At 67.5% G+C, this 57,075-nt stretch carries 58 protein-coding genes (2 of these 58 running past the window's edge); 34 read left to right on the top strand and 24 right to left on the bottom strand.

The window, feature by feature from the left end; all coding sequences use genetic code 11:
- A protein-coding gene (gene uvrB, locus DR843_RS06760) for an excinuclease ABC subunit UvrB (protein ID WP_109684677.1) crosses the window boundary here: on the top strand, positions 1-212 show its final stretch. Its footprint begins 1,906 nt before the window's first position; only the last 212 of its 2,118 coding nucleotides appear in the window; its start codon lies off the left edge, out of view; it ends in the stop codon at positions 210-212.
- A 78-nt stretch (positions 213-290) separates the two neighbouring features.
- Here the strand turns inward: uvrB and DR843_RS06755 are convergent, their stop codons facing one another.
- The 4 genes from DR843_RS06755 to DR843_RS06740 form a co-directional block, all read right to left on the bottom strand.
- Positions 291-1,187 carry an EamA family transporter gene (locus tag DR843_RS06755; protein WP_245934037.1) on the bottom strand — a complete coding sequence of 299 codons (897 nt, stop codon included), beginning with the start codon at positions 1,185-1,187 and terminating at the stop codon, positions 291-293.
- Positions 1,184-1,843: a C40 family peptidase gene (locus DR843_RS06750; RefSeq protein ID WP_211310193.1), complete on the bottom strand. Its 660-nt coding sequence runs from the start codon at positions 1,841-1,843 to the stop codon at positions 1,184-1,186. Before DR843_RS06750 ends, DR843_RS06755 begins: the two co-directional genes overlap by 4 nt.
- Before the next feature lie 99 nt (positions 1,844-1,942).
- On the bottom strand, positions 1,943-2,602 hold the full coding sequence (locus DR843_RS06745) for an MBL fold metallo-hydrolase (protein WP_109684675.1): 660 nt from the start codon (positions 2,600-2,602) through the stop codon (positions 1,943-1,945).
- Positions 2,599-4,464 carry a glycoside hydrolase family 15 protein gene (locus DR843_RS06740; RefSeq protein WP_109684674.1) on the bottom strand — a complete coding sequence of 622 codons (1,866 nt, stop codon included), beginning with the start codon at positions 4,462-4,464 and terminating at the stop codon, positions 2,599-2,601. Before DR843_RS06740 ends, DR843_RS06745 begins: the two co-directional genes overlap by 4 nt.
- A gap of 87 nt (positions 4,465-4,551) precedes the next feature.
- Between DR843_RS06740 and uvrA the strand changes: the two genes are divergently transcribed.
- From uvrA to DR843_RS06685, 11 genes are all read left to right on the top strand, one after another.
- Entirely contained in the window at positions 4,552-7,542 is a 2,991-nt protein-coding gene (gene uvrA / locus DR843_RS06735) for an excinuclease ABC subunit UvrA (protein WP_245934036.1), read from the top strand.
- A 68-nt stretch (positions 7,543-7,610) separates the two neighbouring features.
- Positions 7,611-8,183 (top strand): Rieske (2Fe-2S) protein, encoded by a 573-nt coding sequence (locus tag DR843_RS06730; RefSeq protein ID WP_109684672.1) that lies wholly within the window; start codon positions 7,611-7,613, stop codon positions 8,181-8,183.
- A gap of 35 nt (positions 8,184-8,218) precedes the next feature.
- Positions 8,219-10,222 (top strand): excinuclease ABC subunit UvrC, encoded by a 2,004-nt coding sequence (uvrC, locus tag DR843_RS06725; protein WP_109684671.1) that lies wholly within the window; start codon positions 8,219-8,221, stop codon positions 10,220-10,222.
- Positions 10,223-10,235: 13 nt separating this feature from the next.
- Positions 10,236-11,102, top strand: a complete 867-nt coding sequence (rapZ, locus tag DR843_RS06720) for an RNase adapter RapZ (RefSeq protein ID WP_281268796.1) — start codon at positions 10,236-10,238, stop codon at positions 11,100-11,102.
- Positions 11,099-12,046, top strand: a complete 948-nt coding sequence (locus DR843_RS06715; RefSeq protein ID WP_109684670.1) for a gluconeogenesis factor YvcK family protein — start codon at positions 11,099-11,101, stop codon at positions 12,044-12,046. Before rapZ ends, DR843_RS06715 begins: the two co-directional genes overlap by 4 nt.
- 75 nt (positions 12,047-12,121) lie before the next feature.
- Entirely contained in the window at positions 12,122-13,102 is a 981-nt protein-coding gene (gene whiA, locus DR843_RS06710) for a DNA-binding protein WhiA (protein ID WP_109684669.1), read from the top strand.
- Positions 13,103-13,303: 201 nt separating this feature from the next.
- Complete coding sequence (gap, locus tag DR843_RS06705) at positions 13,304-14,311, top strand: type I glyceraldehyde-3-phosphate dehydrogenase (RefSeq protein WP_109684668.1); 1,008 nt, start codon at positions 13,304-13,306, stop codon at positions 14,309-14,311.
- Entirely contained in the window at positions 14,311-15,510 is a 1,200-nt protein-coding gene (locus tag DR843_RS06700; RefSeq protein WP_109684667.1) for a phosphoglycerate kinase, read from the top strand. The genes gap and DR843_RS06700 overlap by 1 nt, the downstream gene beginning before the upstream one ends.
- 3 nt (positions 15,511-15,513) lie before the next feature.
- Positions 15,514-16,302 (top strand): triose-phosphate isomerase, encoded by a 789-nt coding sequence (tpiA, locus tag DR843_RS06695; RefSeq protein ID WP_109684666.1) that lies wholly within the window; start codon positions 15,514-15,516, stop codon positions 16,300-16,302.
- Between the two features lie 23 nt (positions 16,303-16,325).
- Positions 16,326-16,568, top strand: coding sequence for a preprotein translocase subunit SecG (gene secG / locus DR843_RS06690; protein WP_109684665.1), 243 nt, complete (start codon positions 16,326-16,328; stop codon positions 16,566-16,568).
- 93 nt (positions 16,569-16,661) lie between these two features.
- A complete protein-coding gene (locus tag DR843_RS06685; protein ID WP_109684664.1) occupies positions 16,662-17,012 on the top strand; it encodes an RNA polymerase-binding protein RbpA in 351 nt (116 codons plus the stop codon).
- Positions 17,013-17,068: 56 nt separating this feature from the next.
- Here DR843_RS06685 and pgl read toward each other — a convergent pair whose 3' ends face one another.
- From pgl to tkt, 5 genes are read right to left on the bottom strand one after another with little or no spacing between them, the layout of a single operon-like run.
- Positions 17,069-17,827, bottom strand: a complete 759-nt coding sequence (gene pgl / locus DR843_RS06680; protein ID WP_109684663.1) for a 6-phosphogluconolactonase — start codon at positions 17,825-17,827, stop codon at positions 17,069-17,071.
- Positions 17,828-17,832: 5 nt separating this feature from the next.
- A complete protein-coding gene (locus tag DR843_RS06675; RefSeq protein ID WP_109688661.1) occupies positions 17,833-19,068 on the bottom strand; it encodes a glucose-6-phosphate dehydrogenase assembly protein OpcA in 1,236 nt (411 codons plus the stop codon).
- Entirely contained in the window at positions 19,065-20,609 is a 1,545-nt protein-coding gene (gene zwf / locus DR843_RS06670; RefSeq protein WP_109684662.1) for a glucose-6-phosphate dehydrogenase, read from the bottom strand. Before zwf ends, DR843_RS06675 begins: the two co-directional genes overlap by 4 nt.
- Positions 20,610-20,632: 23 nt before the next feature.
- Entirely contained in the window at positions 20,633-21,745 is a 1,113-nt protein-coding gene (gene tal / locus DR843_RS06665; RefSeq protein WP_109684661.1) for a transaldolase, read from the bottom strand.
- 45 nt (positions 21,746-21,790) lie between these two features.
- Entirely contained in the window at positions 21,791-23,944 is a 2,154-nt protein-coding gene (tkt, locus tag DR843_RS06660) for a transketolase (RefSeq protein WP_245934035.1), read from the bottom strand.
- 250 nt (positions 23,945-24,194) lie between these two features.
- Here tkt and DR843_RS06655 point away from each other — a divergent pair, with 250 nt between their 5' ends.
- The gene (locus DR843_RS06655) at positions 24,195-25,133 is read left to right on the top strand and encodes a heme o synthase (RefSeq protein ID WP_245934215.1); all 939 of its coding nucleotides are present in this window, start codon (positions 24,195-24,197) and stop codon (positions 25,131-25,133) included.
- A 21-nt stretch (positions 25,134-25,154) separates the two neighbouring features.
- Here the strand turns inward: DR843_RS06655 and DR843_RS06650 are convergent, their stop codons facing one another.
- From DR843_RS06650 to DR843_RS06630, 5 genes are all read right to left on the bottom strand, one after another.
- Complete coding sequence (locus DR843_RS06650; protein WP_109684658.1) at positions 25,155-25,532, bottom strand: LiaF domain-containing protein; 378 nt, start codon at positions 25,530-25,532, stop codon at positions 25,155-25,157.
- A 68-nt stretch (positions 25,533-25,600) separates the two neighbouring features.
- Positions 25,601-26,521, bottom strand: coding sequence for a COX15/CtaA family protein (locus DR843_RS06645; RefSeq protein WP_109684657.1), 921 nt, complete (start codon positions 26,519-26,521; stop codon positions 25,601-25,603).
- Positions 26,521-27,285, bottom strand: coding sequence for an ABC transporter permease (locus DR843_RS06640; RefSeq protein WP_109684656.1), 765 nt, complete (start codon positions 27,283-27,285; stop codon positions 26,521-26,523). The genes DR843_RS06645 and DR843_RS06640 overlap by 1 nt, the downstream gene beginning before the upstream one ends.
- Positions 27,282-27,998: an ABC transporter ATP-binding protein gene (locus tag DR843_RS06635; RefSeq protein WP_109684655.1), complete on the bottom strand. Its 717-nt coding sequence runs from the start codon at positions 27,996-27,998 to the stop codon at positions 27,282-27,284. The genes DR843_RS06640 and DR843_RS06635 overlap by 4 nt, the downstream gene beginning before the upstream one ends.
- A 37-nt stretch (positions 27,999-28,035) precedes the next feature.
- Positions 28,036-28,302 carry a hypothetical protein gene (locus DR843_RS06630; protein WP_146202502.1) on the bottom strand — a complete coding sequence of 89 codons (267 nt, stop codon included), beginning with the start codon at positions 28,300-28,302 and terminating at the stop codon, positions 28,036-28,038.
- Positions 28,303-28,330: 28 nt separating this feature from the next.
- On the opposite strand from DR843_RS06630, the gene DR843_RS06625 reads away from it, so the two are divergent.
- The 10 genes from DR843_RS06625 to DR843_RS06580 are packed head-to-tail and all read left to right on the top strand — an operon-like array spanning position 28,331 to position 37,008.
- On the top strand, positions 28,331-29,335 hold the full coding sequence (locus tag DR843_RS06625) for a glycoside hydrolase family 3 N-terminal domain-containing protein (RefSeq protein ID WP_281268892.1): 1,005 nt from the start codon (positions 28,331-28,333) through the stop codon (positions 29,333-29,335).
- Complete coding sequence (locus DR843_RS06620) at positions 29,323-30,450, top strand: glycoside hydrolase family 3 N-terminal domain-containing protein (protein ID WP_109684652.1); 1,128 nt, start codon at positions 29,323-29,325, stop codon at positions 30,448-30,450. The genes DR843_RS06625 and DR843_RS06620 overlap by 13 nt, the downstream gene beginning before the upstream one ends.
- Positions 30,451-30,507: 57 nt before the next feature.
- Positions 30,508-31,197, top strand: coding sequence for a helix-turn-helix transcriptional regulator (locus tag DR843_RS06615; protein ID WP_109684651.1), 690 nt, complete (start codon positions 30,508-30,510; stop codon positions 31,195-31,197).
- The gene (gene sufB, locus DR843_RS06610; RefSeq protein ID WP_109684650.1) at positions 31,194-32,612 is read left to right on the top strand and encodes a Fe-S cluster assembly protein SufB; all 1,419 of its coding nucleotides are present in this window, start codon (positions 31,194-31,196) and stop codon (positions 32,610-32,612) included. Before DR843_RS06615 ends, sufB begins: the two co-directional genes overlap by 4 nt.
- On the top strand, positions 32,612-33,811 hold the full coding sequence (sufD, locus tag DR843_RS06605) for a Fe-S cluster assembly protein SufD (protein WP_109684649.1): 1,200 nt from the start codon (positions 32,612-32,614) through the stop codon (positions 33,809-33,811). The genes sufB and sufD overlap by 1 nt, the downstream gene beginning before the upstream one ends.
- Positions 33,808-34,146 carry a non-heme iron oxygenase ferredoxin subunit gene (locus tag DR843_RS06600; RefSeq protein ID WP_109684648.1) on the top strand — a complete coding sequence of 113 codons (339 nt, stop codon included), beginning with the start codon at positions 33,808-33,810 and terminating at the stop codon, positions 34,144-34,146. The genes sufD and DR843_RS06600 overlap by 4 nt, the downstream gene beginning before the upstream one ends.
- Before the next feature lie 21 nt (positions 34,147-34,167).
- Positions 34,168-34,932 (top strand): Fe-S cluster assembly ATPase SufC, encoded by a 765-nt coding sequence (gene sufC, locus DR843_RS06595; RefSeq protein WP_109684647.1) that lies wholly within the window; start codon positions 34,168-34,170, stop codon positions 34,930-34,932.
- Positions 34,929-36,251, top strand: coding sequence for an aminotransferase class V-fold PLP-dependent enzyme (locus DR843_RS06590; protein ID WP_245934033.1), 1,323 nt, complete (start codon positions 34,929-34,931; stop codon positions 36,249-36,251). The genes sufC and DR843_RS06590 overlap by 4 nt, the downstream gene beginning before the upstream one ends.
- A complete protein-coding gene (gene sufU, locus DR843_RS06585) occupies positions 36,251-36,685 on the top strand; it encodes a Fe-S cluster assembly sulfur transfer protein SufU (RefSeq protein WP_109684646.1) in 435 nt (144 codons plus the stop codon). The genes DR843_RS06590 and sufU overlap by 1 nt, the downstream gene beginning before the upstream one ends.
- The gene (locus DR843_RS06580) at positions 36,682-37,008 is read left to right on the top strand and encodes a metal-sulfur cluster assembly factor (RefSeq protein WP_109684645.1); all 327 of its coding nucleotides are present in this window, start codon (positions 36,682-36,684) and stop codon (positions 37,006-37,008) included. Before sufU ends, DR843_RS06580 begins: the two co-directional genes overlap by 4 nt.
- Before the next feature lie 45 nt (positions 37,009-37,053).
- Here the strand turns inward: DR843_RS06580 and ypfJ are convergent, their stop codons facing one another.
- Positions 37,054-37,986 (bottom strand): KPN_02809 family neutral zinc metallopeptidase, encoded by a 933-nt coding sequence (gene ypfJ / locus DR843_RS06575; RefSeq protein WP_109684644.1) that lies wholly within the window; start codon positions 37,984-37,986, stop codon positions 37,054-37,056.
- Between the two features lie 62 nt (positions 37,987-38,048).
- Here ypfJ and DR843_RS06570 point away from each other — a divergent pair, with 62 nt between their 5' ends.
- The gene (locus tag DR843_RS06570) at positions 38,049-39,647 is read left to right on the top strand and encodes an ABC-F family ATP-binding cassette domain-containing protein (protein ID WP_109688658.1); all 1,599 of its coding nucleotides are present in this window, start codon (positions 38,049-38,051) and stop codon (positions 39,645-39,647) included.
- 8 nt (positions 39,648-39,655) lie between these two features.
- Here DR843_RS06570 and DR843_RS06565 read toward each other — a convergent pair whose 3' ends face one another.
- The gene (locus tag DR843_RS06565) at positions 39,656-40,477 is read right to left on the bottom strand and encodes an SURF1 family cytochrome oxidase biogenesis protein (protein WP_245934032.1); all 822 of its coding nucleotides are present in this window, start codon (positions 40,475-40,477) and stop codon (positions 39,656-39,658) included.
- Between the two features lie 32 nt (positions 40,478-40,509).
- Here DR843_RS06565 and moaA point away from each other — a divergent pair, with 32 nt between their 5' ends.
- Complete coding sequence (moaA, locus tag DR843_RS06560) at positions 40,510-41,487, top strand: GTP 3',8-cyclase MoaA (RefSeq protein WP_109684643.1); 978 nt, start codon at positions 40,510-40,512, stop codon at positions 41,485-41,487.
- A gap of 18 nt (positions 41,488-41,505) precedes the next feature.
- Here the strand turns inward: moaA and DR843_RS06555 are convergent, their stop codons facing one another.
- Together DR843_RS06555 and DR843_RS06550 are read right to left on the bottom strand one after the other, a co-directional pair.
- Positions 41,506-42,027: a DUF732 domain-containing protein gene (locus tag DR843_RS06555; protein WP_109684642.1), complete on the bottom strand. Its 522-nt coding sequence runs from the start codon at positions 42,025-42,027 to the stop codon at positions 41,506-41,508.
- A gap of 75 nt (positions 42,028-42,102) precedes the next feature.
- Positions 42,103-42,393, bottom strand: coding sequence for a DUF3099 domain-containing protein (locus tag DR843_RS06550; protein ID WP_245934031.1), 291 nt, complete (start codon positions 42,391-42,393; stop codon positions 42,103-42,105).
- 66 nt (positions 42,394-42,459) lie between these two features.
- On the opposite strand from DR843_RS06550, the gene fabG reads away from it, so the two are divergent.
- Genes fabG through DR843_RS06535 form a run of 3 tightly spaced genes read left to right on the top strand, consistent with a single transcriptional unit; the run spans position 42,460 to position 46,128 of the window.
- Positions 42,460-43,197, top strand: a complete 738-nt coding sequence (gene fabG, locus DR843_RS06545; protein WP_109684641.1) for a 3-oxoacyl-ACP reductase FabG — start codon at positions 42,460-42,462, stop codon at positions 43,195-43,197.
- A gap of 1 nt (position 43,198) precedes the next feature.
- Positions 43,199-43,960, top strand: coding sequence for an enoyl-ACP reductase FabI (gene fabI, locus DR843_RS06540; RefSeq protein WP_109684640.1), 762 nt, complete (start codon positions 43,199-43,201; stop codon positions 43,958-43,960).
- Positions 43,961-43,977: 17 nt separating this feature from the next.
- Entirely contained in the window at positions 43,978-46,128 is a 2,151-nt protein-coding gene (locus DR843_RS06535) for a tetratricopeptide repeat protein (protein ID WP_109684639.1), read from the top strand.
- 3 nt (positions 46,129-46,131) lie between these two features.
- Here DR843_RS06535 and DR843_RS06530 read toward each other — a convergent pair whose 3' ends face one another.
- The 5 genes from DR843_RS06530 to glgC are packed head-to-tail and all read right to left on the bottom strand — an operon-like array spanning position 46,132 to position 52,070.
- Positions 46,132-48,069: a Mur ligase family protein gene (locus DR843_RS06530; RefSeq protein ID WP_245934030.1), complete on the bottom strand. Its 1,938-nt coding sequence runs from the start codon at positions 48,067-48,069 to the stop codon at positions 46,132-46,134.
- Complete coding sequence (locus DR843_RS20520) at positions 48,021-48,989, bottom strand: cyanophycin synthetase family protein (RefSeq protein WP_245934029.1); 969 nt, start codon at positions 48,987-48,989, stop codon at positions 48,021-48,023. The genes DR843_RS06530 and DR843_RS20520 overlap by 49 nt, the downstream gene beginning before the upstream one ends.
- A 15-nt stretch (positions 48,990-49,004) precedes the next feature.
- Positions 49,005-49,910, bottom strand: a complete 906-nt coding sequence (locus DR843_RS06525; protein WP_109684638.1) for a cyanophycinase — start codon at positions 49,908-49,910, stop codon at positions 49,005-49,007.
- Positions 49,903-50,823, bottom strand: a complete 921-nt coding sequence (serB, locus tag DR843_RS06520; protein WP_109684637.1) for a phosphoserine phosphatase SerB — start codon at positions 50,821-50,823, stop codon at positions 49,903-49,905. The genes DR843_RS06525 and serB overlap by 8 nt, the downstream gene beginning before the upstream one ends.
- The gene (gene glgC / locus DR843_RS06515; RefSeq protein ID WP_109684636.1) at positions 50,820-52,070 is read right to left on the bottom strand and encodes a glucose-1-phosphate adenylyltransferase; all 1,251 of its coding nucleotides are present in this window, start codon (positions 52,068-52,070) and stop codon (positions 50,820-50,822) included. The genes serB and glgC overlap by 4 nt, the downstream gene beginning before the upstream one ends.
- A 72-nt stretch (positions 52,071-52,142) precedes the next feature.
- Between glgC and glgA the strand changes: the two genes are divergently transcribed.
- Positions 52,143-53,339, top strand: a complete 1,197-nt coding sequence (gene glgA, locus DR843_RS06510) for a glycogen synthase (RefSeq protein WP_109688650.1) — start codon at positions 52,143-52,145, stop codon at positions 53,337-53,339.
- Positions 53,336-53,689, top strand: coding sequence for a GatB/YqeY domain-containing protein (locus DR843_RS06505; RefSeq protein ID WP_109684635.1), 354 nt, complete (start codon positions 53,336-53,338; stop codon positions 53,687-53,689). Before glgA ends, DR843_RS06505 begins: the two co-directional genes overlap by 4 nt.
- Here DR843_RS06505 and DR843_RS06500 read toward each other — a convergent pair.
- Positions 53,673-54,419 (bottom strand): hypothetical protein, encoded by a 747-nt coding sequence (locus DR843_RS06500; protein WP_109684634.1) that lies wholly within the window; start codon positions 54,417-54,419, stop codon positions 53,673-53,675. The two genes, DR843_RS06505 and DR843_RS06500, sit on opposite strands and share 17 nt — an antisense overlap.
- Before the next feature lie 32 nt (positions 54,420-54,451).
- On the opposite strand from DR843_RS06500, the gene DR843_RS06495 reads away from it, so the two are divergent.
- The 4 genes in view from DR843_RS06495 to DR843_RS06480 are tightly spaced (at most 4 nt apart) and all read left to right on the top strand, a layout consistent with a single transcriptional unit that may run on beyond the window.
- Positions 54,452-55,237, top strand: a complete 786-nt coding sequence (locus DR843_RS06495; RefSeq protein WP_109684633.1) for an ABC transporter ATP-binding protein — start codon at positions 54,452-54,454, stop codon at positions 55,235-55,237.
- Entirely contained in the window at positions 55,237-56,043 is an 807-nt protein-coding gene (locus DR843_RS06490; RefSeq protein WP_109684632.1) for a TrmH family RNA methyltransferase, read from the top strand. Before DR843_RS06495 ends, DR843_RS06490 begins: the two co-directional genes overlap by 1 nt.
- Positions 56,036-56,899, top strand: coding sequence for a hypothetical protein (locus DR843_RS06485; RefSeq protein WP_146202501.1), 864 nt, complete (start codon positions 56,036-56,038; stop codon positions 56,897-56,899). Before DR843_RS06490 ends, DR843_RS06485 begins: the two co-directional genes overlap by 8 nt.
- A 4-nt stretch (positions 56,900-56,903) precedes the next feature.
- Positions 56,904-57,075: the 5' portion of a hypothetical protein gene (locus DR843_RS06480; RefSeq protein WP_109684630.1), read on the top strand. The gene runs 20 nt beyond the window's last position; the window shows 172 of its 192 coding nt (coding positions 1-172); it begins with the start codon at positions 56,904-56,906; the stop codon falls past the right edge of the window.

Raw genomic sequence — 57,075 nt, 5'->3', positions numbered from 1 at the left:
GTCGCGGCGCTGCGGCGGCGGACGCGGCCGAGGTCTCGGGGTCGCGGGTTGCGAGCCTGCCGGCGGGGGAGTTGTCCGACCTGATCCAGGAGCTGACCGCCCAAATGCACCAGGCGGCAACGGATCTGCACTTCGAGCTCGCGGCGCGGTTGCGTGACGAGATCGGTGACCTGAAGAAGGAGTTGCGGCAGATGGCCGAGGCGACTCGGTGACCGCAGACCGTGCAGTGCGTGAGCAGTGCGCGGGACAGCGACCGACGTGATCGTGCTGTGCGGTAGCGGGTTGGTTCGCTATTGCTCGGCGATCGGCTCGTTGTCGACCACCTGGCGACCGGTCAGCACGGCCACGCTCGCCGAGACCACCAACGCCATCCCGACCAGTTGCACCGGAGTCAGGCGCTGATGCAGCACGATCAGCCCGGCCAGAGCGGCCGCGGCCGGTTCAAGACTGAGCAGAATGCCGAACACCTGCGGCGACAACCGACGCAACGCGAGAAGCTCGAACGAGTACGGCAGCACAGAGGACAGGATCGCGATGCCGAATCCCTTCAGCAGCGCTTCCGGGTGGAAGAGAGCCGATCCGGCGGACAGAAGCCCAAGGGGCACGACCACCGCTGAGGCCAGGCACATCGCGATGGTCAACCCGTCGAGCCGTTCGAACCGAGCACCCGTCCAGCCGCTGGTGAGGATGTAAAGCGCCCAGAAACCACCGGCCGCCAGCGCCAGGCCGATCCCTACGAGATCCAGTTCCGACCACGGTGTTGTCAACGCCCCCGAGATCAGGACGACGCCGACCGCCGCCGCAAGAACCGCGATCGCGTCGCGCGGCCGGCGCGACAGGACCGCGGAAAGCACCAGCGGGCCAACGAATTCGATGGTGACCGCGACACCGATCGGTAGCCGCTCCAGCGAGCCGTAGAACGACAGGTTCATGCAGCCGAGCGCCGCGGCGTACGCCGAGACCGCCAGCCAGTCCCGCCGGCTGCGTCCCGTCCACCGCGGCCGAGCAACGACCAACATGATCAGCGCACCGATGGCCAGGCGCAACGCCACCGATCCGGGTGCGCCGACCAACGGCAGCAGGGTCGCCGCGAGCGCTCCGCCGAACTGCACCGAGACGATCCCGGCCAGCACCAACAGCGGTGCCGGCACCCGGTCGCCGCGGGACGTGAACGGCTGTGCGGTCACCGCATAAGACCGGGGATCCGGGCCGCCGCCACCAGGGTCGTCATCCGCTCGGGGGAGAGTGCTTCCTCGACGACCGTCGCGCCGGTCTCGGGTGCGTGCAACATACGGCGTGGCCCGGTCACGATGCCGACGTGGTGGATCCGTTTGCCGGGCTGTGCGAAGAAGTACAGGTCTCCGGGTTGTGCGTCATCGACGGGTACTGCGGACAGAGCGTCCGCCTGGTCGTCGGCGTCCCGCGGTACGACGATGCCCAACCAGCGGGCACTGTTGTGCACCAACGAGGAGCAGTCGACCGCATCGGGCGCCGAGCCGCCCCAGAGGTACTTCGTACCGGCGTACTCCTGGGCACGCTGGAGGAACAACTCCGGCCGCGGCACGATCCGAGGAGATCGAAGCGGCGGAACTTCCTGGCGCTCAGCACGCTCCAGGTGAGCGGTCCGCACCCAGCCCGGATAGCCCCGCTCGTCCTTGGCGCTCGGCTGCCACGCGGCGTACCCGTGGCTCCATCCGTCATCGGTCTGGTCGTCCACCACGAACGGTTCGCCCTCGACCAACTCGGTGTCCAGACGCCCGTGCAAGGAGAGCCGGTCCGCTTCTGGACCCGACGCATCGAGCGCGGCCAACCAGCCCGGATGATCGGGTACGTCGGCCGTCACGGGGGCGTCTACCGCACCCGGCGAGCGGGGTGACACCCAGACCGGAGACACAGGGACACGGACGAGGAAAAGTTGGCTCTCGGTCACCGAGCTATCCAATCACCAGCCTCGGTCGCGCCACTCCTGCAGGTGCGGTCGCTCGGCGGCCAGCGTCGTGTCGTCGCCGTGGCCCGGGTAGATCCAGGCATCGTCGTACACGTCGAACACTCGATCCGAGACGTCGGCGATCAGCGACGGGAATGACTGGTAGTCATAGTGATTCGTGGCGCCGACGCCGCCCGGGAAGAGAGAGTCGCCGGTGAAGAGTTGGGGGCCGTCCGCGCTGTTGAAGGCCACGGCCACCGATCCGGGCGTATGACCCCGCAGCGCGATGACATCCAACGTCAGGCCGCCAACGGTCAACTGGTCACCGTCGGAGAGGAGGACGTCAGTGCGCACCGGGATGGCGTCGGCGTCGTCCGCGCCGGCGGCGGTCTGGGCGCCGGTGGCTTCGACGGCCTCCTGCAACGCACGCACGTGATCCCAGTGGCGGTGCGTGGTCAGGATGGTGCGCACCCGCGCCCCGCTGTTCTCGATCATCTCCGCGATGGCCGGCCAGTCGTCGGCGGCGTCGATGAGCAAGGCATCGTGCGTCACCCGGTCCTCGATCAGGTACACGTTGTTGCTCATCTCGGAGACGGCGAGCTTGTAGATCGTCGCCTCCGGCAACTCCCGGACCGCCCACGGTCCGCCGGGGCTCACCCGACCGTCGTACGTCATAGCGACTCAGCCTCCATTCGTGCGATGGTCACCGCGGCCTGCACCAGCGTGAGGTGACTGAACGCTTGCGGGTAGTTGCCGACCATCTGGCCCGACACCGGGTCGTACTCTTCGGCGAGCAGCCCGAGGTCGTTGGTGAGCGCGACGAGCCGCTTCATCAAGGCGTGCGCATCAGCCAGACGGCCGGTCAGGGCATAGGCGCCGACCAACCAGAAGGAGCAGGCCAGGAACGGGTGCTCCTGTCCGGGCAGGCCGTCGACCCCGGACTCGGTGCGGTAGCGCAGCAGGAGCCCGTCCTTCATCAGGTCCTTCTCGATCCGCTCGATGGTGCCGACGACCCGCGGGTCGTCCCCGGGCAGGAAACCCACCGCAGGAATGAGCAGCAAACTCGCGTCGACCTCGGTGGTGTCGTAGTGCTGGGTGAAGGAGTTGATCCCGGCGTTGAAACCCTTGGTGAGGACCTCGTGGTGGACCTCGTCGCGCACCCGACGCCACTCCTGCACGGAGCCGTGGCGGCCGTGATCCTCGACCGCTCGAATCGCCCGGTCGAAGGCAGCCCACACCATGACCCGGGAATGCGTGAAGTGCCGTAGCGGGCCGCGGATCTCCCAGAGACCGTTGTCCGGCTCGTCCCAGTGTTTGACCAGGTCGTCCACCAGCGCGCGCTGCACCGACCAGGCGTGGGCGCTTTCCGGTAGGCCCATCTCGCGGGCGTCGTGCAACGCGATCATCACCTCGCCCAGCACGTCGGTCTGCTTCTGGTCGACCGCGCCGTTGCCGATCCGGACGGGCCGTGAGCCGGCGTACCCCGGCAGATGGGTGAGTTCACTCTCCGGCAGGTCGCGTTTGCCGTCGACGGCGTACATGATCTGCATGTCCTCGGGATCTCCAGCCAACGCCCGGACCAGCCAGTCCCGCCAGAGGCTGGTCGCCCCCGTGAATCCCGCGCCGAGCAGTGCTTCGAGGGTCAAGGACGCATCCCGCAGCCAGCAGTAGCGGTAGTCCCAGTTGCGGACGCCGCCGAGTTCCTCCGGCAGGCTGGTGGTGGGGGCCGCGACGATGCCGCCGCGGCGGGTGTCCGTGAGCAGCCGGAGCACCAGAAGCGACCGGACGACCTGCTCCTCATACGGTCCGCGGTACGAACTGGCGGATGCCCAGGCCTCCGAGGTCTCGATCGTCCGCTGGATCCGCGAATCGACCTCCAGCGCAGGCGGGATCGGCTTCCAGGACGCAAACCAGTTCAGCGAGTACTCATACCGCTCACCGGCCTTGACGGTGAACCGGTCGTAGTGGTGGCCGTCGACGGCATGCGGCAGGCGGCTGCCACGCAGGACGAGCATGTCCGGACCCGCGATGGCAGTCAGGACGTCACTGTGTTCACTCGGCCCGTTGTGTCGGGCCACCCACGGACGCACCCGCCCGTAGGCGAACCGGACCACCCATTCGTGCTCGATCTCGACCTCGCCCTCCAGGCCCTCGACGACCCGGACGATGTCCGCGCGGTCCATGCCCAACGGCATGAGATCGGTGACGCGGACCTGCCCGGAGGCGGTCGTGTGGGTGGTGTCCAGGACGGAGCTGTGCCCGCGATACCTGCGCGTCGAGGTCGCCTCCCCGACCGGGCCGATCAGCCATCGGCCGTGGTCTGGTGTTCCCAGCAGAGCGGCGAAACAGGCCGCACTGTCGAAGCGGGGCAGGCACATCCAGTCGATGGACCCGCGGCGGCTGACCAGGGCGGCAGTCTCGGTGTCGCCGATGATCGCGTATTCGGCGATCGGCACCCGGGGCGGGGAGTCCGGGCAGGAGTTGTAAGGGCCAGGCACCTCCCGGTGGGAGCGTGCGTGGTCGGGGGCGTCGGCCATGTTCTGAGCGTAGGGCGTGAGTGGTCGAACACCCGGTAGCCGATCGGTGGGTGGGAGGCTGTCGGTGCCGCCACCTAGCATTGACGGGTGCCTGTCTCCTCCCGGTCCGTGCCCGCTCGGGGCTCCGTGAATCACGACCAGCTGCGGGTCCGTGGCGCCCGCGAACACAACCTGCGCTCGATCAACGTCGACATTCCCCGTGACGCCCTGGTGGTATTCACCGGTTTGTCGGGTTCGGGGAAGTCCTCCCTGGCGTTCGACACGATCTTCGCCGAGGGGCAACGTCGCTACGTGGAGTCCCTCTCGGCGTACGCCCGGCAGTTCCTGGGCCAGATGGACAAACCGGATGTCGACTTCATCGAGGGCTTGTCGCCGGCGGTCTCGATCGACCAGAAGTCGACCAACCGCAACCCCCGCTCGACCGTCGGCACGATCACCGAGGTCTACGACTACCTGCGGTTGTTGTTCGCGCGGGCCGGCCGACCACACTGCCCGATCTGTGGTGAGCCGGTGGGCCGGCAGACGCCCCAACAGATCGTCGACACCCTGCTGGACTTGCCGGACCGCACCCGGTTCCAGGTCCTGGCCCCGGTGGTGCGCCAGCGCAAAGGCGAGTACACCGACCTGTTCGCCGAGTTGCAGACCAAGGGCTACTCCAGGGCCCGGGTCGACGGCGAGGTGGTGTCGCTGGCCGAGCCGCCGACGTTGGCCAAGCAGAAGAAGCACTCCATCGATGTCGTTGTGGACCGGTTGGTCGCCAAGGGTGGGGATGCGTCGGGCAAGCATCGGCTGACGGACTCCGTGGAGACCGCGCTGCGCCTGGCCGATGGCATGTTGTTCATCGAGTACGTCGATCTGCCGGCTGACGATCCGGCCCGCGAGCGCCGCTTCTCGGAGAAGATGGCCTGCCCCAACAACCACCCGCTGGCCCTGGATGAGATCGAACCCCGCACCTTCTCCTTCAACAGTCCGTTCGGTGCCTGCCCGGACTGCACCGGCCTGGGAACTGAGCTGCAGGTCGACCCGGACCTGTTGGTGCCCGACCAGGACAAGTCGATCCGGGAGGGCGCGATCCTGCCGTGGGCGCAGGGTTCGGGTGCGGCCGACTACTTCGTGCGCGTCATCGGCGCGTTGGCCGACGAGATGGGGTTCTCGATCGACGATCCGTGGCGGGAGCTGCCAGCCAAGGCCCGGGATGCGCTGTTGCTCGGCCGCAACCACCAGGTGCACGTGAAGTACCGCAACCGGTACGGCCGCGAGCGCAGTTACTCCACCGGCTTCGAGGGTGTCATCCCGTTCGTGAAGCGGCGGCATGCCGAGACCGATTCGGACTGGAGCCGGGACCGGTACGAGGGCTACATGCGTGAAGTGCCGTGCCCCACGTGTCACGGGGCCCGACTGCGTCCGGAGGTGCTGGCGGTCACCGTCGGTGGCCGCTCGATCGCCGAAGTGTGCGCCATGCCGCTGTCCGAATCAGCCGGATTCCTGGACTCGGTGCAGTTCACGCCGCGCGAGAAGCAGATCGCCGAGCGGGTGATCAAGGAGATCGACGCGCGGTTGGGGTTCCTGCTCGACGTCGGTCTGGACTATCTGTCGCTGGACCGGCCGGCAGGCACGTTGTCCGGGGGTGAGGCGCAGCGCATCCGCCTGGCGACCCAGATCGGGTCCGGCCTGGTCGGCGTGCTCTACGTGCTGGACGAGCCGTCCATCGGTCTGCATCAGCGCGACAACCACCGACTCATCGAGACCCTGACCCGGCTGCGCGACCTGGGCAACACCCTGATCGTCGTGGAGCACGATGAGGACACCATCGCGACCGCGGACTGGATCGTCGACATCGGGCCCGGTGCCGGTGAGCACGGCGGCAAGGTCGTCTACTCCGGGCCGGTGCCGGGTCTGCTGAAGGCCAAGGAGTCCGTGACCGGGGCCTACTTGTCCGGTGCGAAGGAGATCGTGACGCCGGCCGTGCGCCGACCCCAGGACGGGCGCTTGTTGACCGTCCGTGGCGCCCGGGAGCACAACCTGCAGGACGTCGATGTCGAGTTCCCGCTGGGCAACCTGATCGCCGTGACCGGGGTGTCCGGATCCGGGAAGTCGACGCTGGTCAACGAGATCCTCTACAACGTGTTGGCCAACCAGCTCAACGGCGCCCGGCACGTCCCGGGTCGGCACCGGACCGTCGAGGGATTGCAGCACCTGGACAAGGTGGTGCACGTCGACCAGGGACCGATCGGACGTACGCCGCGAAGCAACCCCGCGACGTACACCGGGGTCTTCGACCACGTCCGTCGGCTCTTCGCCGAGACCACGGAGGCGAAGGTCCGCGGCTACCAACCGGGCCGATTCTCCTTCAACGTGAAGGGTGGTCGCTGCGAGGCGTGCACCGGTGACGGCACGATCAAGATCGAGATGAACTTCCTGCCGGACGTGTACGTGCCGTGCGAGGTGTGCCATGGCGCGCGGTACAACCGCGAGACCCTTGAGGTGCACTTCAAAGGCAAGAACATCGCCGAAGTCCTCGACATGCCGATCGAGGAGGCCGCCGACTTCTTCGCTGCGGTCCCCGCGATCGCCCGGCACATGAACACCCTGGTCGACGTCGGATTGGGTTATGTGCGGCTCGGGCAGCCGGCGCCGACGCTGTCCGGCGGTGAGGCACAACGGGTCAAACTGGCCTCTGAACTGCAGAAGCGCTCGACCGGGCGGACGATCTATGTGCTCGACGAGCCGACGACCGGTCTGCACTTCGAGGACATCCGCAAACTGCTGCTGGTGCTGCAGGGGTTGGTCGACAAGGGCAACACGGTGTTGGTCATCGAGCACAACCTCGACGTCATCAAGTCGGCTGACTGGATCGTGGACATGGGTCCGGAGGGCGGCAACCGCGGCGGACTGGTCGTCGCGACCGGCACACCGGAGGACGTTGCGGCCGTGCCAGATTCGTACACCGGTCAGTTCTTGGCGCCGCTGCTGGCGGCACCGGCCAAGGCGCGGCCATCGACGAAGCGCGCGACTCCCCGCAAGACCGCCAGGAAAGCGGCGCTGACGACGGGGACGCGCACGGCCAAGGGCGCTTGACCGTTCTCACAGCCACCTCCAAGGAGGGTTTCGTTGTGATTGACGGTTCAAACATTCACCATGATCCTATGAGCCCCCACAAGAAGACTCAGCACCAGAAGTCTCCAGAACAGACGACTCCCGAGCCGACGACTGCGCAGACCCGACACCAGCAGCTGCAGCAACTGGTGACCAACCGTCGCGCGGTCCTGCGCTCCGCCGGGGTCGGCGGTTCAGCGGTGGCGGCAACTGCGGTGCTGGCTGCGTGCGGCGGGTCCTCGAGCAGCGGGGGAGGCGCGACCGGGTCCGCGGCTGAGTCCACGTCGTCGTCAGCCGCGACATCGGCTGCGACGTCCGCCGCGTCCGGTGGGACCGCCGCCAAGGCAACGGTCGCCACATCGAAGGTTCCGGTCGGTGGCGGGGTGATCCTCGAGGAGAAATACGTGGTCACCCAACCCACCTCCGGCGAGTACAAGGCGTTCACCGCCATCTGCACCCACCAGGGCTGCCCCGTGACCTCGGTCGAGGACGGCGTCATCAAATGTCCCTGCCACGGCAGCGAATTCAGCATCTCCGACGGCTCGGCGAAGGTGGGCCCGGCAACCGAGGCGCTGGCGTCGTACACCGCAACCGTCGAAGGCAGCGACGTCCAGGTCAGCTGATCGGGACTGTCGGCGCGGCTTCGTAGAGTAGGGGCGTGGCCGACCCATCGACGTACCGTCCAAAGCCGGGGGAGATCCCGCTCGATCCTGGGGTGTACCGGTTTCGGGACAAAGACGGCCGGGTCATCTACGTCGGCAAGGCGAAGTCGCTGCGCAGCCGGTTGTCGTCGTACTTCCAGGACATCTCGGCACTGCACCCACGCACCCGCACCATGGTCACTACTGGTGCCAGCGTCGAGTGGACGGTGGTCCGCAACGAGGTCGAAGCGTTGCAACTGGAGTACTCGTGGATCAAGGAGTTCGACCCCCGGTTCAACGTCAAGTACCGCGACGACAAGTCCTACCCCTACCTCGCTGTGACCATGGGCGAGCTGTTCCCGCGGGCGCAGGTGATGCGGGGCCGTAAGCGGCCCGGTACCCGCTACTTCGGGCCGTATGCGCACGCCTGGGCCATCCGGGAGACGCTCGACCAGTTGCTGCGGGTCTTCCCGATCCGCACCTGCAGCAGTGGTGTCTTCAAACGGGCCGGTCAGGTGGGGCGACCCTGCCTGCTTGGCTACATCGAGAAGTGTTCGGCACCGTGTGTGGGGCGGGTGAGTGAGGAGAACCACCGCGCCATCGCTGAGGACTTCTGTGACTTCATGGCCGGTCACACCGACCGGTTCGTGAAGCGACTCGAGCGCGAAATGCTCGAGGCCAGTAGCGAACTCGATTTCGAGACCGCCGCGCGTCGGCGCGATGACCTGGGCGCGCTGACCAAAGCCCTGGAGCGCAGTGCCGTCGTGCTCGGCGACGCCACGGATGCCGACGTGTTCGGTATCGCCGACGACGAGCTGGAGGCAGCCGTTCAGGTGTTCCACGTGCGTGGTGGCCGGGTGCGCGGCCAGCGCGGCTGGGTCGTGGACAAACAGGAGGAGGGCGACCTGGGCCTGGCCGAGGTGGTCGAGCGGCTGTTGCTCCAGGTGTACGGCGGTGAGTCACCTGAGGGGGTCCCGCGCGAAGTCCTCGTCCCCGCCCTGCCACCCGACCCCGACTCGGTGGCCGAGTGGCTGGGTGGCTTGCGCAGTGCCCGGGTGGATCTGCGGGTGCCGCAGCGCGGTGACAAGCGAACGCTGATGCAGACCGTCGAGCGCAACGCCGCCCAGGCGCTAGCCCGGCACAAAGTGGCTCGCGCCGGCGATCTGACCGCACGCAGCCAGGCCCTGCAGGACCTCCAGGACGCGCTGGGCCTGTCCCAGGCGCCGTTGCGGATCGAGTGTTTCGATGTCAGCCACGTCCAAGGCACCAACGTCGTCGCGTCGATGGTGGTCTTCGAGGACGGTCTAGCGCGTAAGGGGGAGTACCGCCGGTTCATCGTGCGTGGCACCCCGCAGCCCGACGGTTCCGTACGGGTGGATGACACCGCTGCGATGGACGAAGTGCTGACCCGGCGATTCCGTCGGTATCTGGAGGAGCAGGGCGACAGCGGCGGCCTGGAAATCGACGACCACGATCAGGACGACCGTCTGCCGCACGGTCCGATCGATGAAACCACCGGAAAGCCAAGAAGATTCGCCTACCCGCCGCAACTGATCGTGGTGGACGGCGGTAAGCCCCAGGTCAACGCGGCGGCCGCTGCCTTGCGCAACCTCGGCATCGATGACGTCGCCGTGGTCGGCTTGGCCAAGCGGTTGGAGGAAGTCTGGTTGCCCGACGACGACTTCCCGGTCATCCTGCCGCGCACCAGCGAAGGCCTCTACCTGTTGCAGCGGGTCCGGGACGAAGCGCACCGCTTCGCCATCACCTTCCACCGGCAACGACGGTCCAAAGCGATGGTGCGGTCCGCGCTGGACGACATCCCGGGCCTCGGCCAAGTCCGGGCCAAGGCGCTGTTGGCGCACTTCGGGTCGGTGAAGAAGCTCCGTGCCGCGGATGTTAGCGAGATTACGGCCGTCAAGGGCATCGGACCGGCGCTGGCGCAGACCATCCAGGCCGCTCTACGCGAGGATGGTGCAGACGTGCCTGCTGTCAACCTGACGACGGGCGAGGTGCTGGAGTGATTGGATCACTGGTGTGAGCCCGCAAGCCGAGCTGATCATCGTGACCGGGATGAGCGGTGCCGGTCGCACGACCGCCGCCAAAGTCCTGGAAGACCGGGGTTGGTACGTCATCGACAACCTGCCACCGCAGTTGCTGACCGCCATGGCCGAATTGCTGGCCGACGCGGGCGGTGAGGGACGGTCTCTGGCCGCGGTCGTCGACATCCGGTCGCGGGTGTTCTTCGCCGAGTTCCGGGACGGCCTTGACCGGCTGCGTGACGCCGGGTGGAAACCGACCGTGGTCTTCATGGACGCCACCGACGAGGCCCTGGTCCGCCGCTTCGAGTCCGTCCGCCGCCCCCATCCGTTGCAGGGCGAGGGTCGGATGCTCGACGGCATCCACGCCGAGCGGGAGGCCCTGGCCGACCTGCGCGACACGGCCGACGTCATCATCGACTCCAGTGGGCTGAACGTCCACCAGCTGACCGCGAAGATTCGCGGCATGTTCGGCGGCGAGGACGGTCCCAGTCTTCGGATCGCCGTCATGTCGTTCGGTTTCAAATACGGCATTCCGCTGGATGCAGACATCGTCTTCGACATGCGTTTCCTGCCCAACCCGTTCTGGAACCCGCAGTTGCGTCCGCACAGCGGCCGCGAGCCGATCGTGGCGGACTTCGTGCTCGCGCAACCCGGCGCCAAGGAGTTCCTGACCGGTGCGGTCGAACTATTGCGCCCGATGACGGAGGGCTACCTGCGGGAGGGCCGTAGTTACATCACGCTGGCCATCGGTTGCACCGGTGGCAAGCACCGCTCGGTGGCGATGTCGGAAGCCCTCGCCAAGGAACTGGACTCCGATGAGATCCGGGCGATCGTCGTACACCGGGATCTGGGGCGCGAGTGAGTCGTCGCCCGGCCGTTGCCGCGCTCGGCGGGGGGCACGGTCTGTTCGCCTCGCTGCAGGCCCTGCAGTACGTCACCGACCAGATCACCGCCATCGTCACCGTCGCTGATGACGGCGGTTCCAGCGGTCGGCTCCGGGAGGAATTCGACATCCTGCCGCCTGGTGATCTGCGGATGGCGCTGGCCGCCCTGTGCGACCCTTCGGAGTGGGGGTTGCAGTGGCGCGACGCGCTCCAGCACCGGTTCGCCGGCGACGGACCGCTGGGTGGGCACCCGCTGGGCAACCTGGTGATCGCCTCACTGTGGGATCTGCTTGGGGATCCGGTGGCCGGCCTGGACCTGGTGGGCCGACTGGTCGAGGCGCGCGGCCGGGTGCTTCCGATGGCGGTCGAGCCGGTCCGGATCGAAGCGCAGGTGCGCGGCGCCGACCCCGAAGAGCCCGAGCAGGTCAGCACTGTCACCGGTCAGGTGAGTGTCGCCACGACGTTGGGCGACGTCCTCAGTGTCGGGCTGTATCCGGACCCGCCACGGCCGTGCATCGAAGCGCTGGATGCCGTCGGTGATGCGGACTGGGTCGTGCTAGGCCCCGGGTCGTGGTTCACCTCGGTGATCCCGCACCTACTGGTTCCGGATCTGCGGGACGCCTTGGTGCACACCAAAGCGCGACGACTGCTCACGTTGAACGTGACGATGCATACCGGAGAGACCGCGGGGTACACCGCAGCCGACCACCTCGAAGTGCTTGCCGCGCACGCGCCGGAGTTGCATCTGGACGTGGTGCTGGCCGACCCCAGTGTCGTGACCGACTCAGGCGATCAGTTGCGGGATGCAGCCCAATCCCTCGGCGCCACAGTGGTTTTCACCCAGGTTGCCGATAGCGACGCGCCGGGCACGCACGATCCGCTACGCCTGGCAGCGGCGTACCGGGACATCTTTGAGCTGTGACTGTGCCGCAGGCTGTGAATCAGGCTGGACCCACGGCGGTGCACAGGTGCTGGACGCGAGTGGGATGATGAAGCCATGGCGATGACTGCCGACGTCAAGGACGAGTTGAGCCGGCTGCCGGTCGTCAAAGCCTGTTGCCGCAAAGCGGAGGTCTCTTCGACCCTGCGCTTCGCTGGTGGGCTGCATATCGTCGGCGGACGGATCGTGATCGAAGCCGAGTTGGACACCGCTTCGGCGGCGCGACGATTGCGGCAGGCGATTTCCTCGGTGTACGGGCATGAGTCCGAGCTCATCGTGGTCAACCCCAACGGAATCCGGCGGGCAACGCATTACGTGGTGCGGGTCGTGCAGGGTGGTGAAGCGTTGGCGCGCCAGGCCGGCTTGATCGACCTCAAGGGCCGCCCCGTGCGAGGCCTGCCGCCGCGAGTGGTCAACGGCTCGGTGTGCGATGCCGAATCAGCCTGGCGCGGTGCCTTCCTCGCGCACGGTTCGCTGACCGAACCGGGTCGCTCCGGTGCCCTGGAAGTGTCCTGTCCCGGCTCCGAGGCCGCCCTGGCCCTCGTGGGCGCAGCCCGCCGGTTGGGTATCTCGGCCAAAGCCCGTGAGGCCAGGGGCGTCGACCGGGTGGTCATCCGCGACGGTGACGCCATCGGCGCGCTGCTCACGCTGCTCGGAGCGCACGACGCCTTCATGCAGTGGGAGGAACGCCGGATGCGCCGGGAGGTGCGCGCGACCGCCAACCGGCTGGCCAACTTCGACGACGCCAACCTGCGCCGCTCGGTGCGGGCTGCGGTTGCGGCCGGGGCGCGGGTCGAGCGGGCGATGGAGATCCTCGGCGACGACATTCCGGACCACCTGCAGCAAGCCGGCCGACTGCGGGTCGAGCACAAGCAGGCCTCCCTGGAGGAACTCGGTCAACTGGCCGACCCGCCGATGACCAAAGACGCCGTGGCCGGCCGGATCCGTCGGCTGCTGGCCATGGCCGACAAACGGGCCGAAGAACTCAACATTCCGAACACTGAGGCGGTGCTCACACCGGACATGCTTGAAGAATGAGACATACCGTCCGGTAACGCCCGAAGGCTGGGCAGCCGGGCGCCAGAAGCGGTCAATTCCCCTAGGGTCGTAGTAGGCAACAAAACCCGCAGCGCCGCAGGGATACCGGGCAAGCTGACGGCTGGACTACCCAGTCTCTTGTCCCCGACTCACGGCGAATACAGATAACGGCGAACGCCGGCGACAGAGAGGTTAGTCACCATGACGATCAAAGTAGGCATCAACGGTTTCGGCCGCATCGGGCGTAACTTCTTGCGCGCCGCGTTGGCTTCCGGTGCGGACATCGAGGTGGTGGCGGTGAACGACCTCACCGACAACCACACGCTGGCCACGCTGCTGAAGTACGACTCGATCCTGGGCCGGTTGCCCGGTGAGGTCACCTATGACGACAAGTCCATCTCCATCGACGGCAAGGCCATCGCGGCGTTCGCGGAGCGTGACCCCGCCGATCTGGACTGGGGCAGCGTCGGTGCCGACGTCGTCATCGAATCGACCGGCTTCTTCACCGACGCCGAGAAGGCCAAGGCCCACCTGACCGGTGGCGCGAAGAAGGTCATCATCTCGGCGCCCGCCAAGAACGAGGACATCACCATCGTCATGGGCGTCAACGACGACCTGTACGACCCGGCCAAAGACACCATCATTTCCAACGCCTCCTGCACCACCAACTGCCTGGCGCCGATGGCCAAGGCGCTCAACGACGGTCTGGGCATCGAGCGTGGCTTGATGACCACCATTCACGCCTACACCGGCGACCAGAACCTGCACGACGGTCCGCACCGCGATCTGCGCCGCGCCCGCGCTGCCGCCCTCAACATCGTTCCGACCTCGACCGGTGCGGCCAAGGCCGTTGCCCTGGTGCTGCCGGAGCTGAAGGGCAAGCTGGACGGCTACGCGTTGCGCGTGCCGGTGCCGACGGGCTCGGCCACCGACCTCACCTTCATCGCGCCGAAGGAAACCTCGGTCGAAGAGGTCAATGCGGTCGTCAAGGCTGCAGCCACCGAGGGTCGCCTCGCGAACTACCTGAAGTACAACGAGGACCCGATCGTGTCCTCCGACATCGTCACCGACCCGGCCTCGTGCATCTTCGACGCCCCGCTGACCAAGGTCACCGGGAACCTGGTCAAGGTCGTGGGTTGGTACGACAACGAGTGGGGCTACTCCACCCGTCTGGTCGACCTCACTGTCCTGGTCGGCAAGTCGCTCTGATGCGCACGATCGCGGATCTGGGGGATCTGCGGGGCAAGAAGGTCCTGCTGCGTAGTGACCTCAACGTCCCGCTGGACAAGGCCGGCAACATCACCGACGACGGCCGGGTGCGAGCCTCCGTACCCACCATCAAGCGGCTGACCGAGCAGGGTGCTCGCGTGATCGTGGTCGCCCACCTCGGCCGTCCCAAGGGCGAGCCGGACCCGCAGTATTCCCTGCGGCCGGTCGCCCAGCGGCTGTCTGAACTCCTCGGCCAACCGGTGGCGTTCGCCACGGACACGGTGGGAGATTCAGCCCACGAGGTCGTCGCGGGCCTCCAGGACGGTGACGTCGCCGTCCTGGAGAACCTGCGGTTCAACAAGGGTGAGACCAGCAAGGACGATGCGGAACGCGGTGCCTTTGCCGACGAACTCGCCTCTCTGGCAGATGTTTTCGTCTCGGACGGGTTCGGGGTGGTGCACCGTGCGCAGGCCAGTGTGGTCGACGTCGCGGAGCGTCTGCCGCAGGCCGCCGGTGGTCTGGTGGAGACCGAGGTCGGCGTTCTCTCGCGGCTGACCCGGCCGCGCCGCCCGTACGCCGTGGTGCTGGGTGGTGCCAAGGTCAGCGACAAACTCGGTGTCATCGAAAACCTGCTGAAGGAAGCCGACACCCTGCTGATCGGTGGCGGAATGGTCTTCACCTTCCTGGCCGCTCAGGGTTACGAGGTCGGTAAGAGCCTGCTGGAGGCCGATCAGATCGACACGGTGAAGGGCTACCTCGCCGAGGCCGAGAACCGGGGCGTGGACATCGTGCTGCCCACCGACATCGTGGCTGCGGACGCCTTCTCGGCCGACGCCCACCACGAGGTCGTTGCTGCCGACGCCATTCCGGCCGATCAGATGGGCCTCGACATCGGTCCAGACTCGGCCGAGGCGTTCGGAGCGAAGATCCGCGAATCCAAGACGGTCTTCTGGAACGGCCCGATGGGTGCGTTCGAGATGGCGCCGTACGCCGCAGGCACCAAAGCGGTTGCGGAGGCGCTCGTCGACGCAACCGCCGACGGCGCGCTGACGGTGGTCGGCGGTGGTGACTCCGCGGCCGCGGTCCGGCAGCTGGGTTTCCACGACGACCAGTTCACCCACATCTCGACCGGCGGCGGAGCCAGCCTCGAATACCTCGAGGGCAAGACGCTGCCCGGTCTCGCAATCCTGGAGGACTGAACCATGGCTCGCACGCCGCTCATCGCCGGAAACTGGAAGATGAACGTCGACCACCAGCAGGCGACTGTCCTGGTGCAGAAGTTGGATTGGACGCTGCGCGACAAGAAGCACGACTTCGATGCCGTCGAGGTCTGCGTGGTGCCGCCGTTCACGGACCTGCGCTCGGTGCAGACCCTCATCGACGGGGACAAGCTGTCGTTGCTGCTCGGTGCCCAGGATCTTTCGCCGTACGACGAAGGCGCCTACACCGGTGACATCTCCGGTGTGTTCCTGCGCAAACTCGGCGTCAGCTACGTGCTGGTCGGGCACAGCGAACGTCGAGAAGGTCACGGCGAGACCGACGACGTCGTGGCCGCCAAGGTGAAGGCCGCGTTCCGTAACGAACTCGTGCCGTTGCTGTGCGTGGGCGAGTCGCTGGAGGTACGCCAGGCCGGTGAGCAGGTCGCCCACGTGGATGCCCAGATCGTGGCCGCCTTCGAGGGTCTGAGCGCCGAGCAGGCCGCCACTGTCGTTGTCGCCTATGAACCGATTTGGGCGATCGGCACCGGTGAGGTGGCCACCCCCGATGATGCCCAGGAAGTCTGCGGCGCCATTCGGGCCAAGCTGGCCGAGCTGTACGACGAGGCGACAGCCGACGCCGCACGTGTCCTCTACGGCGGTTCGGTGAAGTCCGGCAACGTTGCGTCGATCATGGCCCAGCCCGACGTCGACGGGGCTCTGGTGGGCGGTGCATCGCTGGATCCGGTGGAGTTCGCGGCCATCTGCCGCTACCAGGCGCACGTCACCGCCTGATTCACCGTTTACACTCGACGTCTGTGGAAGCCGTAAAGATTGCGCTCGAGGTCGTCGTTGCCATCACGAGTCTGTTCCTCACCCTGCTGATCCTGTTGCACAAGGGCAAGGGTGGCGGATTGTCGGACATGTTCGGCGGCGGCGTCTCCAGCAACCTCGGCGGATCCTCAGTCGCCGAACGTAACCTCGACCGGTTGACGTTGGCCGCCAGTCTGTTGTGGGTGCTGGCGATCATCGGGTTGGGTCTGCTCGTCCGTTTCAGTTAGCTCCGGTTCAACTCAGGTCCGGTTCGGTTAAGAATCCGGCTGGCGGGCATCGGGGGTTGCCTACTGGTCCGGTCAGGCATCAGGAGGAATTACGTGGCCGGTGGTAACGCGATCCGGGGCAGCCGGGTCGGAGCGGGTCCGATGGGGGAGGCCGAGCGTGGCGAGGCAGCTCCGCGCGTCGTCGTGGCGTACTACTGCGCGAACGAGCACGTGACGACCCCCAGCTTCGCGCAGGAGCCTGGCATGGTCGTCCCGGAGTTCTGGGACTGCCCGCGGTGTGGTTTCCCGGCCGGTCAGGACCAGGACAACCCGCCGGCACCGCCGAAAGCGGAGCCGTACAAGACCCACCTGGCCTACGTCAAAGAGCGCCGCAGCGACAAGGAAGGCGCCGTGATCCTCGACGAGGCGCTCAAGTCGTTGCGGGACCGCGGCCTGATCCAGTAGCCCGCGAGGTCCTGCTGGCTGGGACGTTCTGGCGGCTGCGAGGACCTCGGCTCGGGCTAGTGGCGCAGCAGGGCCGCTGCGGCCTGGTCGACCAGCCACACCGAGTCGTCGGTGCCGTGCACCCCCGCGGCCGGGACGTCCCACGCCGTTGCCCCGGGTGCGAGAGCCGCGGCGAGGGCGTCCGCCTTCTCGGCACCCGCCACCAGGAACCACACCGCCCGCGTCCGGTTCAGCGCCTCGAAGGTCAGCGACACGCGGGTCGGCGGCGGCTTGGGAGAATCCTCCACCGGTACGGCGATCGCACCGGTGATCCGTTGCGCCGGGTGGTGGGGGAAGAGTGAGGCGACATGGGCATCCGGACCCACGCCGAGCATGACGACGTCGAAGGCGCCGAGGCCGTACCGCCGCAAATCAGCGGCGTAGGCGTCCGCGCTGTCCTGCACTGAACCGCTGCTATCCGGACCGGCCACCCGGTGCACCTTCGCCGGATCGAGTCCCAGCGCGGTGAGCCCGGCGTCGTCGTTCTGGGTGTCATTGCGATCGGGGTGCCCCGCAGGTAGATACCGCTCATCACCCCACCAGATGCGTACCCGGTGCCAGTCGACCGCTTCCCGACCGGGCTGGTTCAGCAGGGACGTGATGATCGTCGAACCCATCGATCCACCGGTCAGGGCCAGTTGTGCCTCTGCCCGTTCGGCTTGCGCGTCGATGATCGCGGTCAGCAAGCGAGCGGCACCGGCGTCGGCGACCGCCTGCTTGTCCGGATGGATGACCACTCTGCTCGGGGCACCTGAGCTCGGATCGGAATGAGTCATGACGACTATTTCTCCGCTTTCGTCGAGGCGCGCTTGGATGCCTTCTTCCGCGCGGGGGCTTTCTTTGCTGCCGTTTTCTTTGCCGTCGTCTTCTTTGCTGTCGTTTTCGTTGTGGCGGCCTTCTTGGCGGTCGCCTTCGTCGCCGACGTCGAAGTTGCTGATTTCCGAGCCGCTGACTTCTTGGCTGTCGGTGCAGAACGCTTGGCCAGGGATCGGGCGGACATCGACGAATCGGCGCGGCGGGCTGCCTTCTTGCCCTCCGCAGTCGCCCGCTGCACAGACGGGGTCTCACCCTTGCGGGTCGCCTTCGCGGACGTCGTACGCGACTGGGTGACCTTCGGCAGTCCCTTCAGCAGCGTCTCCCGGTAGATGTCGTCCTTGTCGAGACGTCGCAGTTCTTCGGCGAGACAGTCGGCTGTGGTCGGGCGATGAAGCGCGAGGCGGCGTACCGGATGGCCGGGCTGACTCAGCGTCGCCTGCTGATCCTCGGTGCGGACCAGGTCTATCGGTCCGCTGGCGCGTTGCAGCCGCACCGAGATCAGTCCGCGCCCGGCGGGGCCGTTGACGCGGCGTACCGGACACTTCAGACAGATCGCCAGCCACCCCGCCAGCAGGTCGGCGCTGGCCGAGTCGGAGGCGCCGGTGACGACGGCCGAGGTGACCGGCTCGTACGGCGGTTGGTCCAGTGCCGCGGCCAGCAGGCCCCGCCAGCGGGTCGCCCGGGACCACGCCATGTCGGTGTCGCCCTCATCGAAGTGCTCCCGACGCTTCTGCAGCTCACGGCGGGGATCCTTGGACGAGGACGCATCCGTGATGCGGCGGTCGGCCATCTTTCCGATCGGCGAGCCCGCCACATCCGAGCCCGGTTCGTGCGGCCACCAGGCGACGACGGGGGAGTCGGCCAGGAGCAGCGGGATCACGGCGGCATCGCCGTGATCGGACAACTCGCCGTACAGGCGCAGCACGATGATTTCGGAGGCACCAGCATCGCCGCCGAGACGGATCTGGGCGTCCATCCGGGCAGCGGCCCGGATGGCGGAGCGGACGACGACGATGATCCGGCTGGGGTGCTGTCGGCTGGCTTGCGCGGCGGCCTCGAGGGATTCCTCCGCGTAGTCCTCGTCGGTGACGATGATGAGCGTCATCACCCGACCGAGGGTCATCGAGCCGGTTTCGTTGCGCAGGCGGACCATCGCCTTGCTGACGTCCTGAACGCTGCTGCTGGGCAGGTTGACGATCACGGCATCCTCCACGTGCGCCCGTCGCGGCGCATCATCACATCGGCGCTGTGCGGACCCCAGGTACCCGCGGGGTACTGCTCCGGGCGCGATTGCCGGGCCCAGAACCGCTCGATCGGGTCCAGGATCTTCCAGGACAACTCGACCTCCTCGTGCCGCGGGAACAGCGGCGGATCACCCAGGAGTACGTCGAGGATCAGTCGCTCGTAAGCCTCCGGACTGGACTCGGTGAAGGCGCTGCCGTAGCCGAAGTCCATCGTCACGTCCCGCACCTCCATCCCGGTGGCGCCGGGCACCTTCGAGCCGAAGCGGATCGTGACTCCTTCATCCGGCTGGACTCGGATCACGATCGCGTTCTGACCCAGCTCTTCGGTGTCGGTGTCCGCGAACGGCAGGTGCGGCGCCCGTTTGAAGACCACCGCGATCTCGGTCACGCGCTTGCCCAGCCGCTTGCCGGTACGCAGATAGAACGGCACCCCTGCCCAGCGGCGGGTGTGCACCTCGAGCTTCAGCCCGGCGTACGTCTCAGTGGTCGAGCGCTTGTTGATGCCGTCCTCGTCGAGGTAACCGATCACCTTCTTGCTGCCCTGCCAACCTGCGGCGTACTGGCCGCGAGCGGTGGACTTGCCCAGGTCATCGGGCAGGCTGACCGCAGCCAGCACCTTCTCCTTCTCCTGCCGAAGTCCGCCGGCGTCGAAGGAATTGGGCTGCTCCATGGCGGTCAGGGCGAGCAGTTGCAGCAGATGGTTCTGGATGACATCGCGGGCGGCGCCGATGCCGTCGTAGTAGCCGGCACGCCCGGCGATGCCGATGTCCTCGGCCATCGTGATCTGCACGTGGTCGACGTAGTGGCTGTTCCACACCGGCTCGAACAACTGGTTGGCAAAGCGCAGCGCCAGGATGTTCTGGACGGTCTCCTTGCCCAGGTAGTGGTCGATCCGGAAGATCGAGTCCGGCGGGAAGACCCGCTCGAGCACTTCGGACAGGGCGCGAGCGCTGGCCAGGTCGTGCCCGAACGGCTTCTCGATCACGACGCGGCGCCACGAGTCGTTCTTCTGGTCGGTCAGACCTGAGGCATCCAGCTGTTGGCACACGGTGCTGAACGAGCCCGGCGGGATGGACAGGTAGAACGCGATGTTGCCGCCGGTTCCTCGCTCCTCGTCGAGTTGCTTGACCGTGTTGGCTAGTTCGGTGAACGCATCCGGGTCATCGAAACTGCCTGGTACGAAACGCAATCCCTCCGACAGGTTGCGCCACACGTCTTCCCGGAACGGGGTCCGGGCGCCAGCGCGGACTGCGTCGTAGACGATCTTGCCGAAGTCCTGGTCCTCCCAGTCCCGTCGGGCGAAACCCACCAGCGCGAAGCTGGGTGGTAACAACCCACGGTTGTACAGGTCGTAGATCGCCGGCAGCAGCTTCTTGCGGGCCAGGTCACCGGTGACACCGAACATCACCATGCAACACGGGCCGGCGATCCGCGGCATGCGGCGATCGTCGGCGTGACGAAGGGGATTGATCCCCCGGGCTACTCGAGCGGGGCTCACCGTCGCTACTCGTCGCGGGGCCCTCAGGCCCGGGCCTTGGACAGTTCGCCGGAGACGGACTCCAGCAAGTCGTTCCAGGACGCCTCGAACTTCTCGATCCCCTCGTCCTCGAGGACCTTCACGACGTCCTCGTAGGAGATCCCGAGCTGGTCCAGCTTGTCCATCACGGCGGTAGCATCGGCGTACTCGCCGGTGACCCGGTCACCGTCGGGCTCGCCGTGGTCGGCGAGGGCGTCCAGCGTCTTGGGCGGCATCGTGTTGACGGTGTCGGCAACCGCGAGTTGCACCACGTAGAGCGTGTCGGGCAGCGCCGGGTCCTTGACGCTGGTGGATGCCCACAGCGGGCGCTGTAGATGCGCGCCGGCGGCCGCGAGGTTCTCCCAGCGCGGGGTGGTGAACACCTCGGTGAACGCCTGGTAGGCCAGGCGGGCGTTGGCGATGCCGGCCTTGGCGTTGAGCGCCGCGGCTTCCTCGGTACCGATCTTCTCCAGACGCTTGTCGACCTCGGTGTCCACGCGGGATACGAAGAACGAGGCGACCGAGCGGATCGTGGACAGGTCCACGCCGGCTTGCTGCGCCTGCTCGAGACCGGACAGGTAGGCGTCCATGACCTCGCGGTAGCGCTCGAGTGCGAAGATCAACGTCACGTTGACGCTGATGCCCGCAGCGATGGCTGCGGTGATCGCGGGCAGGCCTTCGGCGGTTGCCGGGATCTTGATCATCACGTTCGGCCGGTTGACGGTGTCCCACAGTTTGCGGGCGCTGTCGATGGTGGCCTGGGTGTTGCGTGCCAGCCGCGGGTCGACCTCGATGGAGACCCGGCCGTCCTGGCCGTCGGTGGCGTCATAGACCGGGCGCAGGACATCGCAGGCGTTGCGCACGTCGTCGGTGGTGATGACGAAGACCGCCTCGTCGACGTCCGCCCCGTCGGCGGCCAGCGTGCGGACCTGTTCGTCGTACGCCGATCCATCCGAGAGCGCGCCGGCGAAGATCGTCGGGTTGCTGGTGACGCCGACGACGTTCTTCTCCTCGGTGAGCGCCTTCAGCTCGCCTGAGGAAACCAGGGTGCGGGACAGGTCGTCCAGCCAGATGGACACGCCGATGTCGCTGAGCGCCTGGGTGTGTGCGTTGGTCATGGGTGAAGCCTCCTTGTGAAGCCTTGGCGTAGGCGGGGTAAGTGGTCAGGCGGTTGCGTCCGCGATGGACGCTTTCGCGGCATCGACGACGGCTTCGGCGGTGAATCCGAATTTCTCGAAGAGCACAGGTCCGGCGGCACTGGCGCCGAAGTGGTCGATCGCGACCGTGCGGCCGGCGTCGCCGACGAAATCGCGCCACCCCAGCTGGCTGGCAGCCTCGACGCTGACGCGCGCCTTGATCGTGGGCGGCAGCACCTCGTCACGGTAGGACTGGTCCTGCTCCAGGAACCATTCCCGGCACGGCATCGAGACAACACGCGCCTTGATGTCGTCCTGCGCCAGGTGGTCGCGGGCGGTCAGGGCCAACGCCACCTCGCTACCGGTCGCGATCAGGATGACGTCCGGCGGTCCGCCAGCGGCGTCGGCGAGCACGTAGGCGCCCCGGGAGACCCCGTCGGCACTGGCGTACTCCGTGCGGTCCACGATCGGCAGGTTCTGCCGGGTGAGGGCCAGACCGGCCGGCCGGTCCTTGTGCTGCAGGATCGTGCGCCAGGCAATGGCCGTCTCGTTGGCGTCCGCGGGACGGACCACATCCAGCCCCGGGATGGCGCGCAGCGCGGCGAGGTGCTCGATCGGCTGGTGCGTGGGGCCGTCCTCGCCGAGGCCGATCGAATCGTGCGTCCAGACAAACGTGACCGGCAGTTGTTGGATGGCAGCCAGGCGTACGGCGGGTCGCATGTAATCGGAGAACACCAAGAAGGTGCCCCCGTAGGGCCGGGTGAGTCCCTCCAGCGCAATGCCGTTCAGGATCATGCCCATGGCGTTCTCGCGGATCCCGAAGTGCAGGGTGCGACCGTAGGGGCCGCCCTTCCACTCGCGGGTTTCGACACCTTCGGGCAGGAAGCTGGGCTCACCCTCCATGGTGGTGTTGTTGGACTCGGCCAGGTCGGCCGAACCGCCCCACAACTCGGGCATCACCGGGGCGAGCGCGGACAGGATCTTGCCCGACGCGGCCCGGGTCGCGATGCCCTTGGCGTCGGCGTCGAACACCGGGAACGCATCGGCGAACCCAGTGGGCAGCTCACCCGCGACCAACCGGTCCAGCAGGTCGGCAGCGGCCGGATTGTCCGCACGCCACTTCTCATAGCCCGGTTGCCATGCCTCGTGCGCAGCCTTGCCGCGGGCGGCGACCTCGCGGACGTGGGAGATGACCTCGTCGGAGACCTCGAAGGACTTGTCGGGGTCGAAGCCGAGCAACTTCTTGGTGGCCGCGACCTCCTCGTCGCCGAGTGCTGCGCCGTGCGCCTTGCCGGTGTCCTCCTTGGTGGGCGCCGGGTAGCCCAGGACCGTGCGCAACACGATGATGCTGGGCTTGTCGGTGACTGCCTGCGCGGCCTCGATGGCGGCGTACAGCGCGTCCACGTCCTCGACGTACGTGCCGTCCTCGGCGCGGGAGGTGCGCCAGTCGACGATCTGGGTGTGCCACTGGTACGCCGCGTACCGGGCCGCGACGTCCTCGGAGAAGGACACGTCGGTCTGGTCCTCGATCGAGATGTAGTTCTCGTCGTAGAACAGCGTCAGGTTGCCCAGTTTCTGTCGACCGGCCAGCGAGGACGCCTCACTGGAGACGCCTTCCATGATGTCGCCGTCGCTGGCGACGACGTAGATGTGGTGATCGAACGGGCTCTCACCGGGTGCGGCGTCGGGGTCGAGCAGACCCCGCTGCCGACGCTGGGCCATCGCCATACCGACGGCCGAGGCCAGACCCGAACCGAGCGGGCCGGTCGTGATCTCGACACCGACGGTGTGGTGCACCTCAGGGTGGCCGGGGGTCTTGGACCCCCAGGTGCGCAACGACTCCAGGTCAGAAAGTTCCAGGCCGTAACCGCTGAAGTAGAGCTGGATGTACTGGGTGAGGCTGGAGTGGCCGCAGGAGAGCACGAAGCGGTCCCGGCCCAACCAGTGCGGATCGGTCGGGTCGTGCTTCATGACCTTCTGGTAGAGCAGGTAGGCCAGTGGCGCCAGGCTCATCGCCGTGCCGGGGTGGCCGTTGCCGGTTTTCTGCACCGCATCTGCAGCGAGGACACGGATCGTGTCGACGGCGCGGATGTCCAGGTCACTCCAACCGACCTGGTCGGCGATCGGACGGGCAAGAGAGGGGTCGCGCTGGGCGATCGGGGACTGGGTTTCGACACTCACTGGTGGAGACTCCTTCGGCGGGACGTAGGCCGCATAACCGTTCCCCTCGAGCCTAGTCCTGCCGCGGCGAACTGCCGAGGTCGCGTCGCCCCGATGAGGGTCACGACGCGGGAGGCTAGGATGGGAAAAGCGCTTGCGAGCGCGTTCTCTTCCTCGACCACCGGCCGCCCCGCGCCGCTTCCATGACAAGGACATCGTGACCGCGATCCGCCCGCACTCCGGTGCCGAGGAGACGGCAGCGGTGGATCCGATCGGTGGCGAGGCTGACACTCCGGACACCGGTCTGCGCACTTGGCGCACGGTCGTGCGGGACTACGTGGCGTTGACCAAGCCGCGGATCATCGAGCTGCTGCTGGTGACGACGTTCCCCGTGATGTTCCTGGCCGACCGCGGTGTGCCGTCGGTCTGGCTGATCCTCGCGACCCTCGTCGGTGGCACGTTGTCGGCCGGCTCGGCGAACGCCTTCAACTGCTATCTGGATCGCGACATCGACGCCAAGATGCACCGGACGCAGAACCGCCCGCTGGCCACCGGCGCGATCCGACCAGGCTCTGCACTGGTCTTCGCGACGACCCTCGGCGCGATCTCGGTGTTGTGGCTCGGGTTGTTGGTCAACTGGCTGTCCGCCGCCTTGTCGTTCGCGGCGATCGTGCTCTACGTCGGCTTCTACACGATGCTGCTCAAGCGCCGTACCGCGCAGAACATCGTCTGGGGCGGCGTGGCGGGGTGCATGCCGGTGCTGATCGGGTGGGCGGCCGTTCGTAACAGCCTGGATTGGACCCCCGTCGTGCTCTTCCTGGTGGTGTTCTTCTGGACGCCACCGCACTACTGGCCGCTGTCGATGCGGTTCAAGGACGACTACGCCGCAGCGGGTGTGCCGATGTTGCCGGTCGTCGCCGAGGACGTAGCGGTCGGCCGCAAGATCGTCGCCTACGCCTGGGCGACGGTGATCACCACCTTGGTGCTGATCCCGGTGGGCGACATGGGCCTGATCTACACCGTGGTGGCCGTTGCCTCCGGGGCGGTCTTCTTGCGCGAGTCACACCTGCTGCTGGCGCGCGCCAAGGCTGGGGCGCCGTACTCGGTGCTGAAACCGATGCGGCTGTTCCACTTCTCGATCAGCTATCTGACCCTGGTCTTCCTCGGCGTGGCGATCGACCCGCTGCTGCACCTGACGCCCTGGCACTGACCCGCGGTGGCCCTGGCCTCGTCAGGCCTGCTTCGAGCGCAACGGCCAGATCGGCTTCTTCGGTCCGCGTACCTCCACCGATCCGGCGGTCGTCGATCCGGTGAGCCGCATGATGATCCGCGGGTCGTCGGGATTGCCCTTGCGGTGGTCCTCGTAGCTGCCCAGGTTGGTCGTGATGCTGCTCTCCACCCAGACGTCGGCCGGTACCCGGATCTCCAGCGAGCCGCCGATCAGATCGACCAGGATGTCGACCGTTTCGTCGACGAATTCGGCCTGTGTGAAGTCGAGTTCGACCGACCCGAGGCGGCGTTTGATCGACACGTAGCGCGGCACCTGCCACAGTCCGGAGCGTTTGGTGCTGCCCATGGTGCCGTTCAGGTGCAGGGTGCGATCGGTCATGGCAACAGTCTGTCCGACCCCACCAGCAGATGACAGGACCAGGTGTCCTGTGCCGCAGGTGACATTCGTCAGTGGTCGTGCGGTCGCTCGCGCAGGCTGAGCATCGCCCAGGTGACGAAGACCACCAGCAGGCTGGCTCCGAGCATGTGCAGCAGGACCAGCGGTGCAGGCACCCCGAGGAAGTACTGGGTGTAGCCCAGCACACCCTGCGCCAGGATCACGAGCAGGACCCAGAGCCAGTTACGCCACGGCTGGGAGTCCTTGGCGGTCAGGCGAACCGCGATGAGTACGGCGAGCACCAGACCCAGGAGCAACATCACGGCATCGGCGTGCAGCCAGGAGGTCGTGCGCGGATCGATGTCCAACCGGGCAGGCTGCGAGGCGTCGCCGGAGTGCGGACCGGACCCGGTGACCATGGTGCCCAGCACCAGGACGATCACGGTCATCACCGAGGCTGCGACCGCGAGCCAGCGGATCTCCTTGCGCACCAGCCACGTTCGCGGTGCGTCACCTTCGCGTTCACGCCAGACCAGCCACGCCGAGCCGCAGACGAGCAGCATCGAGGTCAGGAAGTGGATCGCGACGATCGCCGGGTTCAGCTTGAGGTGGACGCTGATACCGCCGACGACCGCCTGGATCGCGATGCCCAGGATGATCAAGCCGACCGGCAACAGCAGCCCCTTGCGGTCGCGGGCCCACAGCCAGATCGCGACGAGCAGCGCGATCGCCACGACACTGACCACGCTGGTCAACGTGCGGTTACCGAATTCGATGTACTTGTGCCAGGACTGCTCCTGGTGCGCCACCGGTACGTAGGAACCCGGCACGCACTGCGGCCAGGTCGGGCAGCCCAGACCGCTGCCGGTGAGCCGGACGAGCCCGCCGGTGCAAACGATGAGCACTTCGACGACCAGGTTGAGCCAGACCAGGAAGCGCAACACGCGGTGCGTCGGCACGGCTCGCGGCAGCACCGGAAGCAACGTGCCCATCAGTCGCTCCACCGGAAGAACCGAGCGGTGAGCGCCGTGGCCGCTGCGCCCCACACGACCAGGACCAGGATGGGGATCACCAGCGAGGTGTCGTGACCTTGCAGCGCGGCGCGCAGCCCGTCGCCGAGGGCACCCGACGGCAGGTACCGGACGACCTCGCCGAGGCCGCCGAGCCGAGCGGTCGGGATCAGCAGGCCCCCGCCGGCCGCCAGCAGGATCCAGATCAGGTTGGCCACCGCCAGAACGCCCTCTGCGCGCAAGGTGCCCGCCAGCAGGAGAGCGAGGGCCACCCAGGTCCAGGTGCCCAGGATGAGCAGCAGGACACCGGCCAGGATCCCGGGCAGGTGCGGTCGCCAGCCGAACCCGATCCCGATCGCGGACAGCACGACGGTCTGGATCGCCACGACGGTGAGTACGGCGAGTGCTTTGCCGGCCAGCAGCCCGCCCCTACCGAGGGGGCTGGCGCCGAGTAGCCGCAACACGCCGTACCGACGATCGAAGCCAGTGGCGATCGCCTGCCCGGTGAAGGCGGTGGAGACCACGGCGAGCGCCAGGACGCCCGGCACGGCGACATCGATGCGTCGGCCCGGTCCGAGCGAGGGGATGGTGGAGACGGCGAGGCCGATGAGCGCCATCACCGGCAGCACGACGGACACCAGGAGTTGTTCGCCGTTGCGCAGCAGGGTCTGCGCCTCGTAGATCCCCTGGGCACGGACGCGGGCAGCGGGGGAGGGCAGGCCCGAGGTCACGGTCGTGGTCGTCATCGGTGGTGCACCGGCCGGGTCAGGTCGAAGTAGGTGTCGGCCAGGGAGGATCCCGCCGAGACGGTCGCCGGAGTGCCGGCAGCCACGACCCGCCCCGCAGCCATGATCACGATGTCGTCGGCCAACTGCTCGGCTTCCTCGAAGGAGTGGGTTGTCACCAGGACCGCGCAGCCGCGGTCGCGTTCTTCGCGCACCAGGTCCCAGACGTCCAGCCGGGCGTGCGGATCCAGACCGGCGCTCGGCTCGTCGAGGAAGGCCACGGCCGGTCGGGGGAGCAGGGCCGCCGCGAGCGCAACCCGTTGGCGCTGCCCACCGGACAGGCGTCGTACCGCGGTCTTCTCGAACTCGGCCAACCCCAGCCGGTCGCGCAGCTGCGGTAGTCGGCCGGTGTCGGGGTAGAGCCGGGTGAGGTGGGTGAGGAAGCGGCCGGCCGCGACGCTGCCGGGCAGTCCACCGTCCTGCAACATCACGCCGACCTGGGCCCGGTGGCTCGCGTCAGCGCCCCACGGGTCGACCCCGAGCACCCGGATCGACCCGGAGTCGGGTCGCCGCAAACCTTCGGCCATCTCGATGATGCTGGTTTTCCCGGCCCCGTTGGGGCCGAGCACACAGGTGACCCGGCCGGCGTGGGCCGACCAGGTCAGGCCGTCCAACGCGCGGGTGGTTCCGTACGAATGCACGACGTCGCGGATCTCAACTGCTGCGGACGTCACAAGGCTCGATTCTAGGCGAGCGGGTCAGGTGCCTCGGTTAGGGTCGGTCCGTGACCAGGCGCGCGCGGATGGTGACGATCGCTGGGGGTGTGGTGACCCTCGCCGCGTGTAGCTCGCCGGTGGCCATCCCGCAGGCGTCGGATGCGGCCCCAACGACGCCCTCGTCGGTGTCGGAGCAGCCCACCAGCACCGGGTCGACGCCCAGCAAGTCGTCGTCGAGCACGCCGACACCGAGTGCGTCGACATCGAGTGCGTCGACATCGAGCACGCCATCCTCCAGTTCTTCCTCCGCGGGGGGCTGCACGCCGGCGGAGGTCGTCGCGCACCTCGGTCTGGACGAGCAGGTCGGCCAGATCTTCATGGTGGGCAATCCCGTGGGGTCCGTGAGTCACCAACTGTCGGGGTGGGCGACGCGCCATCACGTGGGCAACGTGATGCTGACCGGGCGCAGTACGGCGTCCGTCGGCCAGATCGCGGATCTCACCTCCGACCTGGGGCGGCTGACGACGGTCTCTGGAATCCGGCCGTTCATCGCCACGGACCAGGAGGGTGGCAACGTCCAGGTGCTCAAGGGCCCGGGCTTCGATCGGATGCCGTCGGCGCTGGTGCAAGGTGGCTGGAGCCCAGCACGGCTGATCGGGCGCGCCGGGGCGTGGGCGCGGCAGTTGAAAGCGGCTGGGGTGAACATGAACCTCGCGCCGGTCGCCGATACCGCGGCAGCCGGGGCCAACAACCCGCCGGTCGGCGATCTCCGTCGGGAGTTCGGCCACACCCCGCAGGCGGCGGGACAAGGAGCGGCCGCGTTCGCCAGGGGTCAGCTGGCCCAGGGCGTCGCCGTTAGTGTCAAGCACTTCCCCGGGCTGGGTTCGGTGACCACCAACACGGACTTCTCCGCGCGGGTCGTCGACTCCGTCACGACCAGGAACTCGCCGTCGATCCAGGCGTTCCGGCAGGTGATCGACGCCGGGGTGCCGTTCGTGATGGTGTCCTCCGCGACGTACCAGAAGATCGACCCCGACCATCTGGCGGTGTTCTCTCCGACCGTTCTGACCTGGCTGCGCCAGGGCCTCGGCTTCTCCGGAGCGGTCATCACCGATGACCTCAGCGGCGCCAAAGCACCACAGGTGCTGCCTGCCGGGCAGCGAGCGGTCACGGCGATCGCCGCCGGCAGCGACCTGCTGCTGCTGTCGGCGCAGCCGCAGGTGCTGCCGAAGATGTGGCAGGCGGTGCACGACCGCGCCACCTCCGACACCGGGTTCCGCGAACAGCTCAGCCAGGCCGCGACCCGGGTGATCGCGGCCAAACAACGGATGGGTTTGGTCACATGCGACTTTTGATCGCGGCGATGGGCACACTGACGATGACGGCGCCGACGATTGCGCTGCCCGCAACGGCGCACGCGGCAGGTTGTTCGGCGGCCACCGTGGTGTCCCGGCTGACCCTGGCCCAGCAGGTCGGTCAACTGTTCATGGTCGGCAATCGGGTCGGGTCGGTGAGTGCGACGACCCGCCGGCAGGTCGCCACCTACCACGTGAGCAACGTGATGCTGACCGGGCGCTCGCACGCAGCCCTGGGCTCGGTGGCCGGTGTCAACCGGTCGTTGCAAGCGCTGACGGGCACCTCGACCGCGGGCGTGCGGCTGTTCATCGCCACCGACCAGGAGGGCGGATACGTGCAGGTGTTGCAGGGGTCGGGTTTCGATCGGATGCCACCTGCCCTCGCCCAGGGTGGCTGGTCGGCGGCGACGATCCAGGCGAGGGCGGCGCGGTGGGGGAGCCAGTTGCGGGCTGCGGGGGTGAACATGAACCTCGCCCCGGTCGCTGACACGGTTCCGGTGGGCCGCTGGAACCCGCCGATCGGCAGTTTCCAGCGTGAGTTCGGTCACACCTCAGCGACGACGACAAAGGGGGCAGTGGCCTTCACCAAGGGCCAACTGCAGTCGGGCGTCGCGGTCTCGGTGAAACACTTCCCCGGCCTCGGCCTGGTGTCGGCGAACACGGACACCACCGCCAACGTGGTCGATGCCAACATCACGGTCCGCTCGCCGTACGTCAGGTCGTTCGTCGCAGCGATCCGGGCCGGCGCACCGTTCGTGATGATGTCGTCGGCGCGGTACAGCCGGATCGATAACAGCAACCCCGCGGTCTTCTCCAGTCGCATCATCGGCTGGTTGCGCGGGCAGTTACGGTTCGCCGGCCCGATCATCACCGATGACGTCAGCGCCGCCAGGGCGCCATCGATCTACCCGCCCGGAGTCCGGGCAAGCAAGGCCATCGCCGCCGGCGACACGATGCTCCTGGTGTCCGCTGCTCCGTCGACGTTGCCAGCCATGTGGCAGGCGGTCTATCGACGGGCGACGACGAACGCCGCGTTCCGGGCCACGGTCCGGGCGGCTGCGCTGACCAACCTGACGGCCAAGCAGTCCCGCGGACTGCTCGGCTGTCGCCTCTAGCACAGGTAAGGCTGGCCTGCCTAGAAGTGTTCCGGGTAATTAGGTAACACTCATGTTGTGAATATCGAGACGGGCACCCGCCAGCGGGTGCTTCGTACCGTCTCGGAGCAGGGCCCGATCACCGCTGGCGAACTCGCCGAACTGCTCGAGGTGACACCCACGGCGATCCGGCGGCATCTCGATGCACTGGTGGCCGAGGGGCAGTTGTCCGAGCGCGATACCCACCGTGAGCAGCACGGCGAACGTCGCCGGGGTCGACCGGCCCGGGCTTATGTCGTCACGGATGCCGGGCACTCGCGGCTGCGATCGGACTACGACGACCTCGCGGCCGACCTGCTGGCCTTCCTGGCCGAACAGGGCGGCGACGAGGCCGTGCAGGCCTACGCCCGGCGACGGGCAGCCGTGATCGCCGACAGCCTCGATCTGCCGGACGCGGGCACGGTGGCTGAGCGCACCGAAGCGCTGGCGACGGCGCTCAACGGCAAGGGCTTCGCCACGTCCACCCGCCCGTTGGGTGCGGGCGTGCAGTTGTGTCAGGGGCATTGCCCGGTGCAGCACGTGGCCGAGCAGTTCCCTGCCTTGTGCGAAGCGGAAACGGAAATGTTCTCGCAGGTGCTCGGTGTTCACGTACAGAGACTGGCTTCGCTGGCACACGGAGACCACGTGTGCACGACCTTCGTGCCGACACCTGCTCAATCAGGCAGTGGTCAGCACCCTCACTCCACCACCGGAAGGGACGAATCATGAGCACGATCGAAGAGCTCAACCCCGGCTTGGAAGGCATCGGACGGTACGAGTACGGCTGGGCCGACTCCGATACCGCCGGCGCCAGCGCCCGCCGTGGCCTGTCGGAGGACGTCGTCCTCGACATCTCCGGGCGCAAGAGCGAACCGGAGTGGATGACCAAACTCCGCCTCAAGGCGCTGTCGCTCTTCGACAAGAAGCCCATGCCGTCCTGGGGGAGTGACCTGACCGGGATCGACTTCCAGAACATCAAGTACTTCGTGAAGTCCACGGAGAAGCAGGCGACCACCTGGGACGAACTGCCCGAGGACATCAAGAACACCTACGACAAGCTGGGTATCCCGGAGGCGGAGAAGCAGCGCCTCGTGGCCGGTGTCGCCGCCCAGTACGAGTCCGAGGTCGTCTACCACCAGATCCGCGAGGACCTGGAGGAGAAGGGTGTCATCTTCGTCGACACCGACACGGGTCTGCGTGAGCACGAGGACCTCTTCAAGGAATACTTCGGCTCCGTCATCCCCGCCGGCGACAACAAGTTCGCCTCGCTGAACACCGCTGTGTGGTCGGGCGGTTCGTTCATCTACGTGCCCAAGGGTGTCCACGTCGACATCCCGCTGCAGGCCTACTTCCGGATCAACACCGAGAACATGGGCCAGTTCGAGCGCACCCTGATCATCGCCGATGAGGACTCCTACGTGCACTACGTGGAGGGCTGCACCGCGCCGATCTACCAGTCCGACTCGCTGCACTCCGCGGTTGTCGAGATCATCGTCAAGAAGAACGCCCGGGTGCGCTACACGACCATCCAGAACTGGTCCAACAACGTCTACAACCTGGTGACAAAGCGCGCGACCTGCGAGGCCGGCGCCACCATGGAGTGGATCGACGGCAACATCGGCTCCAAGGTGACCATGAAGTACCCGGCGGTCTTCCTGCTCGGGGAGCACGCCAAGGGTGAGACCCTCTCGATCGCGTTCGCCGGTGAGGGCCAGCACCAGGACGCCGGTTCCAAGATGGTGCACGCCGCGCCGAACACCAGCTCGACCATCGTGTCCAAGTCCGTCGCCCGTGGCGGTGGCCGCACGTCGTACCGCGGGCTGGTCCAGGTGCTGCCCGGGGCAACCAACTCCAAGTCCTCGGTGGTGTGTGACGCGCTGCTGGTCGACCAGATCAGCCGCAGCGACACCTACCCCTACGTCGACGTCCGCGAGGACGACGTGCAGATGGGTCACGAGGCCACCGTTTCCAAGGTGAGCGAGGACCAGATGTTCTATCTGCAGTCCCGCGGTCTGACCGAGACCGAGGCGATGGCGATGATCGTGCGCGGTTTCGTCGAGCCGATCGCCCGGGAGTTGCCGATGGAGTACGCCCTCGAACTCAACCGCCTCATCGAACTGCAGATGGAAGGAGCCGTCGGCTGATGTCGTTGCTGACGCCCGAGAAGAGCACCTCGAAAACTCACGTCGACCCGTCCGCTCAGGCCAGCGGCGCGGTCATCCCCGACCAGTCCCGCGCCGAGCGCAAGACCTCGTTCGACGTCGCCGACTTCGCGATCCCGAACGGTCGCGAGGAGGAGTGGCGCTTCACCCCGGTCGACCGTCTCGGTCCGCTGTTTCGGGACGAGGCCACCGGCGAGTGCCTCACCTGGTCGCAGGAGCTCCCGCTGGGCGCGACCCTGAGCACCATCTCGGTGCAGGAGTGGCGCGACCTCGGCCTAGCGATCCCGGCCGACCGGGCCGCCGCGGTCGCGGCGGCGCACTCCGGTGGCGTCGCGGTGCTGGACATTGCCGCCGAAGCGGAACTGACCGAGCCGGTGCGCATCGACCTGACCGGTGCCGAGCGCAAGACCGTGCACGGTCACCTGCTGGTCCGCGTCGGCAAGCACGCGCACGCCACAGTGGTGCTCAGCCACCACGGCATCGCCGACTACAGCGAGGTGCTGACCGTCGAGGTGCAGGACGGCGCGAACCTGACCCTGGTGACGACCGCCGAGTGGCAGGACGAGGCGATCCACCTCGGCCAGTACGACGCGATCGTGCGCCGCGACGCGACGTACCGGCACATCGCGGTCACCCTGGGCGGCGCCATCGTGCGGCTCAACACCAACGTCACGTACGACGGACCGGGCGGCGACGCGACCCTGCTGGGCGTCTACTTCGCCGACGCCGGGCAGCACCTGGAGCACCGCTCGTTCGTCGACCACAACGCGCCGCGATGCACCTCGTTGGTGACGTACAAGGGTGCGCTGCAAGGGGATTCGGCCCACACCGTCTGGGTGGGGGATGTGTTGATCCGCGCCGAGGCCGAGGGCATCGAGACCTACGAGCTGAACCGCAACCTGGTGCTGACCGATGGGGCCCGCGCCGATTCGGTGCCGAACCTGGAGATCGAGACCGGTGAGATCGAGGGCGCGGGCCACGCGTCGTCCACCGGCCGGTTCGACGACGAGCAGTTGTTCTACCTGCAGGCCCGCGGCATCCCCGAGGACGCGGCGCGTCGGCTGGTCGTGCGCGGCTTCTTCGCGGACATCGTGGCCAAGATCGGTATCCCCGAGATCGTCGACCCGCTGATGGAGGCGATCGACCGCGAGCTCGCGGCTGGCTCGAAGGCCGAAGCATGAGCGACTTCGTCCGTGTCTGCGCCCTGGCGGAGCTGACCCGCAATGCGCCGGCGCTGGCGGAGATCGATGGCCGACCCGTTGCGATCGTGCGCGACGAGGACGACCACGTCCACGCGGTCGACGACACCTGCTCGCACGCGAACGTCTCGCTGTCCGAGGGCGAAGTCGACGGTTGCACCATCGAGTGCTGGCTGCACGGCTCCGCCTTCGACCTGAACACCGGTGAGCCCACCAGCCTGCCGGCCACCGAACCCATCGCCGTCTACGCCGTGAAGGTGCAGGAGGGCGACGTGCTGGTCGACGTCACCACCTCCGTCAACGGCGTCCCCGTCTGAATCACTGAAGAAGGAAGAACCATGTCCACGCTTGAAATCCGTGACCTGCACGTCACCGTCGAGACCGAACAAGGCACCAAGGAGATCCTCAAAGGGGTCGACCTGAGCGTCTCCTCCGGCGAGACCCACGCGATCATGGGCCCCAACGGTTCGGGTAAGTCCACGCTGGCGTACAGCGTCGCCGGGCACCCGAAGTACACCATCACCCAGGGCAGCGTGACCCTCGACGGCGAGGACGTCCTGGCGATGTCCGTCGACGAGCGGGCCCGCGCCGGCCTGTTCCTGGCCATGCAGTACCCGGTCGAGGTTCCGGGGGTCACCGTGAGCAACTTCCTGCGGACCGCCAAGACCGCGATCGACGGCGAGGCGCCGAAACTGCGCACCTGGGTCAAGGACGTCAAGGGCGCCATGGAGAACCTGCGGATGGACACCGCCTTCGCCGAGCGCAACGTCAACGAAGGCTTCTCCGGTGGTGAGAAGAAGCGCCACGAGATCCTGCAGTTGGAGTTGCTGCAGCCCAAGATCGCGATCCTGGACGAGACCGACTCCGGTCTTGACGTCGACGCGCTGCGCATCGTCTCCGAGGGCGTCAACCGCGCCAAGGACAACACCGACCTGGGCGTGCTGCTGATCACCCACTACACGCGGATCCTGCGCTACATCAAGCCGGACTTCGTGCACGTCTTCGTCGACGGCAAGGTCGCCGAAGAGGGTGGCCCCGAACTGGCCGAGCGCCTGGAGAACGAGGGCTACGACCGCTACCTGCAGGGGGCGACCGCTTCGTGACCACACACGCCGACCCCGGCGTGGCCACCCCGGATGCGACCGCGCTGGACCTGAGCACGATCCGGGCCGACTTCCCGATCCTCGCGCGCACCGTGCGGGACGGGAAACCGTTGGTGTACCTGGATTCCGGTGCAACCTCACAGAAGCCGCGGGTCGTCATCGACGCCGAACGGGACTTCTACGAGCAGCACAACGCGGCCGTCCACCGTGGCGCGCACCAGCTCGCAGAGGAAGCGACGGACGCCTTCGAGAGCGCCCGCGCCCAGGTCGCTGCCCTCATCGGGGCGGCGCCGGACGACGTGGTCTTCACCAAGAACGCCACCGAGTCGCTGAACCTGGTCACCTACGGCCTGTCCAACGCGCTGGCTCCCGGCGCCCTCGATGGTGTGGATCCGGCGATCGCGGACCGGTTGCGGATCGGTCCCGGCGACGAGGTCTGCATCACCGAGATGGAGCACCACGCGAATCTGGTGCCGTGGCAGGAGTTCTGCCGTCGGACCGGTGCCACGCTGCGCTGGATCCCGGTGCTGCCGGACGGCACCCTCGACCTGGCGGCCGCGCCGATCGGTGAGCGCACGAAGGTGCTGGCCTTCACGCACGTCTCCAACGTTGTCGGCACCATCAATCCGGTCGCCGAGTTGGTCGCGCGGGCCAGGGCCGTCGGTGCGCTGTCCGTGCTCGACGCCTGCCAGTCCGTGCCGCACCTGCCGGTCGACGTGACCGACCTCGGCGTGGACTTCCTGGCCTTCTCCGGGCACAAGATGCTCGGTCCCTCCGGGATCGGGGTGCTGTGGGGTCGCCCGGAGTTGCTGGCCGCGTTGCCGCCCTTCCTGACCGGTGGCTCGATGATCGAGTTGGTCACGATGGAGAAATCGACGTACGCCGCGCCGCCGCAACGCTTCGAAGCGGGCGTCCCGATGGCGGCCCAGGCCGTCGGTCTGGGCGCCGCCAGCCAGTACCTTGCCGGTCTTGGTATGGACAACGTTGCCGCACACGACCGGGCCTTGGTCACCTACACCCTGGAGCGCCTCGCGGAACGACCGTGGGTACGCGTCCTCGGTCCGACCGATCCGCAGATCCGCTGCGGCGCAGTGGCATTCACGATCGAGGGAGTGCACCCGCACGACGTGGGGCAGATCCTCGACGACGCGGGGGTCGCCGTCCGCACCGGCCATCACTGCGCTTGGCCACTGCACCGCGCGCTGAAGGTGCCGGCGTCCACCCGAGCCAGTTTCGCGCCGTACACCACGTTCGCGGAGATCGACGCCTTCGTCGACGCGCTCGACCGGGTGCCGGTGGTCTTCGGATTGGACGTGTGATGGACCTGTACCAGGAAGTGATCCTTGATCACTACAAGCATCCGCAGCACGCCGGGCTTCGGGAACCGTTCGACGCCCAGGTGCACCACATCAACACCACGTGCGGTGACGAGATCACCCTGCGGGTCGACGTCGATGGTGACGTGGTCAAGGACGTGTCCTACGACTCCACCGGCTGCTCCATCTCGGTGGCGTCCGCCTCGGTCCTCGCCGAAGAAGTCATCGGCCATTCGATCACCGAAAGTCTGGCCACGTACGAAGCGATGAAGGCGATGTTGACCTCGCGGGGTCAGGATCCGGGCGATGAGGAACTCATCGGCGACGGGGTCGCGTTCGCCGGTGTCGCCAAATACCCCGCGCGGGTCAAATGCGCTCTGCTGGCGTGGTCGGCCTATCTCGACGCGCTCAGCCGCACCCAGGAGGAAACCGCATGACTGAGACCACCAACCCTGTCAACGTCGCGGACGTCGAAGAAGCGATGCGCGACGTCGTCGACCCCGAACTCGGGATCAACGTGGTCGACCTTGGGCTGGTCTACGGCATCACGGTCGACGGTGAGGCCAACGCTGTGCTCGACATGACGCTGACCAGTGCGGCCTGCCCGCTGACCGACGTCATCGAGGACCAGACGGCCGCCGCGCTCGAAGGTCTGGTCTCCACGCACCGCATCAACTGGGTGTGGATGCCGCCGTGGGGTCCGGACAAGATCACCGACGATGGCCGCGAGATGCTGCGCGCCCTGGGCTTCAACATCTGAGGGCTCGACGCCGCGCTGATCGCGCCCCGAAGCTCAGCCCAGCGGTCAGCCCAGTGAGGCTGCGTTGAACGTGTCGCAACGGTTCAGGTCGCCGGTCGAGTAGCCGGTGTAGAACCACTTCTGCCGCTGCGCCGAGGTGCCGTGCGTGAACGTGTCCGGGCGGACCCGGCCCGTCGCCTGGGCCTGGATGTGATCATCGCCCACCGCAGCAGCCGCGGACAGCGCCGACCTGATGTCGGTGTCGGTGATGTCCTTGATGTAAACGTTGCCCTGGGAGTCGGTGGTCTGCGAGGCGTACCGGACCCACAGACCGGCGTAGCAGTCGGCCTGCAACTCGGTGCGCACCGACGCACTGTTGGCACCCTGGGGGTCCTGCTGCGAAGCACCCAGCACCCCGAAGATGTTCTGGATGTGGTGACCGTACTCGTGCGCGATCACGTATTCCTTGGCCAGCGCACCGGTGTCGGCGCCGTACTTACTGCTCAACTCCTGGTAGAAGGAGACGTCCACGTAGACCTTCTGGTCCAGCGGGCAGTAGAACGGGCCCATGTCGGAGGTCGCCGTGCCGCAACCGGACTGCGTCTGACCGGAGTACAGGACCGTCTTGGCCGGGGTGTAGTTCTGGCCGTACTTGGGTAGATACCCCGACCAGAAGTTCTGCACACTGTTGACGGTCGCGATCACCCGGCAGGTGTCGTTGCTGTTGGCGTCCGCGCCGGTCTTGCATTCGCTGAACTGGTCGGTGATGGAGCCGGAGTTCGACGAGACCTCACTGGTGTTGTCCAATGCGTTCGAGGTGCCGCTGGACCCCAACAGGTTCCCCCCGAAGATGGCGGTCAGGATCATGATGATGATGCCGCCGATACCGCCGATCGCCACGCCCCCGCGGCCGACCCCGCCGCCGCCGCCGTAGCCCCCACCTGATCCACCGGACTGCACCTGCGAGGTGTCGAGTCCGACGTTGTCGTTGAACGTCATGGGCTGATCATCACCGTTAACGATTGGGGGTGCAAGCGGGCGCGCGACTAGAATCGCTTCACGTGATCGTAGCGACCGACATCGAACTGCGTGCCGGTTCCCGACTCCTGTTGTCCGACGCCAGCTTCCGGGTGGCTGCGGGTGATCGCATCGGCCTGGTCGGCCGTAACGGGGCGGGCAAGACGACCCTGACGAAGGTCCTGGCCAGCCAGAGCCAACCGGCGGCGGGCTCGGTCACCTCCAGCGGCGAAGTCGGCTACCTACCCCAGGACCCGCGCACCGGCGACCTGTCCGTAATGGCCCGCGACCGCATCCTGGCCGCCCGCTCCCTTGACGTGATCGTCCGTGACCTCGCTGTCTCCGCAGCGCAGATGGGTGAGGACGATCCGGCCGTCGCCGAGCGCGCGATGCGCCGCTACTCCCGGCGGGAGGCCGAGTTCGAAGCCGCCGGCGGGTACGCCGCGCAGTCCGAGGCCGCCGCCATCGCCTCGAGTCTCGGGTTGCCCGAGCGCATCCTCGAACAGCCGCTGTCGACGTTGTCCGGTGGTCAGCGCCGCCGGGTCGAGCTGGCCCGGATCCTCTTCTCCGGCGCGGAAACGCTGTTGCTGGATGAACCCACCAACCACCTGGACGCGGACTCCATCGTCTGGTTGCGCGACCACCTGGCCAGCTACTCCGGCGGGTTGATCATCATCAGCCACGACGTCGATCTGCTGGAGAAGGTCGTCAACCGGGTGTTCCACCTGGACGCCAACCGACAGGTCATCGATCAGTACAACGTCGGGTGGAAGACGTACTTACAGCAGCGCGAGACCGACGAACGCCGGCGCAAACGCGAACTGCAGAACGCGCAGAAGAAGGCCGCGACCCTCCTGGCCCAGGCCGACAAGATGCGGGCGAAAGCGACGAAGGCCACCGCTGCCCAGAACATGGCCCGTCGGGCCGAGCGCCTGCTGAATTCGGTGGAGGGTGAGCGTCAAAGCGACCGGGTTGCCAAACTGCGGTTCCCCAAGCCGGCGCCCTGCGGGAAGACGCCGCTGATGGCCGACGGCCTGTCCCGCTCCTACGGCTCGCTGGAGATCTTCACCGACGTGGATCTGGCCATCGACCGTGGATCGCGGGTCGTGGTCCTCGGTCTGAACGGGGCCGGTAAGACCACGTTGCTGCGGATCCTGGCCGGTATCGATCCACCGGACACCGGTGTCGTGGAGCACGGGCACGGGCTGCGGCTGGGCTACTACGCCCAGGAGCACGAGAACCTCGATATGGATCGCACCGTGCTGGACAACATGAAGTCCGCGGCCCCCGAGCTGGGGGAGACCGAGACCCGCAAGGTACTCGGCTCGTTCCTGTTCAGCGGGGACGACGTCGACAAACCGGCCGGGGTGTTGTCCGGTGGCGAGAAGACCCGGCTGTCGCTGGCATTACTGGTGGTGTCCTCCGCGAACGTCCTGCTGCTCGACGAACCGACCAACAACCTCGATCCGGCCTCGCGGGAGGAGATCCTGGGCGCCTTGCACGCCTTCGAAGGGGCCGTGGTGCTGGTGACTCACGACGAGGGCGCGGTGCACGCGCTGGAGCCGGATCGGGTGCTGCTGCTGCCCGATGGTGTGGAGGACCTGTGGGGTCCGGACTACGCCGACCTCGTGGCGTTGGCCTGAGGCGCCGATTACTCGTCTTCCTCGTCCCAGATCCGGACCTTCTTGGCTTTGACCGGCCGGGGTGGGCTCGCCTGCGGTGTGGCCGGCGCGCGTTCATCCCGCAGCTCCCGCCGGGCGCGCATGATCACGAACCCGTAGCCGGCGATCATGCCGATCCACCACTGGATCGCGTACGACAGGTTGATCCCGGCGTAGGAGCCCGGGTCCGGCTCGGGCAGCGCCGCGGGTCGGGCGGGGGAGTCGCCCGCCGCCGTACGTTCCGATTGCATGAGGACGTAGTTGCTGCTGACCACGTCCGACGCACTCAGCCCGGCTGCCGCGACGATGTCGGGCAGATAGATCGAGGCCACCTGGCGGGGGACCGCCGGCTTAGCCAGATTGGGTTCGAACGGGCGAAGCCAGCCGACGACCGTGACCTGACCGGAGGGTACGGCGGGCACCGAGTCGGGCGCCGATGCCGTCGCTCCGTTGGGGACCCAGCCGCGGTCCACGATCACGATGCCTGCTCCATCCGCGGCGGAGGTGAGCCGCAAGGGGACGAGAACCTCGTAGCCGAAGTCTCCGTCGTTGGGCCGGTTGCGGGCCAGGACCTGCTGATCGGCGAGGTAGGTGCCGGTCATGGTGACCCGCAACCAGTTGCGGCCGCTGCCGACGCCGTCGGCCAACGGAACCGGGGTGGCGTCGTAGTTGACGTGCAGTTGTTCCTGGGCGGTGTGCTTGTCACTGAAGCGATGCCACTGCCACAACCCGAGGAAGAAACAACCGACGGCCCAGACCGTGGCGACCAACAACCAGGTCAGCCACCGCCGTTCGGTCAGCTTCGCAAGCACCCCCTGACGTTACTCGGCATAGGGTGGGGCCTATGACGTTGGCCGACCAGTTCGGTCGGGTGGGGACCGACCTACGGGTCTCGCTCACCGACCGCTGTAATCTCCGCTGCACCTACTGCATGCCCGAAGAGGGTCTGAACTGGTTGCCGCGCAGCGAACACCTGACCGATGACGAGTTGGTGCGCGTGGTCGGTCTGTTCGTCGCCGAGGGTGTCACGTCGGTCCGCTTGACCGGCGGGGAGCCGCTGCTGCGCCGAGGACTGCCGGGCGTCGTACGCCGATTGGCCGGCTTGGCCCCGCGGCCCGAGTTGTCGTTGACGACCAACGGGATCGGCCTCGACCGGTTGGCCGAGCCACTGGCCGAAGCGGGTCTGAACCGGGTCAACGTGTCCTTGGACGCCGTCGACCCCCAGATCTATGCGCGGTTGACCCGGCGCGATCGGTTCCACGACGTGGAGCGCGGGCTCAAGGCGGCAGCCGATGCCGATCTACTGCCGGTGAAGGTCAATGCGGTCGCGACCCGGGACGGGGAAGACCCGGTCCGGCTGCTCTCGTGGTGCGTGGACCGCGGCTACAACCTGCGGTTCATCGAGCAGATGCCGCTGGACGCCGGGCACACCTGGGATCGCGCCACCATGCTGACCAGGGATGAATTGCTGGCCACGTTGGGGAAGACCTTCGGGCTGACGCCGGTGCAGGAGCGGGGCAGTGCGCCGGCCGAACGGTTCACCGTGGACGGTGGACCAGCGACCGTCGGAATCATTGCCAGCGTCACCGCGCCGTTCTGCGGATCGTGTGACCGGGTGCGGCTGACCGCTGACGGGCAAGTGCGCAACTGCCTGTTCGCGCAGGATGAGGGCAACCTGCGCGACCCCCTGCGGGCCGGCGCAAGCGACGAGGAACTGGTCGCCATCATCCGCGCAACCATGTGGCGCAAAGCCCGTGGACACGGGATCGGCCGCCCGGATTTCGTGCAACCCGAGCGGCCGATGTCGAGCATTGGCGGCTGACCGCGCCGCTGACTGCGATCAGGCGCCGGCCGTCACCTTGGAGGTGTACTGCGGGCACAGGGCACCGATGGACACGCCGAGGAAGTAGCCGGCGTTGGTGGTGCTCCAGTCGGGGTGCTTGTCCTTCAGGTCGCCGATGACCGTCAGGATGTTCTTGTCCTGGCCCATTTCGCCGCAGACCCACTGGCCATCCGCCAGCGCGGCTTCGTCGGTGATCGTGGGGAAGCGCTGCTTCACCACCTTCAGGAACGCGGCCTTGTGAATCGCGTCGACGCTGGTCGACGGGCTCGGCGCGGCGGTGCTGGTCGACGTCGGTGCCTCGGAACTGGTCTCCGAGGTGGTGGTCTCGCTCGGCATCTCGCTGGTGGTGGTTTCGCTCGGGGTGTCGCTGGTGGTGGTTTCGGTCGGTGCCTGGGAGGTGGTCGTAGTCGTACCTGCACCGGTGGCGGTGGGGTTGACGGTGACGGATGAGCCGCACGCTGAGAGCACCGCGGCGGCGGCGACGGTTGAGGCGGCGGTGAGCAGGAGGTTTTTGGACATGCCTTGATCGTGGCACGCAATGGCGCACAGGGCCACTCGCCCCGCAACTCGGCGGAGAACTCCCGACAGTGCCCGTCAGGATCGGCCGGAGGGCAACTGCTGGTCGGCCCGTCGCGGTCGCACCGAACCGCGGACATCGACGCGCCGTTGATTACTCGCGTTGGCGAGCACAACGGCGACGTAGGGCAGCAGAATGGCCGCGATCGCGAAAACCCACCGGATCCAGCCATGGGTGAAGATCGCCAGCACGAAGCACAGCGTTCGAATCGTCATCGAGATGGTGTAGTTACGCATCCGGATGGACTGGTCGCCCTTGGGCGACGCCGGCAGATTCGTTGCCGACGGCACGCTGGGCTTGTCACTCACCCGTTCAGGATAGGCGCCGGGTCGCCGATAGGGACTACCCCCCAGTAGTGCACTAACGTCGCGCGGGTGAGCCAGAGCGAGGTCGAATCCGAGGCAGTCCCACGAAATGTCCTGGTGACGGGCGGTAACCGCGGGATTGGCTACGCCATCGCCGCCGCGTTCGTCGACCAGGGCCACAAGGTCGTCGTCACCTCACGCACCGGTGAGGGTCCGGACGGCGCGTACGCAGTCGCGGCCGATGTCACCGACAGTGCGTCGGTGGACGCCGCGTTCACCGAGGCGGAGCACTGGTGCGGCGGCCCGATCGAGGTGGTCGTGGCGAATGCGGGTATCACCGCCGACACCCTGTTGATGCGGATGAGTGACGACGACTTCGATCGCGTGCTCGACACCAACCTGGCCGGAGCCTTCCGGGTGGCCCGACGGGCCAGCAAGAGCATGATCCAGCGGCGGTTCGGCCGGCTGATCTTCATCTCCAGCGTCGTCGCGCTCTACGGCTCGCCGGGGCAGGGCAACTACGCGGCCTCCAAGGCGGGTTTGATCGGATTGGCCCGCTCCATCACCCGCGAACTGGGTGGGCGGGGCATCACCGCGAATGTCGTGGCGCCCGGTTTCATCGACACCGACATGACCGCAGCGTTGCCGCAAGCGCAGCAGGATGCCTATCTGGCGGCGATCCCGGCCGGTCGGTTCGGTAGCACCAAGGACATCGCACGAGCGGTGCGGTTCCTCGCCAGCGATGACGCGGCGTACATCAGCGGAGCAGTCGTCCCAGTGGACGGCGGACTGGGAATGGGGCACTGAGATGGGTCTGCTCGAGGGCAAACGCCTGCTGATCACCGGGGTCCTGATGGACTCCTCCATCGCCTTCCACGTGGCCCGGTTGGCCCAGGAAGAGGGGGCGCAGGTGGTGCTCACCTCCTTCGGCCGAACGATGAAGATCACCCAGACCATCGCCAAGCGACTGCCGCAGACACCGCCGGTGCTGGAACTCGACGTGACCTCCCAAGAGGACCTGGACTCGCTCGCCGAACGTCTCGGCGAGCACGTCGACGGCCTGGACGGGGTGCTGCACTCGATCGGTTTCGCCCCACCGGGCGCGTTCGACTTCCTCAGCGGCACCTGGGAGGACGTCGCGACGGCCCTGCACGCCTCGGCGTACTCGCTCAAGGCCTTGTCGGTCGCGACTCTGCCTGTGCTGCAACAGGGTTCGTCGGTGGTGGGGTTGACCTTCGATGCCAAGTTCGCCTGGCCGGTGTACGACTGGATGGGAGTCGCCAAAGCGGCGTTCGAGTCGACGAACCGCTACCTGGCGCGCGATCTCGGTCCGCGCGGGGTCCGGTGCAATCTGGTCGCTGCGGGTCCGATCCGGACAACCGCGGCCAAGTCGATCCCCGGTTTCGAGCAGTTCGAGAACACCTGGTCCACGCGCGCCCCCCTCGGGTGGGATGTGCGCGATCCAGAACCCGCTGCGCGCGCCTGCGTGGCGTTGCTGTCGGACTGGTTCCCGGCCACGACCGGTGAGATCGTGCACGTCGATGGCGGTGTGCACGCGATGGGCCAGTAGCCGCCTACGCTGGACCCATGACGCGAGTTGCGGTGCGGGTCCTGGAAGGGCCGAACCTCTACTTTCCCCGCCCCGCAGCCAAACTCACGCTGGACCTTCCAGAGTTGCTCTCCTGCCCTCCGGCACGCTTCCTGGTCCTGGCCAGTGAACTCGGCGTACGGCGATCGGTCGTCGGGGCGCCGGACAGCGCCGCCCGCCAACGCGCCCTGATGAGTCTGTTGCCGCCGGTGGTGCGGCGGATCTCACGGGAGGCGGGAATCACCAGACTGGGGATCCGCGTGCGATCGGGTGAGCAGCCGCACCAGGTCGTCCTGGCCTGCCCGGTCCGCAGCCGGGGCCGCGCACAGGCCCTGGGCACGGCCCTGGGTTCGGTGTTGGACGCGGCCATCGAGGACGGGTTGGATCCGGGGGTCTGGACGCAGGCGGCAGCGACCGTGCGCGGTGCGCCCGCCGATGAGCTGCTGGAGCCGATCACGCCCCAGGTGCCGACCGTCTCCGTGACGGGAACCAACGGGAAGACCACCACGACGCGGCTGATCGCGCACCTGGCGATGACGGCGGGACTGCGCACCGGGTGGAGCTCGACCGACGGTGTCTTGGTCCAGGGGGACGTGGTCGTCTCCGGTGACTACTCCGGCCCCGCGGGTGCCCGGACGGTGCTGACCGCACCCGGTGTCGAGTTCGCGGTCCTCGAAACCGCCCGTGGCGGAATGCTGTTCAAAGGTCTTGGAGTGGCGACCAACGATGTCAGCGTCGTCACCAACGTCAGTGCCGATCACCTCGGCATGCAGGGAGTCGACACGCTCGACCAGTTGGCCGAGGTGAAGGCGATCGTCACGAAGGTCACCTCCGGCTGGGTGGTGCTGAACGGCGACGACCCGAGGGTGTGGACCATGCGGGCAACGGCACCGGCCCCACCGTGGTGTTTCAGTCTGAGCCCCGACTCTCCTGCTCTGCGCGAGTCACAGGCGGTGCGTGGTCGCGGCATCACGGTGCTCGACGGGGACATCGTCACGATCGACGAGCACGGTGAACTCGAGCGGTTGATCAACGTCCTCGACGTACCGATCACGCTGGCCGGACTGTCCGAGCAGAACGTCGCCAATGCCCTCGCCGGTGCCGCCGCTGGGCTGGCCGCCGGTCTGCCGCGGGAGGCCGTGATCGAGGGACTGCGCACGTTCGCGCCGGACGTCGCCCACAACCCGGGCCGGATGAACATCTACTCCCTGCGGGAGGCGACGGTCGTGCTGGATATGGCCCACAACGAGGCCGGGCTGGCGGCGCTGCTGACGGTCGCTTCGGGGCTGCGTCCACCAGGAGCCGAGTTGTGGCTGGGACTGGGCACCGGTGGCGACCGCACCGACGAGATCCTGGTCAACCTGGGCGAGCAGGCGGGACTGGTCGCCGATCAGGTGCTGCTGGTCCACAAGGAGCACTACCTGCGCGACCGCAACAAGGACGAGATGATGGGCCTGATGCGGGAGGGACTGGCCCGCGCCGGCGCTGTCCCGATCGGTCTGAGTGACGACGAACCCTCAGCTCTGGCAACCCTTCTGGAGCAGTCCCGGCCCGGTGATGTCGTTGCTCTGATGACCCACGAAGACCGCGCGACACTGCACGACTGGCTGATCGCGCAGGGGGGTCACGAGGACGATGCTGCGGCCATCCGGCGCAAGGTCCTCACCGCAGCGGGTCGGCACGAGTTGGACGCGGCGATCGATGACCTGTGGACGATCGAGGACGACCGGTTGCGCATCGAGCGCGCGGCGGCTTTGGTGGCGCAGCATCCGGAAGACGCCCGGCTGCGGTACGAGTACGCCGGAACCTTCGACAGCGCAGGTCTTGAGCAGGAAGCGCTGGGCCACTACGACCTCGCCATCGACGGCGGCCTGAACGAACCGTTCCGACACCGGGCGCTGATCCAGAAGGCGAGCACGCTGCGGCACCTCGGGCGGCTGGAGGACTCGCTGGCGATCCTGGATGCGTTGGCCGAGGAACGCCCGAACAGCGTTGTCGTGCAGGCATTCCGTGCATTCACGCTGCACGACCTCGATCGCGACGCCGAGGCGCTGCGCGACGTTCTGCGCGCGGCGCTGGCCGGCTCGACGGACCCGGACGTGGCTCGCTACCCGTCGTCGCTGCGCCGGTTCACCGACGCGATCTGCTGACGTCTACGGCTCCTGGTCCTCCAGGACTTTGCGCAGGTCCTCTTCGTCTTGCGCAGACTGCAGGGCGGCCTGGTCGGACAGCTCCCGCGGATCGAGGTCGGGGTCGCCCGGCTGCCATTCGGTGGTGCGCGATCCGGCGCCGGCCTGGTTGGTGTAGTCCTCCAATTCGGCGACGACCTTGGCGTGCTGGTCGACGCACAGCACCACGAGGTCGCCGGGGCGGGCCCGATTCATCGCCTCACGGGTAGCTTCGAGCTCATCGAGCACGGTGACGACGGTCTGGCAACGGGCGCCGTCCGCAATGGCTGCCTCGATACCTTCGGCGAGCAGTTCGGCGGAGACACCCTTCTCCCGGCGCCGCAGGTTCTCGTCCTCGCGCACCACCAGGACGTCGAAGTGCTGGGCGGCGATGGTGCCCAATTCCATGATGTCGGCGTCGCGACGGTCGCCCGGGGCACCGATCATCCCGATGCGCGTCACCGGGTGCTCGACCGAGCGCTCCTTCTGCGCGGCGTACCGCTCCACGAATTCACCCAGCTCCCGCATACCGGGTGGGTTGTGGCAGTAGTCGACGAAAACGTCGCAGCCGTTGATCTCGGCCTTGTTCAGACGTCCGGGGGACAGGTAGTACGACGTGGTGAAGGTCCGCAAACCCTGCCGGATGTCATGCAGCGGAGCCCCCGCGGCGAACGCCGCTCCAGCGGCGGCCAATGCGTTGGCAACGTTCATCCGGGCGGCGCCGCCGAAGGTGGAGGGCAACAGGTGTGTCCAGGCCAACGGCATCGAGCGGCGGCCTTGCTTCAGGACGATCATCTCGCCGCGATCGGTTGGTTCGAGGACGACGGCTCGGGCACCACGCCGGCAGCGGTCGTCGATGAATTCGCGGATCCGGCTCCCCGGCGGCTCCATCGAGAACCACACCACCGTGCCGCTGCACCGCCGCCGCATCGCCCGGACCAGGTCATCGTCGGCGTTCAGGACAGCGAAACCGTCCCGCGGAACCGCCTCGACCACCACGGATTTCACGTTCGCCAGATCCTGCAACGTCTCGATCCCACGAGTACCAAGGTGATCGGCCGCGATGTTGGTGACCACGGCGATGTCGTTGCGGTCGTAACCCAGGCCCTCGCGCAGGATCCCGCCGCGCGCGACCTCCAGGACGGCGAAATCGACCCGCGGGTTCTGCAGCACCATCCGCGCCGACCGCGGACCGGAGGCGTCGGCTTTGATCAGCAGACGCTCATCGATGACGATGCCGTCCGTGGAGGTCATCCCCACCTTGCGACCCATGCCCTTCATGATGTGCGCGAGCATCCGGGAAGTGGTGGTCTTGCCGTTCGTGCCGGTGACCGCGACGATCGGCACCCGTGCCGGGCTCCCCGGCGGGAAGAGCAGGTCGACGACCGGTTTGGCGATGAACTGCGGCTCACCGACGGTCGGGTGGGTGTGCATGCGGAAGCCCGGAGCGGCGTTGACCTCACAGATCGCACCGCCGGTCTCCCGGACGGGCGCTGTGATGTCGGGACAGATGAAGTCGATACCGGCGACATCCAGACCGATGACCCGGGCGGCCTCTTCGGCGATCTCGACGTTGTCGGGGTGCGCATCGAACGTGCGGTCCACCGAAATGCCTCCGGTCGACATGTTGCCGGTGAGGGCGAGTTTGACCATCTCGCCCTTGGGCGGAATGTCGCTCATCGCGTACCCCTGGTCGGCCACCAACTCGACGGCGGCATCGTCGACCCGGATCCGGGTCAGCACCTTCTCGTGGCCGACCCCGCGGCGCGGGTCGGCGTTGGTGATGTCGACCAGTTCGGTGACCGAGTGCTCCCCGTCGCCCATCACGTGGGCCGGAACGCGTTCGGCGATGGCGGCCATGTGACCGTCGATGATCAGGCAGCGGTAGTCCTTCCCGGTGATGAAGGACTCGACCTGGACCACACCCCGGCGCGACTCCGCCTCGGCGACGGGGAAGGCCTCCCGGATGTCTTCCTCCGAGCGCAGGTTGAGGCAGACCCCCGGCCGTGGTTGCCGTCCAACGGTTTGACCACGACGGGGTAGCCAATCCGGCGGGCGGCCCGCACGGCGGCGTCCTCTGAACGCACCGTCTCCGCCTTCGGCACCGGTAGACCTGCGGAGCCGAGCAAGGTGGTGGTGAGGTTCTTGTCGCCGGCGATGTCGACTGCCAACGCGGACGTCTGCGAGGTCATCGTGGCGCGGATCCGCTGCTGGTGCACGCCCTGACCCAGTTGGATCAGCGAATACTGGTTCAACCGGGTCCACGGGATGTCCCGGCTGACCGCTTCCTCGAGGATGGCCGCGGTGGACGGACCGAAGGCGGTGCGGGCAGCCAACCGGAGGTAGTCGTCCCGCTCGGTCGTCCAGTCGAAGTCGGGATCGTGCTCGACCAGGTCGTTGACCAGTCGCACGGCCAGTTCGCCGGCCGCGAGACCAACCCGCTCATCGACGTACCCGAAGACGATGTTGTAACGGCCCGGAACGTCCTTGACCGCGCGGGTCTTGCCGCGGCGCATGTCGTGGCCCGCCTCCTGCTGCAGTTGCAGCGCCACGTGCTCGGTGACGTGACCCAGCCAGGTCCCTTCCCGCAGACGTTCGACGAAGCCGCCGCGGTAGCCACGGGAGCAGGTGTGTTCGGCGAGGGCTGGGAGGGCCTCAAGAAGTCGATCGGTGAAACCGGGCAGCGTGTCGGTGGGGTAGGACTCGAGCACCCCCAGGTCGACGACCAGATGGATTGCCTGCTCGAAGGACCAGACATTGGGGCCGCGGTAGACGCGCCGCTCGGCGATGGTGAGTTCTGGGGCCGGTGGGCCGGACGGTTCGGGTCGTTCGGGACGGGACAACGTGGGGCCTCCGGATCAGTGGCGCAGGGCGGCGGCAGCGGCGGCGGTGTCGTGCCGGTCGCGGCTGAAGGACACCGAGATGTCGGCGTTCTTCTCGACGAAGTGGGTCAGGGTCGCGGTGGTCAGATCGAACGTCGCACCGAACGGCAGCGAATGCACGACGGCGCCCGAAACCAGCAGCGGCGCATCACGTTTGGCCTCGTGAGCATCCGTGATGGCCGACCGCGCGTCGACGACGAACACGGCGCCGGACCCGACGACGGTCAGTTCGGTCTCATCGCGGATCTCAGCGGCGGTGTCCTCGTCGATCCCCATCCCGAGCAGGCTGGGGGAGCCGGCCACCAGGGACATCAGCCGGCCGTAGCGGGCGCGCTGGTCGAAGTGCTGGTCGACGATGACCCCGGTGAGCAGCCCCAGCCCCACGGTCAACTGGCTCGAGCGTTGTCGGGGTGTGACCCCTTCCTCACCCATCGAGATCATGAACTGGCTCATGATCGAGGCGCCGGCACTGGTGCCGGCGATGACCGCTCCCCGGCGGTAGGCGCGCAACAGTGCTTCGCCCATGGGGGTACCGACGACGAGCTGGGACAACCGCAACTGGTTACCGCCGGAAAGGAACACGCCGGTGGCCTGGTCCAGGCGGGCGACCAGATCCGGGTCACTACTGGCGCTGCGGGACGGCGGGTTGACCGCGCCGATGTCCTGGACTCCGAGGCGGCTGAACACCGTGGAGTAGACCGACACGACCTCGTCGGGGACGGAGGAGGCGGTCGGGATGATGACGATGTTGGCAGCGCGCCCGCCGGCGAGCCGGACGAACCGGCGCAGGATGGTCACGCGGCCGACCTTGTCCTCGGCGCCGCCGATGATGAGCAGGGTGCGGGGGGCTTCGGTCGCGTCTGCTTCGCGGTCCTCAGTCATGGACCGAGTGTAGGGAGTGCCGGTCGGCGGCGAGACCGAGCATGAACAGGACGCTGTCCAGATGGGGCTGGTTGAGGGCCGCGTGGGCCTGCTCGCGCACGATCGGCTTGGCGTTGTAGGCGATCCCCAGTCCGGCCGCGGCGAGCATGTCCAGGTCGTTGGCGCCGTCACCGACCGCGACGGTGCGCTCCAGCGGGATGCCATGCGCTGTCGCCAACTCGCGCAGGGTGGCGGCCTTGGCGGCCCGGTCGATGATCGGTCCGGTGGTGCGACCGGTGAGTACGCCGTCGCGCACCTCCAGCGCGTTGGCGCGGGCGTGATCGATGCCCAGGTCAGCGGCCAGTGGACCCACGACCTCAATGAAACCGCCGGAGACGACGGCGACGATGAAGCCATGCTCCTTGGCCGTCGTGATCAGATTGCGGGCGCCGGGACTGAGTTGGACCTGCCGGCGGACCTGCTCGAACACGCTCTCGGGTAGCCCCACCAGTGCGGCGACCCGCTGCTGGAGGGACTGCGCGAAATCGAGTTCACCGCGCATGGCGCGCTCGGTGACGACGGCAACCTCGCGTTCGCGGCCGGCGTGTGCAGCCAGGAGCTCGATCACTTCCTGCTGGATCAAGGTGCTGTCGACGTCCATGATCAGCAAACCGGGACCCGCGGTGTGCATCACAACGTCCGTGACAGCCAGGTCGACCTCGTGATTGGTGGCGACCTGCGCCAGTACCGTCCGCAGTGCGGTGATGTCCGTGCCGGTGACCTGGGTGGAGACCGCTGTGAGGGGCCGATCCGTCAGCTTCGTCCACGCATCGGTGCCGCCGCCCACGGAGGCGACCACTCGGCGTACGTCGGACTGGGCGGCTTCAAGAGCGGCAGGGTCAGCGGCGAGGATGACGATAAGGGCAGCGGTCACCCCTCAATGATGGTGCCTTTGCCGACCACGGTGATACCGGAGTCCGTGACCGTGAACCCGCGCGCCCGGTCCTGCTCGTGATCGACGCCGATCGTGACGCCGGCGGGCACCCGCACTTCCTTGTCGATGATGGCGCGCTCGATGACGCAGTCGCGACCCACATCGACGCCGTCCAGGATGACCGAGCCGCGAATGCTGGAGCGGCTGTGCGTGTGCACGTTGAGACCGAGCACGGACTCATCGATGCTGGACCCGCTGATGATGCAGCCGGGGGAGATCATCGAACCGGTAGCAACACCCTGGAGTTGTTCGGCACCCATCACGAACTTCGCCGGCGGGAAGGAGCCGTCGTTGGTCAGGATCGGCCAGTCGTAGTTGTAGACGTTGAACACCGGGTGGATGGACACCAGGTCCATGTGGGCCTCGTAGTAGGAGTCCAACGTGCCGACGTCACGCCAGTAGCCGCGGTCGCGTTCGGTCGCGCCCGGGATCTCGTTGTCCTTGAAGTCGTAGGCATAGGCCTCACCACGATCGACGAACGCCGGGATGATGTTGCCGCCCATGTCGTGCTTGCTGTCGTCGTCTTTCGCGTCCTCGAGCACGGCCTTGACGAGGGCGTCGGCATCGAAAACGTAGTTGCCCATCGAGGCCAGAACCTCATGGGGTGCGTCGGCCAACGGCTTTGGGTCAGATGGCTTTTCGCGGAAGGCGGCGATCTTGTCGTCGCCCGTGTCGGAGAGTTCGATCACGCCGAACTGGTCGGCAAGGCTGATCGGCTGACGGATCGCGGCGACGCTGGCCGCGGCACCGTTCTCCACGTGCCGCATCACCATCTGGCTGAAGTCCATCCGGTAGACGTGGTCGGCCCCGACGACGACCACGATGTCCGGTTTGTGGTCGTAGATCAGGTTCAGGCTCTGGTAGATCGCATCGGCTGATCCGGAGTACCAGCTCTTCCCGCGGCGCTGTTGCGCCGGCACCGGGGTCACGTAGTTGTCCAGCATGCTGGACAACCGCCACGTCTTACTGATGTGCCGGTCGAGACTGTGCGACTTGTACTGCGTCAGCACGACCATCTGCAGATAGCCGCTGTGCGCGACATTGGTCAGCGCGAAGTCGATCAGGCGATAGATGCCGCCGAAGGGGACCGCCGGTTTGGCCCGGTCTGCCGTCAGTGGCATCAACCGTTTGCCCTCGCCGCCCGCAAGGACGATCGCCAGAACTCGTAGACCGCTTCGTCTCGCCATGGCCACAACCTATGCCGCCACGGGCGTATCTGTCGCTGTTTGGATCCCGCCGTTTGGACTAGCGTCATGCGGGTGAGGATCGACGTACTGACCAAGGAATACCCACCGACCATCTACGGTGGCGCCGGCGTGCACGTGACGGAGTTGGTGAAGGCCCTGCGGGCACTCGACATCGAGACCCAGGTCCGCGCCTTCGGTGGGCCGCGGGACGAGGCCGACACCTCGTCGTACGCCGACCTGCCAGAACTCGCCGCGGCGAACGCCACGCTGCAGACGCTGGGTGTCGACCTCACGATGGCGGCCGACTGCGGCGGGGCTTCCGTGGTGCACTCGCACACCTGGTACGCCAACATGGCCGGGCACCTGGCCTCGTTGCTGCACGGTGTACCGCACGTGATCACCGCGCACAGCCTGGAGCCACTGCGGCCGTGGAAGGCCGAGCAACTCGGTGGTGGGTACGCCGTGTCCTCCTGGGTGGAGAAGACCGCCTACCTGGGGGCGGACGCCGTGATCGCCGTCAGCGACGGCATGCGCAAAGATGTGCTGGCCTCGTATCCGTCCCTCGACCCGGCACGGGTTCACGTGGTGCACAACGGAATTGACACCGAGGAGTGGGCGCGAGACGTCTCATCGACGGCAGTGTCCTTCGTCGAATCGGTGGGGGTGGATCCGTCGCGTCCGAGCGTAATCTTCGTCGGTCGGATCACCCGGCAGAAGGGCTTGCCCTACCTACTGCAGGCGGTCGCGTCGTTGCCGCCAGAGGTGCAGATCATCCTCTGTGCGGGGGCACCGGACACCCCCGAGATCCTTGCCGAGGTGGAGTCGCTGGTGGCGGGGCTGCGGTCGTCGCGGGACGGCGTCTTCTGGATCACCGAGATGTTGCCGCGTCCCCAGATCGTGGCGTTGCTCTCTGCCGCAACGGTTTTCGTGTGTCCGTCGATCTACGAGCCGTTGGGCATCGTGAATCTCGAGGCGATGGCCTGCGAGTTGCCGGTCGTCGGGACCGCGACTGGTGGCATCCCGGAGGTGGTGCTGGACGGGCAGACCGGGTGGCTGGTGCCGATCGAGCAGGTGTCGGACGGGACGGGGACACCGGTGTCGCCGGCGACCTTCGTCGCGGATCTGAGTTCTGCTCTGGCGCAAGCAGTTTCGGATCCAGCCGAGGCGCGGCGCCGGGGGATCGCGGGCCGGGAACGGGCCATCTCGGACTTCGGCTGGGAGGCGATCGCGCGGCGTACTGTCGAGGTCTACGAGTCCGTCCTGCGATGACCGCTCCGCTCGTCGGTCGGCTCCGGGCGCAGTTGCGGACGGCGATGAACGCGCGTGACCGCGACCTGGTCGCAGCGCTGCGCAGCACCCTGTCCGCTATCGACAACGCATCGTCCGAGGGCGTCGAAGCGCCACGAGCCGGGGCTATCGAGGCCAGTGCGGCCGGAGCGGGTGCTGCCGAAGCGCCGCGCCGGGAACTCACCGAGGAGGACATCGAAGCCCTGGTCAGATCCGAGATCGCGGAGCGGGAGGCCGCCGCGGTGGCTTTGGAAACCGCCGGTCAGACTGAACGGGCCGGGGTGATGCGGGAGGTGACCGCGCGATTGGTGGCGGCTATTCGGCCGGAATGAGACCGGCGATACGCAGGGCGGCCGAGTTGGTCGCATGCTCAAGGGCGGTAGTGGCCGCGGCCTCGAGAGTCTGCAACTGAGCGGCCACCGCGCCATCGCGACCGCCGACGAGGTCCCCGGTGTGCTCCTGAGCGACCTCGACCGCGGACAGGATCGTGCCCGCGAGTTCGATCAGTCGTGCGGCGCGGGCGGGTAGATCGTCGGGTAGCGCCCAGTTCTCGCTGGGTCGCGACACGGCTGGGCGGCGTAGTTCGGTGCCGCCGAGATCCAGTTCCTCCAGAGCTGCCGTGGATGAGCCCAGAGCGGCGCGCAACTCCCGTTCGGCAAACCCGACGTCGATCCCGGTCAGCCGGTGCTGGGGAACGGGGTCGGCGTCGAACGGCAGGAACTCGACGCTCACGCCCAGGTCGCTGCCCGCGCCGTACTCACTGACGACTGGCACCACCACCCCGCCGAGGCCTGGTACGAAGACGCATTCGCCGTGGTCCATCGCGGTTTGGCGCATCTCCTGCGGCCCGCGGGGCAGCAGGCCAGGCGCGCCGGCACGCGGCAGGGCGCAGGCAAGGACCTGCTCGCCGAATTCGGCCCAGTCGGTGAACCGGCTCACGGCTCCGGAGATGTCGTCGACGTCGGGCAGCGCCCGGTCAACGGCCTCTTCGACGCGCAGGTTGCCGTGCCAGGCACTGGTCACCCACAAGCACAGGCGGGTCGAGGCAGGGAGCGCGAACATCCCCACGATCGTAGGTGGCTAACCTCGGGGGCATGGGTGACGTGCTCGATTTCGACGAGGTGACCATTGTCCGTAGCGGCCGGAAGCTGCTGGACAAGGTCACCTGGGGTGTCGACGAGGGCGAACGGTGGATCATTCTCGGCCCGAACGGCGCCGGCAAAACGACCATGATGCAGATCGCGGCGGCCCAGATGCACCCGACGTCCGGGGTCGCCCGGGTGCTGGATGAGCAGTTGGGCAAGGTCGACGTGTTCGAGTTGCGGCCACGCATCGGCATCGCATCGGCGGCCCTGGCCAGTCGCATCCCGAACGACGAGCGGGTGGGCGACGTGGTGGTGACCGCGTCGTACGGCGTCGTGGGCCGTTGGCGGGAGTCGTACGACGACCTGGACCACGGGCGCGCCGTCGAGTTGCTGGACCTGATGGGCGCCGCGCATCTGGTGGACCGGACGTTCGGGACGTTGAGCGAGGGTGAGCGCAAGCGGGTGCAGATCGCTCGGGCGCTGATGGTCGACCCGGAACTGTTGATCCTCGACGAACCCACCGCTGGAATGGATCTCGGCGGCCGCGAAGACCTGGTGCGGCGACTCGGAGAGATCGCGCAGGACGTCTACGCACCGGCCATCGTGATGGTCACCCACCACGTCGAGGAGATCCCGCCGGGGTTCACCGATGTGTTGATGCTGCGCGAAGGTTCGGTCGTGGTGGCCGGTCAGATCGACGAGACACTGACGGCCGAGAATCTGGGCGCCACATTCGGGATGCCGCTGGTGCTGGACCGGCATGGTGACCGGTACGCGGCCCGTTCCGCGACCTGATGGTCAACTGGATCGATGATCCGGGTGATGAACGGGTCCGCGACTACTTCTCGCTGACCGACGTCGCGCTGCGCCGGATCCTCGAACCGGCTTCGGGGCTCTACATCGCCGAGTCCGAGAAGGTGATCCGGCGGGCGCTGGCGGCCGGTCACGAGCCGCGATCGTTCCTGATGGCCGAGCGCTGGCTGGGGGACATGGCCGACGTCGTTTCGTCGACGGACGCGCCGGTCTACGTCGCATCACCTGAAGTGATCCGGAAGATGACCGGGTTCCATCTGCACCGCGGCGCGTTGGCGTCGATGCACCGGCCGACGTTGCCTTCTGTTGACGACGTGTTGTCCGGCGCGCGCCGGGTGCTGATCTGTGAGGACATCGTCGATCACACCAACGTCGGCGCGATCTTCCGGTCGGCGGCAGCGCTGGGAATGGACGCGGTGCTGGTGACGCCGCGGTGTGCGGATCCGCTCTACCGCAGGGCTATTCGGGTGTCGATGGGCACGGTGTTTCAAGTGCCGTGGACCCGGATCGATCCGTGGCCGGGTGTTGTCCCGTCGTTGCAGCAGGACGGCTGGACCGTGGCGTCGTTCGCCCTTGCTGACGACGCCGTGTCACTGGATGCCCTGGCCGCCGGGCCGCTGTCGCGGTTGGCATTGGTGGTCGGCACGGAAGGCGACGGACTGTCCCCGGCCACCCTGGCGGCCAGCGATCTGGTCGTCACGATCCCGATGCGCGGGGGAGTGGACTCGCTCAACGTGGCCGCCGCGACGGCGGTCGCCGCCTGGGCCCTACGGGTCCTCGATGAGTGATCAATGGGCGCCGACGCCGGCAGCGGTGGCCGCCGGACGAGAGCAATTCGCCGGGCTGGTCGGCTCCGGTTGCTGGACCGGTTGGGTGGCCCTCGTCGAGTACGACGCGCCGGATCCGGAATTCATCGCCGAAGGTTTCGAGGAGCCTTCCCTGACGTTGGGTTTCGCCCCGCTGGCACCGCTGAGAGTGCCGGATGCTCCGGCGTACGTCGACGTCGAGAACTGGCCAGACCTGAACGCCGAACTGGCAGGCCTGTCGATTCGCTGGTATTCGCCAGAGGAGTTGGACGTACTGCAGGCACGGAGCCTTCCGGTGCCCGACCCCGGCATCTTCGACGCGTTTGCAACACTGCGCCGACCCGACGACCGTGCAGCCGCGATGCGGGACAGCCGGACGATCCGCTGGCTGATCCGTCGGTCGGTGTCCGCGTTCCTTCCTCTCCTGGTGGCCACGACGCTGGCCTACGTTGCCGGCACCTGGTGGATCAACGACATGGGCGACACGATCGTCGTACCTGAGCAGTTTCTGGTCGTGATCATGACCGCGGTGCTGTTTCTGTTCTGGTGGTCCGTCGTCGCGGTTGTGCGGGTGTGCCCTTTCTGGTGGACACTCGCCCGGCACCCGTGGCGCGCTGTGGGCGCCGAGATCAGCTACGACGCCGCCGGTTTCACCCTGCGCTTGAACGACGGCACCTGCCGCTGGCGGGCGCGCGGGTCACGCATCCACGAGATCGGCGGCCAGTGTGGACCGACCGCAGCCTGGTATGCCGGGCGGCACGGTGGCCGCGGCATCGTCGCCACGTTGGACCGGCAGCGTTTGGTGCGCGTTCGTAACGCCAACGGCGTGCCAGAGTGATCGCATGAAAGGTGAGGCAGGCAAACAGCTGCGCAGACCCGAGGTGTGGATTCTCTTGGTCATAGGAGTACTGCTCATCGGCCTGGGTCTGGTGTTCATCAGCCTGCCGTCAGGCCGCAGAATCGGTGCGGTGCCGCTCATCCTCGGTGCCGGTGTCTTCGGGATGGCCATCGCCA

Origin of the sequence: Branchiibius hedensis, from assembly GCF_900108585.1 — a bacterium.
Taxonomy (GTDB): Bacteria; Actinomycetota; Actinomycetes; order Actinomycetales; family Dermatophilaceae; genus Branchiibius; species Branchiibius hedensis.
Note: the sequence above shows the minus strand (reverse complement) of the source record. Positions and strands in the feature narration are given on the sequence as shown.

Bases quoted from the DNA above. Each gene is read 5' to 3' on its own strand.
- ypfJ (WP_109684644.1), bottom strand. From the start codon at position 37,986: ATGACGTTCAACGACAACGTCGGACTCGACACCTCGCAGGTGCAGTCC.
- DR843_RS06700 (WP_109684667.1), top strand. From the start codon at position 14,311: ATGCGCACGATCGCGGATCTGGGGGATCTGCGGGGCAAGAAGGTCCTG.
- tpiA (WP_109684666.1), top strand. From the start codon at position 15,514: ATGGCTCGCACGCCGCTCATCGCCGGAAACTGGAAGATGAACGTCGAC.
- DR843_RS06745 (WP_109684675.1), bottom strand. From the start codon at position 2,602: ATGACGTACGACGGTCGGGTGAGCCCCGGCGGACCGTGGGCGGTCCGG.
- DR843_RS06640 (WP_109684656.1), bottom strand. From the start codon at position 27,285: ATGACGACCACGACCGTGACCTCGGGCCTGCCCTCCCCCGCTGCCCGC.
- whiA (WP_109684669.1), top strand. From the start codon at position 12,122: ATGGCGATGACTGCCGACGTCAAGGACGAGTTGAGCCGGCTGCCGGTC.
- pgl (WP_109684663.1), bottom strand. From the start codon at position 17,827: ATGACTCATTCCGATCCGAGCTCAGGTGCCCCGAGCAGAGTGGTCATC.
- tal (WP_109684661.1), bottom strand. From the start codon at position 21,745: ATGACCAACGCACACACCCAGGCGCTCAGCGACATCGGCGTGTCCATC.
- sufD (WP_109684649.1), top strand. From the start codon at position 32,612: ATGTCGTTGCTGACGCCCGAGAAGAGCACCTCGAAAACTCACGTCGAC.
- DR843_RS06490 (WP_109684632.1), top strand. From the start codon at position 55,237: ATGGTCAACTGGATCGATGATCCGGGTGATGAACGGGTCCGCGACTAC.
- DR843_RS06555 (WP_109684642.1), bottom strand. From the start codon at position 42,027: ATGTCCAAAAACCTCCTGCTCACCGCCGCCTCAACCGTCGCCGCCGCC.
- DR843_RS06495 (WP_109684633.1), top strand. From the start codon at position 54,452: ATGGGTGACGTGCTCGATTTCGACGAGGTGACCATTGTCCGTAGCGGC.
- moaA (WP_109684643.1), top strand. From the start codon at position 40,510: ATGACGTTGGCCGACCAGTTCGGTCGGGTGGGGACCGACCTACGGGTC.
- DR843_RS06485 (WP_146202501.1), top strand. From the start codon at position 56,036: ATGAGTGATCAATGGGCGCCGACGCCGGCAGCGGTGGCCGCCGGACGA.
- fabI (WP_109684640.1), top strand. From the start codon at position 43,199: ATGGGTCTGCTCGAGGGCAAACGCCTGCTGATCACCGGGGTCCTGATG.
- sufB (WP_109684650.1), top strand. From the start codon at position 31,194: ATGAGCACGATCGAAGAGCTCAACCCCGGCTTGGAAGGCATCGGACGG.
- DR843_RS06740 (WP_109684674.1), bottom strand. From the start codon at position 4,464: ATGGCCGACGCCCCCGACCACGCACGCTCCCACCGGGAGGTGCCTGGC.
- DR843_RS06535 (WP_109684639.1), top strand. From the start codon at position 43,978: ATGACGCGAGTTGCGGTGCGGGTCCTGGAAGGGCCGAACCTCTACTTT.
- DR843_RS06580 (WP_109684645.1), top strand. From the start codon at position 36,682: ATGACTGAGACCACCAACCCTGTCAACGTCGCGGACGTCGAAGAAGCG.
- DR843_RS06505 (WP_109684635.1), top strand. From the start codon at position 53,336: ATGACCGCTCCGCTCGTCGGTCGGCTCCGGGCGCAGTTGCGGACGGCG.
- sufC (WP_109684647.1), top strand. From the start codon at position 34,168: ATGTCCACGCTTGAAATCCGTGACCTGCACGTCACCGTCGAGACCGAA.
- DR843_RS06645 (WP_109684657.1), bottom strand. From the start codon at position 26,521: ATGGGCACGTTGCTTCCGGTGCTGCCGCGAGCCGTGCCGACGCACCGC.
- DR843_RS06650 (WP_109684658.1), bottom strand. From the start codon at position 25,532: ATGACCGATCGCACCCTGCACCTGAACGGCACCATGGGCAGCACCAAA.
- DR843_RS06525 (WP_109684638.1), bottom strand. From the start codon at position 49,910: ATGACTGAGGACCGCGAAGCAGACGCGACCGAAGCCCCCCGCACCCTG.
- glgC (WP_109684636.1), bottom strand. From the start codon at position 52,070: ATGGCGAGACGAAGCGGTCTACGAGTTCTGGCGATCGTCCTTGCGGGC.
- DR843_RS06600 (WP_109684648.1), top strand. From the start codon at position 33,808: ATGAGCGACTTCGTCCGTGTCTGCGCCCTGGCGGAGCTGACCCGCAAT.
- DR843_RS06500 (WP_109684634.1), bottom strand. From the start codon at position 54,419: ATGTTCGCGCTCCCTGCCTCGACCCGCCTGTGCTTGTGGGTGACCAGT.
- gap (WP_109684668.1), top strand. From the start codon at position 13,304: ATGACGATCAAAGTAGGCATCAACGGTTTCGGCCGCATCGGGCGTAAC.
- DR843_RS06620 (WP_109684652.1), top strand. From the start codon at position 29,323: ATGCGACTTTTGATCGCGGCGATGGGCACACTGACGATGACGGCGCCG.
- sufU (WP_109684646.1), top strand. From the start codon at position 36,251: ATGGACCTGTACCAGGAAGTGATCCTTGATCACTACAAGCATCCGCAG.
- DR843_RS06730 (WP_109684672.1), top strand. From the start codon at position 7,611: ATGAGCCCCCACAAGAAGACTCAGCACCAGAAGTCTCCAGAACAGACG.